The organism is Streptosporangium sp. NPDC050284 (assembly GCF_044459525.1).
Lineage (GTDB): Bacteria > Actinomycetota > Actinomycetes > Streptosporangiales > Streptosporangiaceae > Streptosporangium.
Genome location: NZ_JBITIZ010000011.1, coordinates 288,358 through 343,160 on the forward strand (window position 1 = coordinate 288,358; position 54,803 = coordinate 343,160).

55 protein-coding genes, 1 tRNA gene, 1 riboswitch and 1 other annotated feature (2 of these 58 only partly in view) are annotated in these 54,803 nt (G+C 68.6%); of the genes, 21 read left to right on the forward strand and 35 right to left on the reverse strand.

Translation table 11 applies throughout. From position 1 onward, the window contains the following. Both ACIBH4_RS26020 and ACIBH4_RS26025 read right to left on the reverse strand, forming a co-directional pair. Window positions 1-383 carry the 5' portion of a hypothetical protein gene (locus ACIBH4_RS26020; RefSeq protein ID WP_362513351.1) on the reverse strand. The gene continues 46 nt to the left of window position 1, outside the view, so 383 of the gene's 429 nt are visible here — the first part of the coding sequence; it begins with the start codon at window positions 381-383; its stop codon lies beyond the left edge, outside the window. 428 nt (window positions 384-811) lie between these two features. Continuing rightward, window positions 812-1,543, reverse strand: a complete 732-nt coding sequence (locus ACIBH4_RS26025) for a LysR family substrate-binding domain-containing protein (protein WP_362513354.1) — start codon at window positions 1,541-1,543, stop codon at window positions 812-814. Between the two features lie 55 nt (window positions 1,544-1,598). On the opposite strand from ACIBH4_RS26025, the gene ACIBH4_RS26030 reads away from it, so the two are divergent. Next, window positions 1,599-1,976 (forward strand): DUF5997 family protein, encoded by a 378-nt coding sequence (locus ACIBH4_RS26030; protein ID WP_362513358.1) that lies wholly within the window; start codon window positions 1,599-1,601, stop codon window positions 1,974-1,976. A gap of 431 nt (window positions 1,977-2,407) precedes the next feature. On the opposite strand, the gene ACIBH4_RS26035 is transcribed toward ACIBH4_RS26030, so the two are convergent. Further along, a complete protein-coding gene (locus ACIBH4_RS26035) occupies window positions 2,408-4,087 on the reverse strand; it encodes a cellulose binding domain-containing protein (protein ID WP_362513361.1) in 1,680 nt (559 codons plus the stop codon). Window positions 4,088-4,637: 550 nt separating this feature from the next. Between ACIBH4_RS26035 and ACIBH4_RS26040 the strand changes: the two genes are divergently transcribed. Beyond that, the gene (locus ACIBH4_RS26040) at window positions 4,638-5,891 is read left to right on the forward strand and encodes an MFS transporter (RefSeq protein ID WP_362513364.1); all 1,254 of its coding nucleotides are present in this window, start codon (window positions 4,638-4,640) and stop codon (window positions 5,889-5,891) included. A gap of 59 nt (window positions 5,892-5,950) precedes the next feature. On the opposite strand, the gene ACIBH4_RS26045 is transcribed toward ACIBH4_RS26040, so the two are convergent. The 5 genes from ACIBH4_RS26045 to ACIBH4_RS26065 all read right to left on the reverse strand — a co-directional run bounded on the left by ACIBH4_RS26045 (window position 5,951) and on the right by ACIBH4_RS26065 (window position 9,490). Then, on the reverse strand, window positions 5,951-6,919 hold the full coding sequence (locus ACIBH4_RS26045; RefSeq protein ID WP_362768703.1) for an NAD(P)-dependent alcohol dehydrogenase: 969 nt from the start codon (window positions 6,917-6,919) through the stop codon (window positions 5,951-5,953). A 29-nt stretch (window positions 6,920-6,948) separates the two neighbouring features. After that, complete coding sequence (locus ACIBH4_RS26050) at window positions 6,949-7,218, reverse strand: hypothetical protein (protein WP_362513370.1); 270 nt, start codon at window positions 7,216-7,218, stop codon at window positions 6,949-6,951. Next, entirely contained in the window at window positions 7,219-7,569 is a 351-nt protein-coding gene (locus tag ACIBH4_RS26055) for a winged helix-turn-helix domain-containing protein (RefSeq protein ID WP_362513373.1), read from the reverse strand. A 305-nt stretch (window positions 7,570-7,874) separates the two neighbouring features. Beyond that, the gene (locus tag ACIBH4_RS26060; protein WP_362513376.1) at window positions 7,875-8,372 is read right to left on the reverse strand and encodes a DUF1203 domain-containing protein; all 498 of its coding nucleotides are present in this window, start codon (window positions 8,370-8,372) and stop codon (window positions 7,875-7,877) included. A gap of 158 nt (window positions 8,373-8,530) precedes the next feature. Then, window positions 8,531-9,490, reverse strand: coding sequence for a superoxide dismutase (locus ACIBH4_RS26065; RefSeq protein WP_362513378.1), 960 nt, complete (start codon window positions 9,488-9,490; stop codon window positions 8,531-8,533). A 112-nt stretch (window positions 9,491-9,602) separates the two neighbouring features. Here ACIBH4_RS26065 and ACIBH4_RS26070 point away from each other — a divergent pair, with 112 nt between their 5' ends. Further along, entirely contained in the window at window positions 9,603-10,454 is an 852-nt protein-coding gene (locus ACIBH4_RS26070; RefSeq protein WP_362513381.1) for a DUF72 domain-containing protein, read from the forward strand. Here the strand turns inward: ACIBH4_RS26070 and ACIBH4_RS26075 are convergent. Next, on the reverse strand, window positions 10,441-11,886 hold the full coding sequence (locus tag ACIBH4_RS26075; protein ID WP_362768700.1) for a DHA2 family efflux MFS transporter permease subunit: 1,446 nt from the start codon (window positions 11,884-11,886) through the stop codon (window positions 10,441-10,443). The genes ACIBH4_RS26070 and ACIBH4_RS26075 overlap by 14 nt on opposite strands. Before the next feature lie 74 nt (window positions 11,887-11,960). Then, the gene (locus ACIBH4_RS26080; protein WP_362513387.1) at window positions 11,961-12,449 is read right to left on the reverse strand and encodes a MarR family winged helix-turn-helix transcriptional regulator; all 489 of its coding nucleotides are present in this window, start codon (window positions 12,447-12,449) and stop codon (window positions 11,961-11,963) included. 249 nt (window positions 12,450-12,698) lie between these two features. Between ACIBH4_RS26080 and ACIBH4_RS26085 the strand changes: the two genes are divergently transcribed. Further along, window positions 12,699-13,664, forward strand: coding sequence for a serine hydrolase domain-containing protein (locus tag ACIBH4_RS26085; protein WP_362513390.1), 966 nt, complete (start codon window positions 12,699-12,701; stop codon window positions 13,662-13,664). 171 nt (window positions 13,665-13,835) lie between these two features. Here ACIBH4_RS26085 and ACIBH4_RS26090 read toward each other — a convergent pair whose 3' ends face one another. The 5 genes from ACIBH4_RS26090 to ACIBH4_RS26110 form a co-directional block, all read right to left on the reverse strand. Continuing rightward, entirely contained in the window at window positions 13,836-14,081 is a 246-nt protein-coding gene (locus tag ACIBH4_RS26090; protein ID WP_362768697.1) for a hypothetical protein, read from the reverse strand. Window positions 14,082-14,396: 315 nt separating this feature from the next. Beyond that, complete coding sequence (locus ACIBH4_RS26095) at window positions 14,397-15,290, reverse strand: L,D-transpeptidase family protein (protein ID WP_362768694.1); 894 nt, start codon at window positions 15,288-15,290, stop codon at window positions 14,397-14,399. A 531-nt stretch (window positions 15,291-15,821) separates the two neighbouring features. After that, window positions 15,822-16,241 (reverse strand): Rieske (2Fe-2S) protein, encoded by a 420-nt coding sequence (locus ACIBH4_RS26100; RefSeq protein ID WP_362513397.1) that lies wholly within the window; start codon window positions 16,239-16,241, stop codon window positions 15,822-15,824. Between the two features lie 50 nt (window positions 16,242-16,291). After that, window positions 16,292-17,902 carry an ATP-binding protein gene (locus ACIBH4_RS26105; RefSeq protein WP_362768691.1) on the reverse strand — a complete coding sequence of 537 codons (1,611 nt, stop codon included), beginning with the start codon at window positions 17,900-17,902 and terminating at the stop codon, window positions 16,292-16,294. Window position 17,903: 1 nt separating this feature from the next. Next, window positions 17,904-18,572: a response regulator transcription factor gene (locus tag ACIBH4_RS26110; protein ID WP_362513403.1), complete on the reverse strand. Its 669-nt coding sequence runs from the start codon at window positions 18,570-18,572 to the stop codon at window positions 17,904-17,906. A 208-nt stretch (window positions 18,573-18,780) separates the two neighbouring features. Between ACIBH4_RS26110 and ACIBH4_RS26115 the strand changes: the two genes are divergently transcribed. Continuing rightward, entirely contained in the window at window positions 18,781-19,317 is a 537-nt protein-coding gene (locus tag ACIBH4_RS26115; RefSeq protein ID WP_362513407.1) for a hypothetical protein, read from the forward strand. A gap of 362 nt (window positions 19,318-19,679) precedes the next feature. On the opposite strand, the gene ACIBH4_RS26120 is transcribed toward ACIBH4_RS26115, so the two are convergent. Continuing rightward, window positions 19,680-20,771: a hypothetical protein gene (locus ACIBH4_RS26120; RefSeq protein WP_362768688.1), complete on the reverse strand. Its 1,092-nt coding sequence runs from the start codon at window positions 20,769-20,771 to the stop codon at window positions 19,680-19,682. A gap of 248 nt (window positions 20,772-21,019) precedes the next feature. Beyond that, window positions 21,020-21,667: a hypothetical protein gene (locus ACIBH4_RS26125; RefSeq protein WP_362513413.1), complete on the reverse strand. Its 648-nt coding sequence runs from the start codon at window positions 21,665-21,667 to the stop codon at window positions 21,020-21,022. Between the two features lie 207 nt (window positions 21,668-21,874). Between ACIBH4_RS26125 and ACIBH4_RS26130 the strand changes: the two genes are divergently transcribed. Beyond that, the gene (locus ACIBH4_RS26130) at window positions 21,875-22,411 is read left to right on the forward strand and encodes a peptidylprolyl isomerase (RefSeq protein ID WP_362513416.1); all 537 of its coding nucleotides are present in this window, start codon (window positions 21,875-21,877) and stop codon (window positions 22,409-22,411) included. Window positions 22,412-22,720: 309 nt separating this feature from the next. Further along, window positions 22,721-23,596 carry a rhomboid family intramembrane serine protease gene (locus ACIBH4_RS26135; RefSeq protein ID WP_362513420.1) on the forward strand — a complete coding sequence of 292 codons (876 nt, stop codon included), beginning with the start codon at window positions 22,721-22,723 and terminating at the stop codon, window positions 23,594-23,596. 50 nt (window positions 23,597-23,646) lie between these two features. On the opposite strand, the gene ACIBH4_RS26140 is transcribed toward ACIBH4_RS26135, so the two are convergent. Then, window positions 23,647-23,892 (reverse strand): cell division protein CrgA, encoded by a 246-nt coding sequence (locus ACIBH4_RS26140; RefSeq protein ID WP_362513423.1) that lies wholly within the window; start codon window positions 23,890-23,892, stop codon window positions 23,647-23,649. Window positions 23,893-24,103: 211 nt separating this feature from the next. On the opposite strand from ACIBH4_RS26140, the gene ACIBH4_RS26145 reads away from it, so the two are divergent. The 3 genes from ACIBH4_RS26145 (at window position 24,104) to ACIBH4_RS26155 (ending at window position 25,638) form a co-directional block, all read left to right on the forward strand. Then, window positions 24,104-24,754: a class E sortase gene (locus tag ACIBH4_RS26145; protein ID WP_362513425.1), complete on the forward strand. Its 651-nt coding sequence runs from the start codon at window positions 24,104-24,106 to the stop codon at window positions 24,752-24,754. A 26-nt stretch (window positions 24,755-24,780) separates the two neighbouring features. Next, window positions 24,781-24,939 carry a hypothetical protein gene (locus tag ACIBH4_RS26150; RefSeq protein ID WP_362513428.1) on the forward strand — a complete coding sequence of 53 codons (159 nt, stop codon included), beginning with the start codon at window positions 24,781-24,783 and terminating at the stop codon, window positions 24,937-24,939. Window positions 24,940-25,065: 126 nt separating this feature from the next. After that, window positions 25,066-25,638 carry a gamma-glutamyl-gamma-aminobutyrate hydrolase family protein gene (locus tag ACIBH4_RS26155; RefSeq protein ID WP_362513431.1) on the forward strand — a complete coding sequence of 191 codons (573 nt, stop codon included), beginning with the start codon at window positions 25,066-25,068 and terminating at the stop codon, window positions 25,636-25,638. Between the two features lie 230 nt (window positions 25,639-25,868). On the opposite strand, the gene pknB is transcribed toward ACIBH4_RS26155, so the two are convergent. The 7 genes from pknB to ACIBH4_RS26190 form a co-directional block, all read right to left on the reverse strand. After that, window positions 25,869-27,743, reverse strand: a complete 1,875-nt coding sequence (gene pknB / locus ACIBH4_RS26160; protein ID WP_362513434.1) for a Stk1 family PASTA domain-containing Ser/Thr kinase — start codon at window positions 27,741-27,743, stop codon at window positions 25,869-25,871. Between the two features lie 82 nt (window positions 27,744-27,825). Continuing rightward, window positions 27,826-29,367 carry a protein kinase gene (locus ACIBH4_RS26165; protein WP_362768685.1) on the reverse strand — a complete coding sequence of 514 codons (1,542 nt, stop codon included), beginning with the start codon at window positions 29,365-29,367 and terminating at the stop codon, window positions 27,826-27,828. Further along, window positions 29,364-30,821, reverse strand: coding sequence for a penicillin-binding protein 2 (locus ACIBH4_RS26170; RefSeq protein WP_362513441.1), 1,458 nt, complete (start codon window positions 30,819-30,821; stop codon window positions 29,364-29,366). The genes ACIBH4_RS26165 and ACIBH4_RS26170 overlap by 4 nt, the downstream gene beginning before the upstream one ends. Further along, window positions 30,818-32,197 carry an FtsW/RodA/SpoVE family cell cycle protein gene (locus tag ACIBH4_RS26175; RefSeq protein WP_362513444.1) on the reverse strand — a complete coding sequence of 460 codons (1,380 nt, stop codon included), beginning with the start codon at window positions 32,195-32,197 and terminating at the stop codon, window positions 30,818-30,820. Before ACIBH4_RS26175 ends, ACIBH4_RS26170 begins: the two co-directional genes overlap by 4 nt. Before the next feature lie 4 nt (window positions 32,198-32,201). Beyond that, the gene (locus tag ACIBH4_RS26180) at window positions 32,202-33,512 is read right to left on the reverse strand and encodes a PP2C family serine/threonine-protein phosphatase (RefSeq protein ID WP_362513447.1); all 1,311 of its coding nucleotides are present in this window, start codon (window positions 33,510-33,512) and stop codon (window positions 32,202-32,204) included. After that, entirely contained in the window at window positions 33,509-33,976 is a 468-nt protein-coding gene (locus ACIBH4_RS26185) for an FHA domain-containing protein (protein WP_350942014.1), read from the reverse strand. Before ACIBH4_RS26185 ends, ACIBH4_RS26180 begins: the two co-directional genes overlap by 4 nt. 17 nt (window positions 33,977-33,993) lie before the next feature. Beyond that, window positions 33,994-34,734, reverse strand: coding sequence for a DUF3662 and FHA domain-containing protein (locus ACIBH4_RS26190; protein WP_350942016.1), 741 nt, complete (start codon window positions 34,732-34,734; stop codon window positions 33,994-33,996). A 165-nt stretch (window positions 34,735-34,899) separates the two neighbouring features. Here ACIBH4_RS26190 and ACIBH4_RS26195 point away from each other — a divergent pair. After that, a tRNA-Leu gene (locus ACIBH4_RS26195) sits at window positions 34,900-34,982 on the forward strand. 402 nt (window positions 34,983-35,384) lie between these two features. Here ACIBH4_RS26195 and ACIBH4_RS26200 read toward each other — a convergent pair. Together ACIBH4_RS26200 and ACIBH4_RS26205 are read right to left on the reverse strand one after the other, a co-directional pair. Then, entirely contained in the window at window positions 35,385-36,419 is a 1,035-nt protein-coding gene (locus ACIBH4_RS26200; RefSeq protein WP_362513453.1) for a hemolysin family protein, read from the reverse strand. Further along, the gene (locus ACIBH4_RS26205; RefSeq protein WP_362768683.1) at window positions 36,416-37,897 is read right to left on the reverse strand and encodes a hemolysin family protein; all 1,482 of its coding nucleotides are present in this window, start codon (window positions 37,895-37,897) and stop codon (window positions 36,416-36,418) included. Before ACIBH4_RS26205 ends, ACIBH4_RS26200 begins: the two co-directional genes overlap by 4 nt. Window positions 37,898-38,191: 294 nt before the next feature. Between ACIBH4_RS26205 and ACIBH4_RS26210 the strand changes: the two genes are divergently transcribed. The 5 genes from ACIBH4_RS26210 to ACIBH4_RS26230 all read left to right on the forward strand — a co-directional run bounded on the left by ACIBH4_RS26210 (window position 38,192) and on the right by ACIBH4_RS26230 (window position 42,893). Beyond that, complete coding sequence (locus ACIBH4_RS26210; RefSeq protein ID WP_362513462.1) at window positions 38,192-39,493, forward strand: LCP family protein; 1,302 nt, start codon at window positions 38,192-38,194, stop codon at window positions 39,491-39,493. 357 nt (window positions 39,494-39,850) lie between these two features. After that, the gene (locus tag ACIBH4_RS26215) at window positions 39,851-40,456 is read left to right on the forward strand and encodes a DM13 domain-containing protein (protein WP_362768680.1); all 606 of its coding nucleotides are present in this window, start codon (window positions 39,851-39,853) and stop codon (window positions 40,454-40,456) included. 15 nt (window positions 40,457-40,471) lie between these two features. Then, complete coding sequence (locus ACIBH4_RS26220; protein WP_362513469.1) at window positions 40,472-41,077, forward strand: transcriptional regulator; 606 nt, start codon at window positions 40,472-40,474, stop codon at window positions 41,075-41,077. A 252-nt stretch (window positions 41,078-41,329) separates the two neighbouring features. Further along, entirely contained in the window at window positions 41,330-41,653 is a 324-nt protein-coding gene (locus ACIBH4_RS26225) for a rhodanese-like domain-containing protein (RefSeq protein ID WP_362513472.1), read from the forward strand. 478 nt (window positions 41,654-42,131) lie between these two features. Beyond that, window positions 42,132-42,893: a hypothetical protein gene (locus tag ACIBH4_RS26230; protein WP_362768677.1), complete on the forward strand. Its 762-nt coding sequence runs from the start codon at window positions 42,132-42,134 to the stop codon at window positions 42,891-42,893. Window positions 42,894-42,925: 32 nt separating this feature from the next. On the opposite strand, the gene ACIBH4_RS26235 is transcribed toward ACIBH4_RS26230, so the two are convergent. Continuing rightward, window positions 42,926-43,339: a tyrosine-type recombinase/integrase gene (locus ACIBH4_RS26235; RefSeq protein WP_362768674.1), complete on the reverse strand. Its 414-nt coding sequence runs from the start codon at window positions 43,337-43,339 to the stop codon at window positions 42,926-42,928. Between the two features lie 458 nt (window positions 43,340-43,797). Further along, window positions 43,798-45,047, reverse strand: a protein-coding gene (locus ACIBH4_RS26240) for an IS3 family transposase (RefSeq protein ID WP_362768672.1) whose coding sequence is annotated in 2 segments (ribosomal slippage) — window positions 43,798-44,738 and window positions 44,738-45,047 — 1,251 coding nt in all. Because the reading frame shifts where the segments join, the coding sequence is not laid out codon by codon here. Next, window positions 44,632-44,745, reverse strand: a sequence feature (AL1L pseudoknot). Its footprint overlaps the gene before it by 114 nt. 253 nt (window positions 45,048-45,300) lie before the next feature. Then, window positions 45,301-45,413, forward strand: a riboswitch (TPP riboswitch). Between ACIBH4_RS26240 and ACIBH4_RS26245 the strand changes: the two genes are divergently transcribed. Beyond that, window positions 45,406-46,782 carry a cytosine permease gene (locus ACIBH4_RS26245; RefSeq protein WP_362513481.1) on the forward strand — a complete coding sequence of 459 codons (1,377 nt, stop codon included), beginning with the start codon at window positions 45,406-45,408 and terminating at the stop codon, window positions 46,780-46,782. Its footprint overlaps the riboswitch before it by 8 nt. Before the next feature lie 114 nt (window positions 46,783-46,896). Here the strand turns inward: ACIBH4_RS26245 and ACIBH4_RS26250 are convergent, their stop codons facing one another. Continuing rightward, window positions 46,897-47,481, reverse strand: coding sequence for a methylated-DNA--[protein]-cysteine S-methyltransferase (locus ACIBH4_RS26250; protein ID WP_362513484.1), 585 nt, complete (start codon window positions 47,479-47,481; stop codon window positions 46,897-46,899). Between the two features lie 125 nt (window positions 47,482-47,606). On the opposite strand from ACIBH4_RS26250, the gene ACIBH4_RS26255 reads away from it, so the two are divergent. Continuing rightward, on the forward strand, window positions 47,607-49,478 hold the full coding sequence (locus ACIBH4_RS26255) for a PAS domain S-box protein (RefSeq protein WP_362768669.1): 1,872 nt from the start codon (window positions 47,607-47,609) through the stop codon (window positions 49,476-49,478). Between the two features lie 157 nt (window positions 49,479-49,635). After that, a complete protein-coding gene (locus ACIBH4_RS26260; protein ID WP_362513493.1) occupies window positions 49,636-50,085 on the forward strand; it encodes an ATP-binding protein in 450 nt (149 codons plus the stop codon). Window positions 50,086-50,203: 118 nt separating this feature from the next. On the opposite strand, the gene ACIBH4_RS26265 is transcribed toward ACIBH4_RS26260, so the two are convergent. The 4 genes from ACIBH4_RS26265 to ACIBH4_RS26280 form a co-directional block, all read right to left on the reverse strand. Further along, window positions 50,204-50,416, reverse strand: a complete 213-nt coding sequence (locus ACIBH4_RS26265; RefSeq protein WP_362513496.1) for a hypothetical protein — start codon at window positions 50,414-50,416, stop codon at window positions 50,204-50,206. Window positions 50,417-50,860: 444 nt separating this feature from the next. Beyond that, window positions 50,861-51,556 carry a membrane protein insertase YidC gene (locus tag ACIBH4_RS26270; protein ID WP_362513499.1) on the reverse strand — a complete coding sequence of 232 codons (696 nt, stop codon included), beginning with the start codon at window positions 51,554-51,556 and terminating at the stop codon, window positions 50,861-50,863. A 291-nt stretch (window positions 51,557-51,847) separates the two neighbouring features. Beyond that, window positions 51,848-52,114, reverse strand: a complete 267-nt coding sequence (locus ACIBH4_RS26275) for a DUF6412 domain-containing protein (protein WP_362513502.1) — start codon at window positions 52,112-52,114, stop codon at window positions 51,848-51,850. Next, complete coding sequence (locus ACIBH4_RS26280) at window positions 52,114-52,278, reverse strand: hypothetical protein (protein ID WP_362513505.1); 165 nt, start codon at window positions 52,276-52,278, stop codon at window positions 52,114-52,116. The genes ACIBH4_RS26275 and ACIBH4_RS26280 overlap by 1 nt, the downstream gene beginning before the upstream one ends. 129 nt (window positions 52,279-52,407) lie before the next feature. Here ACIBH4_RS26280 and ACIBH4_RS26285 point away from each other — a divergent pair, with 129 nt between their 5' ends. Together ACIBH4_RS26285 and ACIBH4_RS26290 are read left to right on the forward strand one after the other, a co-directional pair. Further along, entirely contained in the window at window positions 52,408-53,103 is a 696-nt protein-coding gene (locus ACIBH4_RS26285; protein ID WP_362513509.1) for a response regulator transcription factor, read from the forward strand. Further along, the gene (locus tag ACIBH4_RS26290) at window positions 53,100-54,227 is read left to right on the forward strand and encodes a HAMP domain-containing sensor histidine kinase (protein ID WP_362513512.1); all 1,128 of its coding nucleotides are present in this window, start codon (window positions 53,100-53,102) and stop codon (window positions 54,225-54,227) included. Before ACIBH4_RS26285 ends, ACIBH4_RS26290 begins: the two co-directional genes overlap by 4 nt. 56 nt (window positions 54,228-54,283) lie before the next feature. On the opposite strand, the gene ACIBH4_RS26295 is transcribed toward ACIBH4_RS26290, so the two are convergent. Continuing rightward, window positions 54,284-54,803: the 3' portion of a hypothetical protein gene (locus tag ACIBH4_RS26295; protein ID WP_362513516.1), read on the reverse strand. 23 nt of this gene lie beyond the right edge of the window; 520 of the gene's 543 nt are visible here — the last part of the coding sequence; its start codon lies off the right edge, out of view; it ends in the stop codon at window positions 54,284-54,286.

The window sequence follows — 54,803 nt, forward strand, 5'->3', positions numbered from 1 at the left end:
CTGCCGGGGCCGGTCAACGTGCCGTAGACCTGCCAGAAGCTGTTGGGAGCGAGCGTGTAGCGGAAGATCTTGTCCCCGGGCCGGTCGTCCACGAACGAAGTCTGTGTCCCGTTGTTCCAGATCCGTACCTCGATGGTGAATGTCGAGGTGTCCGGGATGTCAAGGCAGATATCGAACGCGTACGTCAACGAGCCGCCGATGTTGTAGCTACGGCCGTCTATCGCCCCCCTCTCGAGGTTGGTGGGCATGTAGCTGTTCAGGACCCGGGTGTACTCGCCCGTGGAGCAGTCGACTGCGGAGGTGGCCGCGGACGCGGGGCTGACGCCGGTGAGCGTGGCGCCAAGTGCGACGGTGGCGACGAGAATGGAGATGATGCGCTTCATGCCTCTCCTCATCCGTGCAGTGCCCCTCCAACCAATTAGTTGAAGGCTGAACTGATTCTGACTTGATTGGCGTATTCGGACAAGCCCGGGCAAGAATTCGTGCTGTTCCGAGTCAGATGGGTGACGTTCGGCCCTTCATCGATGAACCTGGCCTGCGTGTTCTCGTGAAAGCGCGGTTCGCGAGGGTGCGGCATCACCTCGCACAGGCACGCGAGGTCGAGTCTCGACCACCTCTGGAGCAGGGCGAGGAGCCCGCTACGTCGCGACGGACTCCCGTTGGTAAGTGGGAATTCAGGGGGTGGAATCTCCGCGGATCCACGGTGACACCACGAGTGCCGGGGGTGCGATGAGCATTGACCTACTGCCTCAGCCTGACAGCTTCGGTGTTCACGCCGTTATCAGGGGTGATCGGCGCATCTGCCCGCAGGTCACCGAGGTCGGTGCCCCTTCTTTTTGCGGCCGGTCGGCACGGCCCGGCGACCGGAGCCGTTCTGCGCGGGTTTCTGTACCTGCTGCTTCGCCGGTTTCTTCGCGGGGGAGGCGGGGGCAGTACGGCCCCGCGAGCTGTTCACCGTCCGGCCGCGGACGATGCCGATGAAATCCTCCACCAGGTCGGTCGTCGCGTCCGTGGGCCAGACCAGCGCGACCTGAGACTGCGGCGCGTCCGGCACCGGCCGGTAGGTGAGATCCCTGCGGTGGTGGAGGCGTGCCAGCGACAGCGGAACCAGGAGAATTCCGGCGCCGGCCGCTACAAGCTCGACCGCGTCCGCCGTTGTGGCCGGGCGGGTGAACGCGGACAGCCCGGGCCGGACCGTCCACTCGACGGTGTCGTCCAGAGGGTGGAACACCTCGTCGTCGTCAAGGTCGGCGACGGTCACCTCGTCGGCGGCGGTCAGCACGTGGTCCTTGGGCACCACGACCACAGTGGTCTCCGTGTAGAGAGGGATCACGCTGAGCCCGTCCCGGTCGACCGGCAGTCTGGCGAATCCGGCGTCGGCACCGCCGTTCCGCAGGAGTCCCACCATCTCGGCGGCGGGAACCGCGACCAGGGTGATCGGCACCTCGGGCATTCGCTCGATCCAGACGTTGACCCATTTCGCGGGTGTCACCCCGGGCACGTACGCCAGTCGAAACGTCCTGCCGGTCTCTCCATCAGTCACTTCCCCAGGGTAGCGATGTCAGGGGAACCTGTTCCGGCTGACTATTCTTGACGCCATGACCTCGCCCAAATCGAAGACCACCCAGACGATGAAGCCCGCGACCGCGGCCAAGAAGCTGGGTGTCCCTCTCTTGGCCACCCCGGCCGAGTTCCAGGCGGGTGTCATCTCCAGGGACGAGCTGAACGAGTTGCAGGCGACGCCGCCCGCCTGGCTCGCCGACCTGCGCCGCAACGGCCCGCACACCAAGCAGGTCATGGCCGCGAAGCTCAGGATCTCCATCGCCGGCCTGCTCAGGGGCGGGATCACCGAACCGCTCACCACCGCTGAGATCGACGCGCTGAAGGCGGAGAACCCGGCGTGGCTGGAGCGCGAGCAGTCCCTCCAGGCCGAGGTCCGCAAGGAAGCACTCCGCCTCAAGCAGCGCGACAGCTGAGATCCCGCACGTTTCCGAGCCCGGACGCGTTTCCAGGCTGCCGCCGTCGCCTCGCCGAGCGACTATCCGGGTGAACTGTACTCCGGCTACTGCCGGACCGGCGGTGGAGGTTACGCGAGTTCGGAGTCCGCGTCCGGTTCAGGGGGGTCGTCGTCCATCCGGAGCAGTGCCAAGACCCGTCTGTCGATCGGCCTCGCGGCTGATCGGTAGACGGTGATCGGCGCACGCCGGTCGGCGGCGCTCGGCGAACGGCTTCGCGGAGAGTCTCCGCCGTACGGCGTTCAGTGAGGCGAGCATGGCGTCGTCCGTCGTCCGTGGTCTCGGCGTGGCCGCCTGCGAGATGGCGCTTCACGAGCTGCGGCCCCTCCGGTGTCGGAGGGGCCGCACCCGTCCTGTCCCCGATCGGGCCTCGGGGGGCGGGCCGTCGTCGGTCAGACCACGGTGCAGGCGACGCCGTTGAGGGTGAAGGCGGTCGGCTCGGCCGTGTTGCCGGTGTGGTTGGCCTGGAAGCCGATGTCGATGGTGGCTCCGGGGGCGAGCGTGGCGTTGTGGCCGACGTTGACGGCGCTCACCTGGCCGCTGGAGGGCGAGTAGGTGGCGTTCCAGCCCGAGGTGATGGACTGGCCGGAGGGCAGGGTGAAGACCAGCGTCCAGCCGTTGATCGTCGTGGTCCCGGTGTTGGTGATGCTGATGTTGGCGGTGAAGCCGTTGTTCCAGGAGTTCATCGTGTAGGCGACCCGAGGTCCCGTTCCGCCACCGGGAGTGGGGCTGGCGGTGGGGGTAGGCGTGGGGGTGGGGTTGGGGTCGTTGTTCACGCCAATCACGAAGGTCATCATGCTTCTGGCGGGAAGCGTGACGGTGAGGGAGCCGTTCGACATGGTGGTCGTTCCCTGGGGCGCGACGGTCCTGCTCGCGTCGGTGAGCCAGGACGAGACGCTGGACGATCCGGTGGCGTTCGACACGGTGAACTGCTGACTCACCGCGGAGGTGTTCTTGTTGACGACGACGATGACCGTGGAGTTACCGCCCCGGTACGCCGAGACGTAGACGTTCGACGCCGGGTTCGCGGTCGCGTCGACCCGCACGTATCCGGGGCGGACGAACCTGGCGAAGTGCGCCATCATGGCGCCGCGCTTGCTGATCTGGCCGTCCTCCCGCATGGGGCCGTAGCTGCGCCGGATGTACCACCAGATGTACGCCTGGAACTCGGCGTCCACCATGGCGCGGTGGATGTGCTCCCCGACGTCGAGCGCCTGGGGCCAGAGGTCCGCGGAGTCGCTGCTGTTGGGGTGGTAGACCTCGGTCATCCAGAGTTCTTTGCCCGCGCCCTTCTGCTTGAAGAGGGGATAGGGGAAATTGGAGAACTGCGTGCCGTAGAGGTGGGCGCCGAGGATGTCCATGTTGGCGAGCGCGGTGGAGTCGTTGAGGATCGGGTCCGAGATGTTCTTCAGATACTGGAAGGACTCGGGCGCGATCACCTTGGTGTTGATCGAGCCGGCGTTCTCCCGCATGAATTTGAGCATCTCCGCGGGGGTCCACCACGTCCAGTCATGCGCGTAGTCGGGCTCGTTCTGCACTGATATGGCGTACAGGTTCACGCCGTTGTTGCGCATGTGCGTGTTGAAGTCGTTCAGGTGCTGGGCGTAGGCCGCGTACATGTTGGACCTGAGGCGTTTCGCGTTGGTCTGGCTGCCGCGGACGAAGGTCTCGATCATGTTGGCTGGGGGATTCCACGGTGACGCGATGACGGAGGCGCCGAGTTCGATGGCGCGCTTCGCCGTCGCCACGTCACGGCTCCAGTCCGCCTGGTTCTCGGGGACGGGGATTCTCAGCACGGAGAACCCGAGCCGGCCCTCGCCGGTGCCGAACGCCGTTTCCCGCTGGGCGGCCGTGAGGTCGCCGATCCAGGCCGCGAAGGCCATGCCGCCGAAGCCGCGGATCGTCTGCCGCTGCGCCGACGGGTTGATGACCGCCGTCGCGGCCGTGGCCTCCGTGGCCGCGACGACGGAGGCCGCGCCGAGGACCGGCAGGGCTCCCAGCGTCGTCAGGACGGCTCTCCGGCTCAGCGGGCTTCGCTCACCGTTCTCCGGCTCGTTCTGATCCTGTGCCATGTCTCCTCCTCGTGGCTGTGGATGCCGATCCGCGCCTTCTCGGTCTCGTCGGCCCGGTCGGCGCCGGTCTTCGGCGTCGCCGCCGGGATGGACCTTGACCGTTTCGACGGTGATCGGCTCCCGCGATTGTTAGCGTTAACATTTCCTCGCGTGGACCGGCATGCGAGTGCGACGGGAATGCGGATCGCTCACGTGGTCGCGCGGAGGGGTGATACTCCGGCGGAGTCTGACCCGGCCCTCGGCGAGGGGCAAGCGCGACACAGGCCGGGTAACAGTGAACTGTAGAAATGCCTCGCCGGTCATGAAAATTTCAGGTTAAAAAATCTGCGGCCTCGCGTCTGTTCCGCTGTCGAAGATCGCCATATGCTGAGCCCCTCAGGTAAAGCGGATGGCAAGACTCCCCCCAAAAGTGCTTTCCTGGGTGATCACCCGAGTGGCGAAGCCCCCGGGAGAGGTCGGACGACGGTGGATCGCCGTGGACCCGCACCTCCACCGGACGGTTCGGAAACCATCCGCATCAAACGACCGTGCTGGAGAGCATGTGCCCGTCTTGAGCAGCCCTTGGCGGGCGCCGGTCGTCCTGGCGTACGCGACCTTCGTACTGGCCGGGTTGAACGCCGGTGTGGGCGGAGTGCTGCTGCCCACGCTGATCGGTGACTACGGCGTCGACATGACGACGATCGGCATCACCTTCTTCGTCTCCTCCGCCGGGTTCATGTTCGCCGGATCCACCACGGGCCCGCTGCTCGAGCGCCTCGGTACGCGCCTCTCCCTCGCGGTCGCCGGTGGCCTGTACGTGCTGGCCACGCTGTACATGGCGAGCCGTCCCCCGTTCGCGGCCTTCGTGGCGGTGCAACTGGTGGTCGGTTACGGCACCGGCGTGCTGGAGTCGGTGCTCAACGCCTATCTCGCGGAGCTGCCCTCGGCCACGACGCTGCTCAACCGCCTGCACGCGTTCTTCGGTGTCGGCGCGCTGCTCGGTCCGTTGCTGGCCGCCTGGACGCTGACCTTCCTGCCGTGGACCGCCGTGTGGCTGGTGCTGGCGTTGGCGTGCCTGCCGCTGCTGGCCGGTTTCCTGATCGCCTATCCCAGGCGTACCCCCGACGCCTCCGTGAAGCCCGGCGCCCCGGCCTCTGAGCTCCCCGCGAAGGAGGGGACCCCGTATCCGGATGTCCCGGTGCCCCCGGCGGGCCCCATGGGTTCCGAGCCGGAGCGGGGCGGCCTGCTCACCTCCGTCCTGCGCTCGCCCGCGGTGGTGCTGGCCTCGGTGTTCCTCGCCGTGTACGTCGGCCTGGAGATCAGCGTGGGCAACTGGGGGTTCACCTTCCTGGTGGAGGAGCACGCGCAGACCGGCCTCACCGCCGGCTACATCTCCAGCGGTTACTGGCTCGGGCTGACCCTGGGGCGGTTCCTGATCAGTCCGGTCGCCACCAGGATGGGGCTGACCGCGGTCGGCATGACCTACGCCTGCCTGGTCGGTGTGACGGCGAGCACGGTGCTCACCTGGGTGGCGCCGGGAGTGGTCGTGGCGACCGCAGGTTTCCTCCTGCTCGGCTTCTTCCTCGGGCCCATCTTCCCGACGGCGATGGCGGTGGTGCCCACCCTGACCACGGCCCGGCTGGTGCCGACGGCCATCGGCATCATGAACGGGGTGTCGGTCATCGGCGGCGCGGCGCTTCCCTGGCTGACCGGCGCCATCGGGCAGAGCGTCGGGATCTGGACCCTGATGCCCGCCGTCGTGCTCCTCGCCCTGCTGCAACTCGCCCTCTGGCGGACGATCGTCACCCGGATGAATCCGGCCTGACCCGGTAGCGGACCGAGATCCGCGCGGACGTTCCGGGGGGCGAACGGCATCCACCGGCCTCACACGGTGATGATGATCTTCGCTCGTGCGTGCTCCTCGCTGAAGTACCGCATCGCCTCGGGGAGCTCGCTCAGCGGGTAGGTCCTCTCGATCGCCGGGGTGATCCGCCCGGACTCGATCAGCTCCTTGAGATCGGCGAGGTTCTCCCGGCTTCGCGTCGCCATGTACGCGCGCAGGTTCTGCCGTACGAACGGCGCCAGCACCAACGCTCTCATGGTCCGGCCCATCGGACCGAACCACCGCCCGCCTTTCGAACTGGACAGTACGAGGGTCCCTCCGGGGCTCAACGCGCGCCTGCAGTCGGAGAGCGAGTGGTTTCCCGCGAGGTCGAAGATGAGGTCGTAGCGTCGGCCGCTCCTGGAGAAGTCCTCCCGGGTGTAGTCGACGACGTGGTCGGCACCGAGTGAGCGGACCAGCTCCATGTTTCTGGTGCTGCACACCCCGGTCACCTCCGCCCCGAACGACGCGGCGATCTGCACGGCGAAGGTGCCCACGCCGCCCGACGCCCCGTTGATCAGGACCTTCTGCCCGGCCTTTATCTCGCCACGGTCGCGGAGACCCTGCAGCGCGGTGTTTCCCGAGAGGGGGACGGCGGCCGCCTGCTCGAAGGTGAGGTTGGCCGGCTTCGGGCACGCCAGGTCCCCGGGGACGCGGACGTACTCGGCGAAGCCTCCGCCGTTGACCTCGGCGTACACCTCGTCGCCCGGCCGCAGGCGCGTCACGTTCCGGCCGACGGCCTCGACCTCTCCGGCGATGTCGCGGCCGGGGACCTTCTGCTTCGGCCTGGGCAGCCCGAACGCGAGGCGGCCCAGGTACGGCATACCCGTTATGGTCACCAGGTCGCCGTGGGTCACCGACGCCGCGCGAACGCGCACCAGGACCTCGTCGTCTCCCGGCACCGGTTTGTCGATCTCGTCGAGTCGCAGAACGTCGGAGGAGCCGTACCTTTCCCGGATGATCGCCTTCATCGTGTCCTTCTCATGGGTGGGGGGCCTGTTCACTCGACGGTCCGCAGGATCTGCTCGATCGAGGTCGCGCGCGACCGCACGTCGGAGAGCTCGTTCGACATCCGCTGCTGGGCGTCCATGGTGTTCTCGGCGAGTTGCTCGTAGCGGCGTACGAGCTGTCGCAGGTCCTCCTGGACGGCGGCGGATATCTTCAGCTTGCGGAACTCCAGCACGGTCGCGGCGATGCCGATGATCAGGATCAGGGCGAGGAGTGACAGGCCCAGGATCAGGACCGTGCCCGGCCAGGTCGTCGTGTCCATTCAGGACCGCTCCTTGGGTGCGGGACCCTTCTCGGGGTCCGATGGGGTGAGGGTCTGGGCCGCCTCGGCCACGGTCGAGGCGGTGAGGCGCAGGTGGAAGTCCGTGACCTCGTAGTACTTCATGGCCTTGCCGTCCTCCGAGAGCTCAAGGCTGCCGACGACCAGCCCGGCCGCCTCCAGCCGTTGCAGGTGCATGTGCAGGAGGGGGCGGCTGATCCCGATGTCGCGGGCCAGATGGCTCACGTAGTCACGCCCGTCGGCGAGCTTCGCGACGATGCGCAGCCGCAGCGGGTTGGCGAGCGCCGCGAGCACCACGACCAGTTCGTCGCCGGTCGGCACGGCCCCTGTCATGATGCTCCTTCACCTGTAATAATTTTCTTACATGTGAAATATAACTCATGCATCCCGAATCTGACCAGAGCCGATGGTGTCGATGACCGTGAACTCGTACTCGCAGGGCCGCCGGCGACGGCGGTACACATACGGCGCGGAGGGTCTCGTCGATCTGGGCGATGATCGACGAGACCTTCCGCGCCGTTGGGGTCACCGGGGAAGAATTCGGTGAAGATCTCCGACGCCGTCATCACATGACGGCGTCGTCCGAGGCAGGCGGCGAAGAATTCGCCGCCTGCGGTCAGGCGAGGTACACCTCCGGGTCAGGCACGGTGCACCTCGAACATGAAGCAGCCGAACTCCACCGCCCGTACGTGCACCAGCGCCACGACCGGGTCCGCGAACTGCTCCGCCAGGACGGCCTCCGCCGCGGCGGCGTCGAGGCTGAGGTGCCGGTCCACCAGCCGTCCGCCGAGGATGTTGCCGACCGCGTCGTAGGCGCGGAAGACCCGCCGCTCGCCGCACATCTCGACGGGAAAACCCGTCCCGCCGGGTCCCTCGCACGGCGCGGCGTGCACGAACACCGGGCCCAGCTCCTCGTACGGGCCGGGATCGCCCCCGGTCCGTGCCGCCCACCTGCGCAATGGCGCGTACGCGAGCAGGGCGAGCCGCTCGCCCGGCAGGCTGCGACGCAGGCAGCATCGCAGCGGAGAGCCTCCCTCGGTGTCGGTGACCACGCGGGGCGGGCGCCCGGCGTCGTCGCGGACACGCAGCTCGGCGGCGACCTCGGCTTCGATGGCGAGCGTACGAAGAGTACTCATGGATCCATGCTCGGCCGTGCCGAGGTGGCACGCTGGCGGAAATCGGCCGTCGTTGTGGGCCCCTTCGCGCGGCCGATTTCTCGGTGCGGCGGACGTGCGAGGGCGTGCCCGCAGGGGCGGGCACGCCGATCAGCGGCGGGCGGTCACGAGAAGAACGATCAGTGCCCCTTGACGGCCACCACGTTGTACGGGGTCGTCGGGGTGGGGGTCGTGGTGAAGCGGGCGTTGGGGAGATAGAGGCGGTCGCGGAAGGAGGCGACGGTGGTGGGGACGTCGAAGCGTTCGTCGACGAGTTTGCGGACCACCTTCCCGGAGGTGGCGGCGCGGTCCAGGGAGAGGGACGTGAGGAGGTTCAAACGGTTCTGTACGACGTGGAGGGTGCGGCCCTCCAGCAGCAGGCCGTCCCCGCCTGCCAGGGACTCGGTGCCGATGTCCACCAGGGTGGCGACGCCGGTCGAGGGGTTGACGCGGAACAGCCTGCCGGTGTTGGACTGCACGACGAGCAGGCCCCTGCCGTCGGGGGTCTGGGCGATGCCGTTGGCGTTGTTGCCGGTCGTGTAGACGATGTCCCCGCTCAGCGGAACCTTCGCCGCCTGGGCCGGCAGTGCTCCCCCGCGCCCGAACGCCAGCCTGTACAGCACGGGGTTGGCCGAGTCGGTGAAGTACGCCGCGTCGCGGGTGAGCACGACGTCGTTGACGAACGCGGCGCCGGTGGCGAGCCGGTAGCTCGCGAGCACCTTGCCGGTGCGGGTGTCGATCACGCGGGCGTCGCCGCCCGTGCCGCCGGCGACGAACAACCGCCCGCGCGGGTCGACCTTGAGACCGAGCGACGGGGTGCCGGGTCCCGGATTGATGATCCGGCCCTTCCCCGTGCGCAGGTCGGCCCGGTAGATCGCGCCGGTCCCGCGCGAGCCGAAGTACGCGGACGGCCCCGGGCCGATGGCGATCCCTTCCGGCTGGAAACCGTCGGGAAGGGAGAACTCGGTGGGATATGCCGGCTTCGTGGAGGAGGCGGAGGCCGGGGAGGCGCCGATTCCGGATCCGGTCTCGGCCGCGACCGCGGGCAGGGCCGCCACGAGCACGGCCAGGACCCCTGCCGCGATAAATATCGCCTTCATCGGGAAACATCCCATCTGTCGCGAATGCGATGGTCTATCGGGATGCCCGCTCGGATGATGGATCTAACGTACGACGCCCGGTTCACCCCCGTCCTTGGATAGCGTCGAGGTCATGCGGCTTCATGTGGGATGCGCGATGTGGACCCTCAAGTCATGGCAGGGGACTTTCCTGCCCCACCCGCTCCCGCCGGGAGAGCGCCTGCGGGCCTACGCGACCTGGTGCAACGCGGTGGAGGGCAACACGACGTTCTACGCGACACCGGCGAGGAGCACGGTGGAGTCGTGGGCGCGGCAGACCGCGCCCGACTTCCGCCTGGTGGTGAAGCTGCCGAAGTCGATCACGCACGAGAGGCGCCTCACCGGCGTCGACGAGGAGGTCCGGTCGTTCCTGGAGACGATCGAGCCACTCGGGCCGCGAGCCCACGCCCTCTGGATCCAGCTGCCGGGGTCGTTCGCCCCGACCGACGTCGGCACCCTGGCCGCCTTTCTTCACCGGCTCCCTCGTTCGCACAGGTACGCCGTCGAGGTCCGCCACCGCGCGTTCTTCGACGACGCGCGGTCCGCGCGGCTTCTCGAAGGGGTTCTCGCCGGCGTCGGCGCCGAGTGGGTGCCCTTCGACACCACGACGCTCTTCCGGAGCCCCCCGACCAGCGACACCGAACGGGAGGCGTGGTCGAGGAAGCCCCGCATGCCGCTCCGGTCGGTCGCCCTCACCGACCGGCCGATCGTCCGCTACCTCGGCAGGGACGACACCGAGAGCACGGTCGAGGGCTGGCAGCACTGGATCGGCACGGTCACCGGCTGGCTGCGCGAGGGCCGCTCGCCGACCGTGTTCGTTCACACCCCCGACAACGCCGACGCGCTCACGCTCGCCCGTCGTTTCCACGACGACGTACGGGCCCTGCTGCCGGAGGTCGAGCCGCTGCCCGAGCCCATGCCCACCGAGCCGCTCACCCTTTTCTGACCGGCCTGGGCTGCCGCAGCACGACGAGCGCGACGGTGAAGGCGGCGAGGAGCAGGGCGGCGGCGACACCGAAGGCGAGGTGGTAGCCGCCGGTGAGCGCGGAGGCCGCGCTCTCTCCCGCTGAGAGCAGTTCCTCGGTACGCCGGGCGGCCAGCGTGGACAGCACCGCGACGCCGACGGCCATGCCGATCTGCTGGGTGGTGTTGAACAGCCCGGAGGCCAGGCCCGCGTCGTCGGCCCCCGCGCCGGACATGCCGAGCGTGGTGAGTGCCGGGAGCACCAGCCCGCCGCCGGCGATGAGCAGCATCACCGGGAGCAGGTCGGTGACGTAGTTCGCGTTCACCGGTACGCGGGTGAGCCAGCACATCGCGCAGAACAGGAGCACCAGGCCCGCCAGCAGGACGGCGCGTTCACCGAAACGGGTGTTGAGCCGGGCGGAGAGGAACAGGGACACGCCGCCGATCGCCACCGCCGCGGGGAGCATCGCGAGGCCGGTGTCGAGGGCGCCGTAGCCGAGGACCCTCTGCATGTAGAGCGCGACGATGATCTGGAAGGCGAACATGGCCGACAGCGTCAGGATCTGGGCCAGGTTCGCGCCCGACACGTTGCGCGAGCGAAGGATCCGCAGCGGCATCAGCGGGGTTCTCGCGGTCGCCTGGCGGACGAAGAACGCGGCGAGCAGGGCGAGCGAGACCGCGCCGAGGCCAAGGGTGCGGGCCGCGAGCCAGCCGTACTCCTCGATCTTGACCACGGTGTAGAGGCCCAGCATCAGCCCGCCGGTGACCAGTACGGCGCCGAGGACGTCGGCTCCGGCGGCGAGCCCGATCCCGCGCTCGCCCGGCAGCGCCCGGATCGCCAGCGCGATCGTGACCAGCCCGATCGGCAGGTTGATGAAGAAGATCCAGTGCCAGCTGAGCGCGTCGGTGAGGACCCCGCCCAGGACCTGGCCGATCGAGGCCCCGGCGGCGCCGGTGAAGCTGAAGACGCCGATCGCCTTCGCGCGCTCCCCGGGCTCGGTGAACAGCGTCACCAGGATGCCCAGCACGACCGCCGAGGCCATCGCGCTGCCGACACCCTGCAGGAACCGGGCGGTGATCAGCATGCCGGGCCCCGTGGACATTCCGGCCAGCAGCGACGCGGCGGCGAAGACCGTGTTCCCCGCGAGGAACATGGTCTTGCGGCCGACGAGGTCGCCCAGCCGGCCGGCGAGGAGGAGCAGCCCGCCGAAGGCGATGAGGTAGGCGTTGACGGTCCAGCTGAGCCCGGCGGACGAGAAGCCCAGGTCCGCCTGGATGGTCGGCATCGCCACGGTCACGATGCTGCCGTCCAGGATCGTCATCAACATCGTGGCGGACAGCACGGCGAGCGCCGTCCAGCGCGAGGGAGACGTATCGGTGCGGGCGGGGCGTGGGGAAGGTGCGGTACGCGACATGGGGTCGCCTCCTGTTCAGGGGGAACAGGAGAGACCGTAGCAGATGGTTTTGTTATAGACGATCCTCTGTGGACCTACTTTGTGCGCTGTCGTGCCCGCCGGACTCCCTGCGGCGCCTCCGCGGGGGTGGCCAGATGTCCCGTCACCAGGCGCTTCATGGCCCGTACGAGCACCTCGCCCTCGTCTCCCGGCAGAGCGCCCAGGGTCGCCCTGTGCACGCCGTCGACGATCTCCTGGCTCTGCCGCGCGACCTGCGCGCCCTTCTCGGTGACCGCGATGATCCGGGCCCGCCGATCCGTGCTCGACGGGCGGCGTTCGGCGAGGCCCGCCTTCTCCAGGGCGTCGACCGTGACCACCATCGTGGTCTTGTCCATGTCGCCGAGCTCGGCGAGCTGGATCTGCGTGCGCTCCTCCTCCAGGGCGTGGACCAGCACGCAGTGCATCCGTGCCGTGAGCCCGATCTCGGCGAGCGCCGCCGCCATCCGGGTCCTCAGGACATGGCCGGCGTGGTCCAGCAGGAAAGAGAGATCCGGCTCGGTACGGGCGGGTGCCATCGCGGTCATGCTCCTTACCATAGCCAACCGGTACCGTTCGGGATTATCCGCAAGCGGACGCACTCGTCAGGGCCCGGCCGACCGCGTTCGATCGGCGAAGTCCCTTCGCGGTCCGCGGCCGGGCAAAGGGGGCCTGCCGGAAACGAGGTGAGAAAGGCACGGTCAGTGGCCGGCGGGCGTGACGGCCGCGGCCTCCGACGCGCACCGTGATCAACGAGAGGTTGATCCTGACACGGTGGCAGGGCGTAGAACGGAACCATGAGCAGCGACACACTCAACGACCGTCTCGCCCTGGCCGTGAAGCAGGGCCGGGTGCCCGACCTCCACGGCGTGGTCGCCGTCCGCCACGGCCAGGTGATCCTTGAGCACTACGGCGAGGGCGAGGACTTCAAGCTGAACGAGCCGCTCGGCCCGGTGCGCTTCACGCCCGACACGCTCCACGACCTCCGCTCGATCACCAAGAGCGTCGTCGGCCTCCTGTACGGCATCGCCCTGGCCGACGGCGAGGTGCCGGAGCCGCGCGAGCCACTGCTCCGGCACTTCCCCGAGTATTCGGACCTTTCACAGGATCCCCGGCGCGCAGCGCTCACGGTCGAGCACGCCCTCACCATGACGCTCGGCCTGGAGTGGGACGAGAGCGTCCCCTACACAAGCGCGGCGAACAGCGAGATCGCGATGGAGTTGTCCCCCGACCGTTTCCGCTACGTCCTGGAGCAGCGGATCGTGGAGGAGCCGGGCAGGAAGTGGTCATACTGCGGAGGCGCCTCCGCGCTGGTGGCGCGGCTCATCGCGAAGGGCACCGGACGGGCGGTGGAGGACTACGCGCGTGCCAGGCTGTTCGAACCGCTGGGCATCACGCGCTTCGAGTGGTCGTCCGGCGAGGACGGGACGGCGATGGCCGCCTCCGGGCTGCGGCTCACCCCCCGCGACCTTCTCGCGATCGGGCGACTCGTGCTCGAAGGGGGCGGCGACGTCGTCCCCTCGTCCTGGCTGAAGACGGCCCTGCACCCGCACGTGCGGATCGACGAGGACCTCCACTACGGCTACCACTGGTATTCGGGCGACACGTGGAAGGGAGGGTCGGGCAACGGCGGCCAGGTGATCTACGTGGCGCCCGCGCTGGACCTGGTCGTCGCCATCACCGGAGGACAGTACGACACGCGCGATCGCTCGATGACCTCGATCGTGCTCGAAGAGGTGATCCTGGAGGGGATCAGGTCATGAAGACGCGCCCGCGGGCGATATCGACTGCCGGACGCCGCCAGGTGATGGGGGAATCGGGGACGTATTGGGGTCCATCGGCTCGCCTGACCACGCCGCCGGGACGGCTCCGTGCGGGCTACCGGAAGGCGCGTCGAATGTAGGCGACAGCGTCCCTCCACGCGGGGAAGTGCGTCAGGGGTTCTTCGTCCGCGGCCGCTGCGTGATCGTGTTCCTGACGATCCACAGGACGCTCTGGTGGATCGCCACCCCGGCGGAGACGTTGAGCACTCCCAGCGCGGCCGCCGTCATGAGTGACCCGTCGAGCCCGATCGCGTCGCCGGCGAGGAGCACCACCGGCCAGAACACGGCGGCGGCGAGGAGGGAGGCGCGCCACCAGCGTCCGAAGACCAGGCCGAACAGGATCATGGTTGGTATCACGATGCACGCCCTTCGGAATGATCTGCCGACATCCTCATCATCACCTCGGGGCGTCGGTTCTAAGCCCTCGAGATCGGCTCGATCGGCGTACAGGCCGGGATTTTCGCGGCGAAACCGGCGCGGGGCGCCCGCACGGCTCGTCACAGGCGTCCGCGCGCAGGTGAATGCGCACCGCCGGGCCAGGCCCGCACGGCTTGTCGCAGGCGTCCGCGCCCACGCGAGTGCGCACTGCGAGCCGGGCCAGGCCCGCACGGCTTGTCGCAGGCGTCCGCGCCCACGTGGGCGCGATCTCCCGGATCCGGTGCGCCCGTACGGTCACCGATGGCCACCGGCGTCACCTCCCGTCCGGTGGCCGGTGGAGCGCCCTGGACGCGAGGAGTTCTTGTACGAGCGGTGCGGAGCCTCGACAGGTCGTGCCTTCGGGATTCGCGGACGTCGCTCCCCGCGAACCCTCATCGCACGTCCGGTGAGAGCCTCCGGGCGGCGGACGTACACGGGAGTCCCCGGCTGAAGGAACCGATAGAGGTCGAGGGCGTTGTGCAGCGGGACCCGGACGCACCCGTGGGACGCGGGGAAGCGGGGGACGAGGGTGGAACCGTGGATCGCGATGCCGCCGTTGAAGTAGACGGGATAGAACATCGCCCCCAGGATCCCCGTGGACCAGCCGGGGACCCGCACTCCCACCCGATAGTCGCCGACCGGGGTCGAGGCGAACCCGCAGTGGCCCTTCTCGCAGTACGGCCTGCGGGCGCCGGTGGAGATGTGGGTCACCAGCACGGGTTTCCCGTCTCTCCACGCGATGAGGAGCTGGCGCCGCAGATCGATCTCGGCCCTTTCCCGCTCCGCGTACGTCACCAGGGGCCTGATCCGGCGAGGGCGCAGGAGGGCCTGCCAGGTCGGTAGGTCGATTCTGTCGACGGGTTTCAATCCGTTCGCCTTCTGGAATGCCCATACGGTCATTCGCAGAGCGGAGTCGTACAGAGGGCTGAGGTTTCCCGGGAAAAATCCCAGATCCTTGAGTCTTTTCTTCGCGTTGTGCACCTCTATTCCCCTGCTGCCTGTTCTGAGGACCGTGAATTGATCCGGCAGTGGGAGGTGCCGGGAGTCGGGGGTGGGGTCGGCCACGGCGGGCGCGATGCCGAAGGGGAGGGTTGTGGCCAGGGCGAAGACGGTGCCGGTGATCAGGGAACGTCTGACTGTGCCTCGCATGGTGTGACGTCTATCCGCGGTGAGGCGCGATCAACCCTTTGACATTACTTGCCGGAGAGTGAGACTTGTACATCCGCATGCGATTCACGGGTTATCTCGGGCGAGTTTTCCCGGGTAAATACGTATATATTTCCCGGTGGCGTTATGTGGTGATATCGACAAGGTATTTCGGAAAACGTTCACCGGGTACGCGTATGGCGGGCCGCCCGGCCACGAGCGCGGAAGCCGAGTGTCTCCCGTCGCCGCGCGGACACCGGATGACTCTTACCGAGCGAGAGCTCCCACGGCGGCCTCCGGGTCTCCTGTGGCCGTGCGGTCATCGGATATCCCGCCCCCGGAGTGACATCTCCTGTCCCTCGGGAGCGGGTGCGATCCGCCGAGACCGTCCTGGCCTCCGGGCGAAGCGTATTGATTCACGTGAAACCTTCGCCGACGTCCGGGGAGGTCATCGGTCCGGTTCGCCCATCCGGCTGCTCCGGCTCCGTTCGGCTCGCTCGCGCGCTCCGGCCGGCCACGCCTGAGGCCGGGCGGTCAGCTCAGCCTGATGATCCCCTTGGAGACCTTGATCTTCCTGCGGGCCAGCGGCTGCTTGGCGGGGCCTCTGGCCACCGAGCCGTCGGCGATCCTGAATTTGCTGCCGTGGCAGGGGCAGTTGATGGTCCCGCCGCGGATGGTGGCGACGGTGCAGCCCTGGTGCGTGCACTTCGCGCTGAAGGCACGGAAGGTGCCCTTCACCGGCTGGGTGACCACCCACGTTCCCTTGATGATCCGGCCGCCGCCGACGGGGATGCCGCTCGTCCTGGCGAGGATGGGACCGGCGGTCTCCTCGGACTCCTGGGTCTCCGAGGACGCCTGGGCGGGGCGTACCCACGTGGCGGCCGACGCGATCACGGCGGCGGCGCCGCCCGCGAGACCTCGGAAGATCATCAGGCGACGGGTTGGGGCGGGCATGGTGGGCCTCCTGGGGAGTGAAGGGCTCCGTGATAGATCACTTGCGTGGTTCATATCACAGGAAAACGGGCCTGTAGCCAGGCTTCGCGATCTTTCCCCGCGACGCGCAGGCTCCCACCGTGCCGTACCGCGATATCCCTCGCGATGGCGAGCCCGAGCCCCGCACCGCCCGCGTCCCTGTCCCTGGCCTCGTCCAGCCGGGTGAAGCGGTCGAAGACCGCCTCGTGGTGCTCGGCGGGAATGCCCGGCCCGTCGTCGCGCACGTCGAGCACCGCCTCGCCGCCGTCCGTGGCCAGCCGGACGGCGACCGTGGAACTCGCGTGGCGTACGGCGTTGTCCACCAGATTGGCCACCAGGCGGCGCAGCTGCCCGGCGGAGCCCATGACCACGGTGTCGGCCGCCACCTCCAGCGTGACCTTGACCTCCGGCCTGGGCCTCGACCTGGTCGCCTCCTCGGCGGTCACCTGGCCGAGATCCACCTCCTCGTGGCAGGCGGGTTCACCGGCGTCCAGGCGGGCGAGCAGGAGGAGATCGGAGGTGAGCGCCTGGATCCGCTCCACGTCGGTCAGCGCCTCGGCCGCGAGCGGCCCCGGCTGGGCCAGCTCCAGGCGGGTCCGCAGGATGGCGAGCGGACTGCGGAGCTCATGGGCCGCGTCGGCGACGAAGCGCTTGTGCCGGCCGACGGCCAGTTCGAGCCGGTCGAGTGTGCTGTTCATGGTCTCGGCGAGGCGGGCGATCTCGTCGCGCGATCTCGGTACGGGGACCCGCCGGTGCAGGTCGTTCGCGGTGATGTCGGCCACCTCGGCGCGGATGGCCGAGACCGGTGCCAGCGCCCGGCCGACGGTGATCCAGGTCAGGACGGCGACCAGCAGAAGCAACGCGGGAATGCCGGGAAGCAGCAGGCCGCGCAGGGACCTCAGGGCGTCCACCGTGGGCTCCATCGATGCCCTGGCCTGCACGAACAACGTGCCGTTCGCGGTGTCCACCGGCATCGTGGCGAGGGCGAAGGAGCCGCCGGACGCCCATGGCGCCGGCTCGGCGAGCTGGAACGCCGGCGCGCCCGCCACACTCCGCAGGGCCACCGCGGGGGGTGACGTCTTGCCCGTCGTGCCCTCGGCGGCCTCCGAGGGTGACGCCGTGCCCCTCACGGCCGCCTCCGGAGGCGACGCCTCGTCCGCTGTGCCCTTCGCCGCCGCAGGGGGTGACAGCTCGTCCGCCGTGCCCCTCATGACCGCCTCCGGGGGTGACGCTGTGCTCTTTCCCTTGAACGGCGGGACCGCGACCGCCGAAGTCGGCCGTACGGGGTGCGTGAAAATCTTGATGTCGGGATCGAGAAGGGTCGTTTCCGAATGTCGAAGAACCCCGGCCGCCGTTCCTGTGACGGTCACCACGGTGGCCGACGGAGCGTCGGCCCTCGCCACGGCCGTCGCGGGAACGGCGACCCGCGTGACGTCGATCGTCGGAACGTCGAGCATCACCGTGCCACCGGTGAGGACGTCGGCGGTCGCGACGGCGCGACGGGCGGCCTCGTCGGAGGCGCTGCGCGTGAGGCTCCCCGTCAGCACGCCGACGAGCACCGCCGACGCCACCCCCAGCGCCACCGCGACGATCGCGGTGGCCGCGAGGGTCGCCCGGAGCCGTACGGAAAGACGTGATGTCATCTCAGGCCTCCAACCGGTAGCCGGCGCCGCGCACGGTCACCAGTGACGAGCGGCCGAACGGAGCGTCGATCTTGCGGCGCAGCGCGCTGACGTAGACCTCGATGATGTTCGGGTCGCCGTCGTAGGAGAAGTCCCACGCCTGGGCGAGCAGCTCGCTCTTGGAGACGACCTCCCCCTGCCTGCGCGCCAGGCCGTGCAGGACCGCGAACTCCTTGGGCGTGAGAGAGATCGCCGTGTCGCCCCGGCGGCAGCGGAGCCCCGCCGGATCGATGGTCAGGTCGCCGACCACGATGGACACCGGCCGCGCCCCGCCGCCCCTGCGCACCAGCGCGCGCAGCCGGGCCAGCAGCACCACGTAGGAGAACGGTTTGGACAGGAAGTCGTCCGCGCCCGTGTCCAGGGCCTCGGCCTCGTCGTGCACCCCGTCCTTGGCGGTCAGCATCAGGATCGGCGTCCAGTTCTCCGCGTCGCGGAGCTTGGCGCAGACGGCGTAGCCGTTCATCCGGGGCAGCATGACGTCGAGCACGATCACGTCGTACGGGTTCTCGGTCGCCATCCACAGGCCGTCGCGCCCGTCGTACGCGACGTCGACGGCGAACCCCTCGCCTGCCAGCCCTTCCTTCAGGAGATGAGCCAGGCGTTTCTCGTCCTCAACCAGCAGCACGCGCATGCCGCTCAGACTGCCGTACCGCGCCTAAAGCCAACCTGAAGATGACTTCCGGCGCCTTCAGCCTGGGTTCAGGCAGCGGGCGGGAAGCTGTGGCCTCCGGAACGGCGGGCCGGTCCGCTCGCCGATTCGTTCGTCGATCCGCCTGCCCCATCGATCCGCCCGACCCGTCGATCCGTCCGACATCGATCCGTCTGACAAGGAGAAACACATGCGTATTCGCATGCTCGCCGCCGCCGTGGTGACCGCGGGTGCTCTGATGGCCACGCTGACCGGGGCCGCCAGTGCCGACACACCCACCCCCGTTCCCCTTCCCAAGGATGGTGTCGCGCTGCGCGTCGACTGCGAGGGCGGCGGCCGGATAAGCCTGACGACGCGCACGCTCACCGAGGCCGAGCGTAAGGAACTGGAGAAGGGCGGAGCCGCTCTCGCGGTGCCCGCCGTTCCCGTCCCGCCGCTCGGGGAGACCGGTGAGGTCAGGAAGGCCGAAGCAGGTCGCGTCACGATCACCAAGGACATCAGGAAGGCGAAGCCGGCCGCGGATCCCTCCGCCCTGCCCGAGGACGTCACGGTCATGGCCGTGCCGGCCGTTCCCGCAGGGGCGCAGAGGTCCGGCGAGGCGGCCACACTCTCCACGGCCGTGCCCGTCCCCGACGGGGACGCGGTCACCGAGGTGAGGGTGGCGCAGAAGTTCTCGGAGGGCGACGTGCCCACCGTCACCTGCGTCATGAAGGCCGAGGAGAAGTGATCTCGCGGGGACGCCGCGCAAGCGGAGAGGCGTCCCCGCAAAGACCTGCGAACCGGCCGGGACATCCGTGCGGGAATGGCCCGGCCGGTTCGCAGCCGGCTCGGAGGCGATCCGGGAGGCCTGACCGGTCCGTGGCCACCGGGCCACAGGGTCATCAGGTCACGGAGTAACCGGGCTACAGAGCCACCGGACCACAGAGCCACCGGGGACGACCGCGCGGGATCGCGGGACCGACCCGGGAGTCCGCGCCGTACAGGGGACGGCGCGGCTCACCCTCCGGTGAAGGTCTTCCGACGCACGGGCTCGGAGCCGGGAAGAACGGGCTCCGAGCGATGGAAGACCCTCTGAAGGGGACGCGGTGTTCAGTCCTCGGGGAAGGACGGGTGCGGGCCCAGGGCCCAGTACTCGTACAACCCGTAGCCGATCCGGCCGTCGTACTCGAAGCGGCCGACCGCGTCGACCATGCCCCACATCTTCGGGGCGTCCTCGGGCAGCGTGTGGGTGACGCCCTGGACCACCGGGTGGGAACCCTGGTACATGCCGTGCTTCCAATCCGATTCCAGGCCATATCCGGTGCCCACCATCAGGTGCACCGGGAGAATCGGGACGCAGTGCAGGTCGAAGGGCTTCCCGCCCGGCGGGGAGAAGGAGATCGTCGCCTCGCGCACCTCCCGGGTGCCGTCCACGTACGTCGGGCGATACTCGGGACGGCCGAGATACTCCTCCTCACCCTCCCGCGCGGACCCGAACCCCCACACGCGCACCGCCTCCTCCAGCACCCGGCGGCCCTTCTCGTCCTCCTGGATGATGCAGAGGATGGCGTGGTCGTCGAACTGGACAGGCGTGTAGAGCCAGTAGAAAGTCCCCGCGTTGCGCGCCTGGATGCCCGGGGGCTCGGGCTCACCGACGGGGCGGATGCCCCACGAGCGGTCGCGGGTGCCCTGCCAGTGGTCGGGGGTGACCTCGACGCGCTCGTCGCCGATCAGGATGTGCCCGGTCCACCGGCCGGTCTGGGCCATCCGGGAGGAGTCGAACACCACGCGTTCCTGCCGGCGCAGGAAGTGCCGGGGTTCGAGCGTGGCCGGCACGGTGCCCTCCCAGGTGAGGTCGAAGGACAGGCCGTGCTCCGTGGGGTCGAGCACCACCCGCAGCCGTCGCAGTCCCTCGATCACCTCGACCCTGAACGGGCCGACCCTCGTGTCCATCCGGTCGTCGCCGAGCTCCCGGGAGGCCCTGACCACGCGGTGCAGGTTGCGGTGGCGTACGCAGGCGAACGCGTCGGTGACCCCCAGGTTGGGATACTGGCCGAGGCCGATGATGAGCATCAGCTCGTCGGATCCGGCGTGGCAGTTGAAGTAGTACCGGTCGTAGAAGTTGCGGTCCGACGTCGTGACGTGCCGCATCACCTCGGACGACTGGTGTACGGGATGGTCGTCGAGGGGCGACAGCGTCATCGGTGCTCCTTGGGCCGGGGAACACGTTCTAACAAGCGCTTGGTGATCGGTCAATGGGGCGCCACCCGGAAGTTCGATCAACGGGGTGCCGCGCGGAAACACGCCCGATGGGCCGCCACACGAAAGTACGGCCCGCACCTTCGCGGTGCGGGCCGTACTTTCTGCCGACGTCGTACGCCGTGATCGGTTGCGCGCCGTGTCCGGGTGCCGAGCGGGAGCCCGGTCATCCGAGAGGCGCGCCCCAACCCCTAAGGGGTTCTCTTCGGCGTTTGCGACGTGTGCGACGCGTGTTCCGCCTTGGTGTCGGCAGCCTTGTCGGTGACCTTGGCACCGACCTCCTCGGCCTTCTTCACGGCGTCATCCACCGCGCCGGAGGCCTTTCCGGCCACCGCCTCCGTCTTCTGCCCCACCCACTGGGACGCGTCGGAGGCGCTCTCCTTCAGAGTGTCCGCCCACTGGTCGGCGTTCTTGCGGTACAGAACGTAGCCCGCCGCAGCGATCGCGATGCCCGTGAACAGCAGGAACATCGGTGTTTTCCTGGACTTCACAGGAGTGGGATCGATCCTCGCGGCGGCCTGGGACAGCGCGGCGCTGAGTCTCGGCGCGAGCTGCTCCTCGATCGAGTGCGCAGCGGCGTCAAGCCTCGGTGCCGCCCACCCACGTGCCACGATGATCTTCTCGCTCGCCACGCCGCGGGCCTGGCCGGCCGCTTCACGGGCCTGACCGGCCATCTCACGAGCTTGACCGGCCACGTCGCGAGCCTGAAGGGCTACGTCATGTGCGTGCTGACTCGCCGCGTCACGGGCATGACTGGCCATTGGGCCGACCCGATCCGCGGCTCGGACGGCCTGAGCCTTCACGTGGCGCAGCCGCCTTTCCGGTGCCACGATCTTCATGTGGCGCTTTCCAAACAGTGCTAGAGGCACAACAACCTCCCCATTCGTTGGGGCCCCGTCGCCACCCCTTCCCGCTCGAAGGCGGCTCAATCATGACGGCCCGTGGGAGGATGCTTGGGGATGCGGCCACGGCCGAAATCGTCAAAGTGCCACAAAAGCAATACGTTGCTCAGGTATTGCCTACGACCTGAAGGGGGCAGTCCGATCATGGCTGAGAAGTTGATCGCGAACCTCAACACCAACCGCGGCAGCGTGAAGGTCCAGCTCTTCCCGGATCACGCGCCCAAGACCGTGAGAAACTTCGTCGAGCTCGCCGAGGGCACCCGCGAGTGGGTGCATCCGGAGACCGGCCAGAAGTCCACCGCCAAACTGTACGACGGCACGATCTTCCACCGGGTCATCTCGGGATTCATGATCCAGGGTGGCGACCCGCTGGGCCAGGGCGTCGGCGGCCCGGGTTACAAGTTCGACGACGAGATCCACCCGGACCTCTACTTCAACCGTCCTTACCTGCTCGCCATGGCCAACGCCGGTGTCCAGTTCGGCCGCGGCACCAACGGCTCGCAGTTCTTCATCACGGTGGTGCCCACGCCGCACCTGAACGGCAAGCACACCATCTTCGGTGAGGTGATCGAGGGCCAGGACATCGTCGACGCCATCGCCAAGACCGACACCGACGCCCGTGACCGTCCCACGGAGCCCGTGGTCCTGGAGTCGGTGACCATCGAGCGCGTCCAGAGCTGATCTCATGCTCGGCGGCCTCCGTCGGAGGCCGCCGTTCGCGTTCCCGCACACCCTCGTCCGGCTCCTCCGGCCCCGTCCTCGGACTCGCCCGTCCGAGGCAGCCTCGCTTCGGTCCTCGCCGCGGTTCTTTCCACGCCGTCCTTTGGGCCCGCGCCGTTCCTCGGACCCGCTCGTCCGAGGCCGTCTCACCTCGACCTGGGCTTCGCCCGGTGTGGCCCGGTCGCCGTTCGCGGGTGCACGGGCGCTCGGGATCGTGAATAGGCTGGCAGTCTGTGGATAACAGCACGCTCGAAGGGGCCAGCCACACACATGACCACCCAGCCGTCCAACGAGCCCAACACCGTTGTCCCCACCTGCTACCGGCACCCGGAACGTGAGACCTACGTCCGCTGCCAGCGCTGTGAACGTCCCATCTGCCCCGACTGCATGCGCGACGCCTCGGTGGGTTTCCAGTGCCCCGAGTGCGTGAACGAGGGCAACAGGGGCATGCGGCAGGCGCAGGCGGTCTTCGGCGGCCGGGCGGTCACCACCCCCCGGGTCACCTGGACGCTGCTGATCGTCAACGTCCTGGCGTACGCCGTCGAGACCGTGAACACCAACTGGGTACTCGCCAACTTCACGATGAACGCCTACGAGGTCGGCTATCAGGGCGAGTGGTGGCGCCTCATCACCGGTGCGTTCCTGCACCAGCCGCTGGGTGGCTCAAGCTGGGCACTGACCCACATCCTGTTCAACATGTGGGCGCTCTACGTCATCGGCCCCGAGTTGGAACGGCGCCTCGGGTCAGCCAGGTTCCTGACGCTGTATCTTCTCTCCGCGCTCGGCGGGTCCGTCGCGATCTACCTGTTCGGCATCGCCGCGGTCGGCGCCTCGGGCGCGATCTACGGCATGTTCGGCGCGCTGTTCGTGCTCGCGAGGAGGCTCGGCTACAACGCCCAGGGCGTGCTCTGGCTGATCGGCGCGAACGCCGTGATCACCTTCGTGATCCCCGGCATCAGCTGGCAGGGGCATCTCGGTGGCCTGATCGCCGGCACCCTGGTCGCCGTGATCTTCGCCTTCGCCCCCGCCAGAAACCGCAGCGCGATCCAATGGGGAGGTTGCGCGATGATGCTGGTCGTCCTGGTCGCGATGGTGCTGGGGCTGCCACCGTTCGCCGTCCAGGCCGAGCTCGGGATCTTCGGTTGATCTCCACACCCTGATGCTTCCCCAGGGTGTGGACAATCCCTGTGGAAAAGCTAGCGCCACCGAGTGGACAGGACCACCCCGAGGATGATGAACGCGAACCCGACCAGCAGATTCCAGTTCTGGAGGTCGCCGAGAAGGGGCGCGGTGGGCGCCACATAGTAGACGGCGATCCACAGGATTCCGACGATCCAGCAGGTCACCATGACCGGCGCCAGCCAGCGCGGGCTGACCTTGATCTGCTGTGACGTCTGCGGCGGGGTGTAGACCGGCTTCTTACGAGTCTTGGGCTTGGGCACTGAGGTTCTTCTCCTGCGTCAACCCTGCGCGATCCGGATCGTGCGCAGGCCGTGTCGGTGAGCGTAGTCGCTAGTGGGTGAAGTTCCGTGTAAGGATAGTCGGCGCAGGTGGGCCGTGGCGATTCCACAGGGCACCATCCTGTGGCAAATGTTATGCCGGGCCCGTGATCCGGCTCGCCGCGGCGGCCTTTCCCTTCACTACCCTGCCCCCATGAGAGCAGCGCTGAGGGCTCTGGGCGACCTCAGCCTCACCGCGGGGCTGGTCGTCCTTCTCTTCTGCGCCTACCTGCTGTGGGGCACGGGCTCCTACACCGCCGAGCAGCAGGCGCTGCTGCGTGAGGAACTCCTGGCGGAAGCCCCGCCGGGTGGAAAGGCAGGGGATCGGCGGGACAGGGCGGCCTGGCCGGTCCGGCTGGGTGGTGCGGTGGCGATGCTGACGATCCCCAGGCTCGGCGACGACTACCGGTACGCCATCGTGGAGGGCGTCGACCAGGATCGGCTGAGGATGGGCCCTGGGCACTACCCAGGAACCGCTATGCCAGGAAAAATCGGTAATTTCGTACTTTCGGGCCATCGGACCACCTACGCCGCTCCCTTCAACCGTATCGACGAGCTCCGCAGGGGCGATCCCATCCTGGTCGACACCCGCGAGACCCGCTACACCTACCGCGTCACCGGCAAACGGGTCGTCGACCCCACCGAGATCGGCGTGATCGCCCCGGTCCCCGACCGGCCGGGCCGCGAGCCGGACAGAGCGCTGATCACCCTGTCCACCTGCCACCCGGAGTACTCGGCCGCCCAGCGCCTCATCGTCTCCGGCGAGCTGGAAGGCCGTGAGAACCACCCCGTACGGCCCGGGTGACCAAGATCGGAAGGAAGGTGGGTCTCATGTACGGCTGGATCTGGCGGATGCTTCCCGGCAACCTCGTGACCAGGGTGTTCGCCACCCTGGTGCTGGTCGGGCTGGTCGCGGCCGTACTCTGGTATGTCGTGTTTCCCTGGATCGAACCTCGCATCTCCCTCGACCTGACCACCGTGGGCCGATGAACCGCGCCCTACCGACCGGCGTGGGCCGACGAACCGTGTCCCTCCTGTGCGCCGTGGCCCTATGAACGGGACGCTCCTGACCGCCCAGGGCCCGATGAACCGCGTCGCCTCGACCGTCGTGGGCCGATGAGCCGGGTCCTCGTCGTCGACAACCACGACAGCTTCGTCCACACCATCGTTCAGTATCTCCGCGAACTCGGTGCCACCTGCGACGTGCGCCCGCGCGACCGGGTCGCGGTCGAGGACACCCGTGGCTTCGACGGGGTCCTGATCAGCCCCGGCCCCGGCACCCCCGAGGACGCCGGGGTGAGCGTCCCGCTCGTCGGCTACTGCGAGGCCCACGGCATCCCGCTCCTCGGAGTCTGCCTGGGACATCAGGCCATCGCCGTCGCCCACGGGGCGACCGTGGCGCGGGCCCCCGAACTGGTGCACGGCCGCACCAGCGCGATCGAGCACGACGGGCAGGGCGTCTTCGCCGGCCTGCCGTCCCCGGTGACCATGACGCGCTACCACTCGCTGGCGGTCCTGCCAGGGACGCTTCCCGAGGTCCTCAAGGTCACCGCGACCACCGAGGACGGTGTGATCATGGGCTTGCGCCACCGTACCGCCCCCGTCGAGGGCGTGCAGTTCCACCCCGAATCGGTGATCTCGGAACACGGTCGTCAACTGCTCGGAAACTGGCTGGAAAGATTGTTGTAACGCGGAACCCATCCTGGACGATTGACCAGTGAGAGTCCTTCCGCCATCGCCCCCGAGTGGCGGAAGGGCTCTTCCCCGTTTCAGGGCTCACCTGTGTTCCGGACCTCCCCGCCTTCAGGGCCTTTCCCGTTCGGATGCTTCCCAGCGGGAGCCGAGTCGGAGGACGGGAAACGACGAAGGCCCCCGCGGTCGCGAGGGCCTTCATCGGATGATCCGGTCAGGTGCTCAGATCAGAACTCGTCACCGGGCGCCTCGTCGAAGATCGTGCCCTCATCGGGATCCGTGGGCGTCTCATCCGGCTGGTCGTCGGGAACGGTCGGCTGCTCGTCGGGGTAGGTCGGCTGCTCGGTCGGCTGGGGCGGCGCCCCGCTCGACACGATCAGCGTGATGGTCGTCCCCGGCTGATACTTGCTGCCCGCCTCGGGAGACTGGCTCAGCACGGTGCCCTTGGGCAGGTCGCTCGGCTGCTCGGAGATCTTCGCCTTGAAGCCCGCCTCCTTGAGCGCCCTCGTGGCGTCCTCAACCGTGAGGTTCACCACGGACGGGACCTCCATCGCCTCCTTCGGGACGTAGATCCGGACGGTGCTGTTCTTGTTGGCCTTCTTGCCCGCCTCGGGCACGGTCTCGAAGACGATTCCCTGCTTGCGGCTGGATGCCTTGGTCTGCACGCTGACCTTGAAGCCGGCATCCTCAAGGACCTGCTTGGCCTCCTCCGTGGTCATGTTGAGCACGGAGGGCACCTCGACCTTCTCGACGCCCCTGGAGACCTTGAGCGTCACCTCGGTGCCCTTCTCGACCTCGGTGTCGGCCGCGGGATCGGTCTCGATCACCGACCCCTTCGGGATCTCCTCGTCGTACTCCTGGACCGTCTTCACCTTCAGTTCGAGCTCGGCCAGCTTCTTGGTCGCCGCCTCCTCGGTCTGCGAGACCAACTGCGGGATCGTCACCTTGGTCGAGACGGTGGGATCGCCGGGCGAGCTGAGGAACATGACGCCGACGCCGATGAAGGCACCGATGATCAGCAGCGGGATGAGGATCCACGCCGCGGTCTTGACCGCGGTGTTCCCGCCGCTCTGCTGCCGGCGTCGGCCGCCCCCGCCTCCGCCGGTGCGCCCGCCGCCGCCCTCCTCGCCGTACTCGTAAGGGGGGACGGCGGTGGTGCGCTGGGTGGCGGGGCCGCCGGGGCCGGGCGGCTGCATCATCGTCCGGGTGGCCGAGCCGTACTCGTTGTTGGCGCTCAGGGCCATCGTCTGGGCGTCCGTCGGGATGCCGGACATCGCCCGCTGGATGTCGGCCCGCATGTCCCCTGCGCTCTGGTAGCGGTGCGCAGGGTCCTTCGCCATCGCCTTGAGCACGATGGCGTCGGCCCACGGCGGGATGTCGGGGTCGATCTGCGACGGCGGGATCGGGTCCTCGCGCACGTGCTGGTAGGCGATCGCGACCGGGGAGTCACCGGTGAACGGCGGCTGCCCGGTCAGCAGCTCGTACAGCACGCAGCCGGTGGAGTAGAGGTCGCTGCGGGCGTCGACCCGCTCGCCCCTCGCCTGCTCCGGCGAGAGGTACTGGGCGGTCCCGATCACCTGGGCGGTCTGCGTCATGGTCGCGGCCGAGTCGGCCATCGCGCGGGCGATGCCGAAGTCCATCACCTTCACGTCGCCGTTGCGAGTGATCATGATGTTCGCGGGCTTGATGTCACGGTGGACGATGCCGCCGCGGTGGCTGTAGTCCAGCGCCCGCAGGATCCCGTCGACCAGCTCGGCGGCGCGCTCGGGCATCAGCCGCCGGTCGGCTCGCAGCAGGTCGCGCAGCGTGCGGCCGTCGACGTACTCCATCACGATGTAGGGCACCGGCGCGCCCTCGGAGACGTCCTCGCCGGTGTCGTAGACCGCGACGATGGACGGGTGGTTCAGTGACGCGGCCGACTGCGCCTCCCGGCGGAAGCGCGCCTGGAAGATGTGATCCCTGGCCAGGTCCGCGCGGAGGGTCTTGATGGCGACGATCCGATCCAGCCGGATGTCTCGGGCGCGATAGACCTCGGCCATGCCGCCACGCCCGACGACGCCGTCAAGCTCGTAGCGATCGCCGAGGCGTCGGGGCTGAGTCATTTCCTGCACTGTCCCTTACCGTTCATCTTGGGTGCCGGTGAGCTCTTGGGCCACCGGTGTCCATCATCGACCCGTTGCCGCATCACGTCTCCTCGTTCGGTGGCTCTGTGTCACCGGGTTCAGGAGTCGGGCTCGGTGTGGGGCTCGGTGTCACCGTCGGGCTGGGTGTCGGGCTGGGCGTCGGGCTGGGGCTGGGCGGTGGCGACGTACTCGGCCTTACGGTGGGCGTGGCCGATGTGCTTACCGTAGCCGACGGCGTGACAGAAGGGCGGGCCGAGTTCGTCGGCGAGAGCGGCGGTCTGCTCGTCGGAGACCTGGTTTCCGACGGTCTGGCCGTCGGCGACCTGGTGGCCGGGCTCGACCGTACGACCGGCTCTCCCGGCTCGCTGTCACCGGGCTGGTTCGTCAGTTCGTGGACCGCGAGGGCTCCCAGCCCGACCGCGGCGGCGCACCCCGCGACCGCGGCGGCGATCACCGTCTTCCTGCGCAGGCCGCGGCGCCCGCGCACCGGAGCGGTGCCCGCCCCGGACACCCCGTTCGCGCCCGCGCCGGTCCCGGACCCGTGACCGGACCCGGGACCGGGACCCCCGCCCTGACCGGCCCCGAAACCCGCACCCGCTCCCGCTCCGGCACCCGCTCCCGCTCCCGCTCCGGCACCCGCTCCCGCTCCGGCACCCGAACCCGTCCCAGGGCCGGACTCGGGCCGGGGAGGGACGGCGAGGGCGGAGGTGACCTCCTGAGGCCACTCGCTCGCGGGCTCCGCGCGCCAGCCCACCGGGTCGGTGAGCATGCCGAGACCGGTGGAACCGGTGGAGGTCAGCGCGTCGAGCAGCATGTCCGCCCGCTCCGACAGCTCCCTGGCACCGGCCGGGCGCCGCAGCGGGTCCTTGGCCAGGCACGCCATGACCAGTTCGCGAACCGCGGGAGGGACGCTCGACGGCAGGGGCGGCGGCGGCTCGCCGATGTGCATGAGGGCGATCGCCACCTGCGTGTCGGCGCGGAACGGCGGCCGGCCGGCCAGGCACTCGTAGGCGACCACCCCGAGCGAGTAGATGTCGGTGGCGGCCGTGAGCGGCTCGCCCGACGCCTGCTCGGGGCTGACGTACTGCGCGGTGCCCATCAGGATGCCCGTCTGGGTGACCGGCACTGCCTCCATGGCTCGCGCGATGCCGAAGTCTGTGATCTTTATCACGCCCGCCTCGGTCACCAGAAGGTTCCCGGGCTTGATGTCCCTGTGGATGATCCCCGCGCGGTGCGCGGCGTGCAGGCCCATCGCGGTCTGGCGGACCACGTCGAGGGTGATCTCGGGGCTCAGCGCGCCGTCGCGTGCCAGGATGCCGGCGAGAGACTGTCCCGGCACCAGCTCCATCACCAGGTAGGCGACGCCCTCACCCTCGCCGTAGTCGAAGACCTGCGCGATGCCGGGATCGGACAGCCCGGCCGCGATGCGCGCCTCGGAGCGGAACCGCAGGCGGAAGGCCGGATCCTCCGCCACGTGCGGACGCAGCAGCTTCACGGCGACCTCGCGGCCGAGGAGCTCGTCCTTGGCCCGCCACACCTCACCCATGCCGCCCGACGCGATCCGCCCCAGCGGGCGGTATCGGCCCCCGAGCAACGCGGTCATCTACCCAGCACCGCTTCCATCACGCTCTTGGCGATCGGGGCGGCGGTCTGACCACCGGAGGCGTCGCTGCCGGCGCTCCCGGACTCGACGATCAGTGCGACGGCGACCTTGGGGTCCTCGGCGGGGGCGAAGGAGATGAACCACGCGTGCGGGTCACGGCCCCTCGCGGTCTCGGCGGTGCCGGTCTTGCCGCCGACCGTCACCCCTGGGATCTGCGCCGCGCTCGCCGTGCCCTTGTTGACGACGTTGACCATCATCTCCTGGAGCTTGCGCGCGCTGTCCTCGCTCATCGCGGTGTCCAGTTCGTCGGGGTCGGCGCTCTCGATCTCGCCGCCCTCGGCGTCCGCGATCTTGTCCACCAGGTACGGCTTCATGACCACGCCGTTGTTGGCGATGCCGGCGGCGACCATGGCCATCTGCAGCGGGGTCATCTGGTTGCTGCGCTGGCCGATCGAGGCCTGGGCGAGGGCCGCCTGGTCCTCCTCGGGGCCGATCCCGCTGCCCGCGACCGGCAGCGGGATCTCGATCGGGTCGCCGCCGATGCCGAACTTGAGCGCCTGCTCGCGCAGCGCGTCGTAGCCGAGGTCCATCGCGATCTTGCCGAACGGGGTGTTGCAGGACTTCTCCAGCGCGAACGACAGCGTCACCCGCCCGGCCCCGCACGCCGCACCGCCGTAGTTGGGCAGGTCGGCGGTGGTGCCGGGCAGATCGAGCCGCTGCGGGGCGTCGACCTGGGTCTCCGGGCCCACCGTGTCGTCGCTCTCCAGGTATGCGGCGGTGGTGACCACCTTGAAGGTCGAGCCCGGCGGATAGGTGCGCTCGATGGCCCGGTTGAGCAGCGGCTGGTCGTCGTCGTCGCTCAGCTTGTTGTAGGCCTTGTTGACCTCGGCCTTGCTGGGCTTGGACAGGGGGTTGGGGTCGTAGGTGGGGATCGAGACCATCGCGAGGATCGCCCCGGTCTTCGGCTCGATCGCGACCAGCGCGCCCTTCTTGCCGCTCTCGCCCAGCGCCTTGTACGCGGCCTCCTGCGCCCTGGGGTTGATCGTCAGGTCGACGTTGGCGCCCTTGGTCTGCTTGGCGGTGAACAGGTCGATACTGCGCCGGATCAGCAGGTCGGCGCTGCTCCCGTCGAGCAGGCTGTTCTCTGCCCGCTCCATGTCGCGCTCGCTTTCCGGCGCGAAGAAGCCGGTGATGGGCGCGTAGACCTTGCCCTCGGGATAGCGCCGCTGGAAGCGGAACTCGGAGTCGCCGGTGTCGATCGATTCGGCGAGGATCTTGTCGCCGGCGGTGATGCGACCGCGCTCGACCTCGTACCGTGCGAAGAAGTTTCGCGTGTTGCGCGAGTCGTCGCGCAAATCCTCCGCCCGTACGGCCTGCAGGTAGTTCACGTTGATCATGAGCAGGCCGAACATGAGCAGGCAGGCAAAGGCGGCGCGCTTGAGGGGACCGTTCATCGCTGGAACACCTGCGTCATTCCTTCGTCCTGGATGGCCTGGGGCGGAGGCTTCCTCGCCGTATCCGACATGCGTACCAGCAGCGCGATAAGGATCCAGTTAGCCAGCAGTGCCGATCCGCCCTGGGACATGAACGGGGTGACCAGGCCGGTCAGCGGGATCAGGTTGGTCACGCCGCCCACGATGATGAAGACCTGCCAGGCGAGGATGAACGACAGGCCGCCCGCCAGCAGCTTGGAGAACGGCTCACGGGCCGCGATCGAGGTGCGCAGGCCGCGCTCGACCAGCAGGGCGTAGACCATCAGCAGGGCCATCAGCCCGGTGAGGCCGAGCTCCTCGCCGGCGGCGGTGAAGATGAAGTCGGAGAAGGCGAGCGGGATGAGGTTGGGATGCCCCTGGCCGAGCCCGGTGCCGAGCACACCGCCCTGCCCCATCGCGAACAGTCCCTGCATGAGCTGGAAGCTGCCGCCGAGCTCGCGGTCGTACAGCGCAGGATTCTCCGGGTCGAGGAAGACCTCGAAGCGGGCCGCGACATGGTCGAAGATGAGCCCCGCCAGGACCGCGCCGCCGACGAAGAGCAGGATGCCGATGAGCACCCACGAGGTGCGCTGGGTGGCGATGTAGAGCATCGCGATGAACGTGCCGAAGATCAGCAGCGAGGAACCGAGGTCCTTCTGCAGGATCAGCACGCCCAGGCTGAGGCCCCAGGTGATGAGGACCGGTCCCAGGTCGCGGGCCCGGGGCAGGTCGATGAAGAGCAGTCGCCGCCCGGCCAGGGCGAGCACGTCGCGCTTGGCGACCAGGTAGCCGGCAAAGAAGATGACCAGGGCGAGCTTGGTGAACTCCGCGGGCTGGAGGGTGAAGCCGGCGATCTTGATCCAGATGGTCGCGCCGTTCTCCGAATGGCCGATGAGAGGCAGCAGCGGAGCGATCAGCAGGACCAGGCCGACGGCGCCCATGGTGTAGGTCAGACGCTGCAGCGCGCGGTGGTCGCGCAGCACGATCAGCGTCAGGGAGAACATGACGACCCCGACGGCGGTCCACAGCAGCTGGGTGGTGGCCGAGGCCCCCGGCATGCCGGACGCCTCAAGGCGGTAGATGACCACCAGCCCGATGCCGTTGACCAGCGTCACCAGCGGCAAAATCAGTGGATCTGCCCAGGGGGCGAACTTCGCCAGGACCAGGTAGGCGGCGAGCATGAGGCCACCCAGGCCGAGGCCGTAGGTGAGCATTCCCGATGGGATCTGATTGTCGAGGGCCAACCCCACGTTGGCGTACGCCAGCATCACGATGGCGACCGCGAATGCGAGCATCGCCAACTGGGCCACCCGCCGTTTGGCGGGAAGCGGGACCGGCTCGGCGCTAGGGGTGCTCATGTGTCTACTGTGACCTTGTGGGTTCGGGAGCCCTGGCGGGCGCGGAGGACGCGGAGGCGCTCGGGGACGCGGTCGGCTCTTCCTTCCGGTCGGCTTTGGCCGCGGACGACTTCAGCTCTTCGATCTTCTTCAGGCCCGCTTCGACGGTGGGAACGGGGATGCCGTCGCGGACCTGACCCTGCTGGAACGCTCCGAGGGAGGTGATCGATTCCGCGGTGCTCTGGGCCACGTCGAAGAGCTCGAAGGGGCCGAGGTTGGTCTTCACGCCCTGGAAGACCACGATCTCGTTGCCCTTGGCACCCACGAAGTACTGGTCTTCCAGCCACTGGCCGCCGAAATACCAGCCCAGGCCGCCTCCGATGACGACGACGCCGCCCGCCACGGCCAGGAGAGGCCACAGCCGGCGGCGTTTGGCCGGTCGGGCCGCGGCCCTGATGATCGGCTCGTCGATGTCGTCGTCGTCGGAGATGACGGGCTGCGGCATGGTGACCGCGCTGGCGCGACCCGCGGGGGTGTCCGGCAGCTCCGACCGCGGCATGCTGGAACCCGCGGCGCCGACCACGGCCGCGTCGGTGCGCGGTACGTGGCTCTCGTCCACCTCCAGCACGTCGGCGAGGACGCAGGTGATGTTGTCGGGACCGCCGCCACGGTTGGCCAGGTCGATGAGGGTGCGGACCACCCCCTCCGGGTCTTCGATCGTGGAGAGCGTGTGGTGCAGTGTCTCGGCGCTCACCACCCCGGACAGGCCGTCGGAGCAGAGCAGGTAGCGGTCGCCGACCTGGGCCTCGCGCAGGGACAGGTCGGGGTCGACCTCACCGCTGCCGTCGAGCGCCCGCAGCAGGATCGACCGCTGTGGATGGGTGGCGGCCTCGTCCTGGGTGATGCGGCCGTCGTCCACCAGTGACTGCACGAGGGTGTGGTCGTGCGTGATCTGGTAGAGCTCTCCGGCGCGCAGCAGGTAGGCCCGTGAGTCGCCGACGTGGACCAGGGCGACCCTCGTCCCCGACCAGAGCATGGCGGTGAGGGTGGTGCCCATGCCCTTGAGGCTGGGATCGCGGCCCACCATCTCGTGCAGCTTGCGGTTGGCGTCGCGTACCGCGGCCTCGATGGCGCTGAGCAGGTCACCCCCTTGGGCGTCCACGTCGAGCGAGGACATCGCGGCGATGGCGACCGAGCTGGCCACCTCGCCGTGTGCGTGGCCGCCCATGCCGTCCGCGACGGCGAGCAGGCGGCCGCTGGCGTAGGCGGAGTCCTCGTTGCCTTCGCGGAGGAGGCCGACGTCGGAGCGGGCGGCGTAACGGAGTGCGATGGTCATTTGCGCAATTCGATGACGGTCTTACCGATGCGGATCGGAACACCGAGCGGCACCGGAGTCGGACGGGTGACTTTGGAGCGGTCGAGATACGTGCCGTTGGTCGAGCCGAGATCTTCCACGATCCACTGACCGTCCTGGGGAAAGAGCCGGGCGTGCCGGCTGGAGGCGTAGTCGTCGCTGACTACCAGCGTCGCGTCGTTCGCCCGGCCGATGGTGATGGGCGTCTCCGAGAGGGTAATGGTGGTGCCTTGGAGGGGGCCACCGGTAACGATCATCTCCCGTGGCTCCCCCTTTCTGGATTTGGCCGCGGGCTTCACCGGCTTGGGGGCCTTGCGCGCGGGGACGGCGGCGGCCGTGCGTGATCCGAACAAGTCTGTCCGGATCACACCGACCGCGGCAATCACGAAGAACCACAGCACCGCGAGGAAGGCGAGCCGGATCAGCAGCAGCGTGAGCTCGGACATGGACCGTCTGTTTACCTTTAATCGCGCCGGAAAACCAGGGTCGTTCGCCCCAGCGTCACACGAGTGCCGTTCTGGAGCTCGACCCGGCGAACCGGCTGGCCGTTGACGAAGGTGCCGTTCGTGGAGCCGAGGTCGACGAGCGCGACCAAGGGACCCTCCACTCGCAGCTCGGCGTGGTGCCGGGACACACCCGGGTCGACCAGCCGTAGATCGCAGTCGGTGCCCCTGCCGAGCAGGGTCACCGGTGTTGTCAGATCGAAGGACCGCTGGCCCTGCGGGTCGTCCTGGGTGGAGACCAGCAGGCGGGGGCGGCCCCCGAAGGCGTGAGACCGCGCGGGGGGCACGTCGCTCACCGGGGTGCGGATCTCGTCCTGCTCGACCGTCGCGCCGCGGATCACGCCCGAGCGGATGCGGAACAGGCCGACCGCGAGGTCGTCGGCCGTCTCGAAGCGGACCCTGACCGGTCCCACGAAGGAGTAGCCCTGTTCCTTGGCGTACTCCCTGGCGAGGTTGGCCAGCTCGTGGCTGATGCTGTCGGAGTAGACCTCCAACCGCTCGCTGTCGGTCGTGGACAGTTCGACCACGAAGTCGTTGGGCACGAGAGTGCGGCCCTGGGCGACGATCGCCGCCCGCTCGTCCATTTCCCGTTGGACCGCACTGGCGACCTCTACCGGCTGAAGGTCAGATTTGAACGCCCGCGCAAAGGCCCCCTCGACCAAGCCTTCGAGCCTCCGCTCGAAACGCTGAAGGACTCCCATCGGGTACCTCCCCTCCTCCGTCTATCTGGTCGCGGCCGCTTGGGGGCTCGTTGGCTCGTTCCTCGCTCTCTCGCACCCAGCTGCCCGCTTCCGCATCTAGGAGGATCGTATCCGGGTTCATGGGTACCGGCCGATTCGTGCTAATGTTTCGACCGCACCCAACAAGGGCGGGTGGCGGAACGGCAGACGCGCACGGTTCAGGTCCGTGTGTCCGAAAGGACGTGAGGGTTCAAATCCCTCCTCGCCCACAAGATCACCACCCCGGTCATGCGAGCATCGCGACCGGGGTTTTGTCGCTTTCCGGGAAACCGCGTATTCATCTGAGCCGTCCGTAAGGTCTCGTGCCGGACCGAGTGGATCATCGATCAAGATAGTCGCTCGCTCCGTTATAGAGAAGTCTCAGGGGTTACGCATGGGTCTTGTGGTTTTTGGCCCACTACGGCATGCCTCACCCTTCTACCCTGCCGTGCTTGCTGATCACTTTCGGATGACTTGCAGGGGTTCGTCGGGTGCTCGGATTACGCTGACAGAGAACATGGGCCGGGGAAAGAATCTTTCCCCGGCCCATGCCGTCTCCCGCCGATCCCGAGACCGGTCCTGTCGGCTCCCGTCGGTCCCCGCCGGTCGGCGGGCCGCGAGTCAGGGGGCCGCTAGCGGGCCGCGAGCACCCGCACGTCCAGGACCTCGCCGAGCAGGTCCGTGAGGCTCACCATGCCGACCACCTCGCCGCCGTTCTCCGTGACCAGGCCCAGGTGCGCGTGGGCGTCCTGGAGCGTGGAGACCGCGTCGGGGATCGTGGTGGCCTTGTCCAGGCGCGGCACCGGGCGGGCGAGCTCGGCGGGGCTCGCCTCCGGCCGGACGAGGATGTCCCTGACGTGCACCACGCCCAGGACGTCGCCCGGCCTGCCGGAGGTGACCAGCATGCGCAGGTGCCCGTCGCGTGCGGCGACCTGGCGCATCTGCTCGCTCGTCGCGTCGGTGGGCACCGAGGTGGTCTTCTCCAGCGGCAGCATCAGTCGCTCCACCGGCTGCTGGTGAACCCGCAGGGCCCGGGTGAGCAGGTCGTGCTCGTCGCGGTCGAGCAGGCCCATCCGGCCCGACTCGCCGACCAGCATCGCCAGCTGGACCGGGGTCCTGGTGGTGGCCAGCTCGTCCTTGGGATCCACCCCGAACAGCCTCAGGATCCCGTTCGTCAGGCCGTTGAGCGCGGCGAGCACCGGCCTCATGAGCCAGGTGAAGCCGCGGAACGGCAGGGCCAGCCCCATCGCCGCGGTCTCCGGGTGGGTGAGCGCCCACGACTTGGGGGCCATCTCGCCGATCACCATGTGCAGGAAGGTGACGAACGCCAGCGCGATCACGAGCGAGACGGCGACCCGCAGCGACTCTGGCAGGCCGACCGCGCCGAAGACCGGCTCCAGCAGGTGCTCGATGGCCGGCTCCGTCACCATGCCGAGGCCGAGCGAGCACAGCGTGATGCCCAGCTGGGCTCCGGCCAGCATCAGGGAGAGCTCCCTGCTGCCGCGCACGGCGGCGCGGGCGGCGAGCCGGGTGAACCGGCCGCCCTTGCCAGCCATCTCCTCCAGGCGGTGCCTGCGGGCCGAGATCACCGCGAACTCGGCGGCGACGAAGAAGGCGTTGCCGATCAGCAGGGCCACACCGAGCAGAAGGGCGGAGACGGTGCTCATCGCCGCCTCACCCCGCTCCGCTCGATCATGGGCGGCTCGGGGCCACGCTGGATCATCCGCGGCGCGTTCATCTCCGGCTCTTCCTCATCCCCGGTCTTCCCGGGTCTCGTCTCCGTGCCCTGGTCGCCATCGGTCTCCCGCGACGTGTTGAGCGACAGCCGAACCCACTCGGGGACCCTGCGGTGCACGGAGAGCACCGTGAGCACCGCCTCCTCCTCGTCGACGTCGTCGCTCTCCAGGGGATCGTGCCGCGGCGTCAGCGTGACGGTCGCCTCGTCACCGGGCTCGGTCATCCGGCCGAGGGTGGCGAGCACCAGGCCCGCGACGGTGTCGTAGTCGTCGCTCTCGGGGAGCTGCAGCCCGATGGCCCGCTCGATCTCGTCCAGCCGGAGCGTGCCCGGCAGGTCCCACGTGCCCTCCTCGCCCACGACGACCCCCGCGGGCTCCGGGTCGTTCTCGTCGATGAGCTCGCCGAAGAGCTCCTCGGCGAGGTCCTCGATGGTCACCACGCCGGCCAGGCCGCCGTACTCGTCGATGACGCACGCCAGGTCGTCGCGGGCGGTGCGCATGCGCTCCAGGACGAGAGGCAGCGGTGACGAGGTGGGCACCAGGAGCGCGGGACGGGTGATCTCCTCCAGCTTGCCGTCGGTCAGCCCCGACTTGAGCAGCTCGCGTACGCCGGTGACGCCGACCACGTCGTCGCCGTTCTGGTTGCAGAGCACCGGGTAGCGGGAGTGACCATGCCTGCGGACGGCGTCGACCAGGTCGGAGATCGGCCGGTCGTCCCTGAGCAGCACGAGGCGGGGGCGCGGCACCATCACGTCCTCCGCGGTGCGGTCACCGAACTCCAAAGCCCGCTCCAGCAGCTCCGACAGCCTCGGCGGCAGGTCACCCGCCGTGGCGGACTCGGAGATGATCCGCGACAGCTCCTCGGGGCTCGCGCCGTGCTCGATCTCCTCCACCGGCTCCACGCCGACCCGGCGCAGCAGGCCGGTGGCGGCGGAGTCGAACAGCCGGACGACCGGTCCGGCGATCCGCAGGTAGATCAACGTCGAGCGGGCGAGGAACTTCGCCACGGGCTCGGGACGGGCGATGCCCAGGTTCTTGGGGGCCAGCTCGCCGAAGACCATCTGGATCACGGTGGCGATCGTGACGGCGAGCGCCACGGCGATGCCGGGCACGGCCCCCGACGGTACTCCCGCGTCCTCCAGCCAGGGACGGATGACCGTGGCGATGGCGGGTTCGGAGAGGAAGCCGACGAGCAGGGCGGTCACGGTGATGCCGAGCTGCGCGCCCGACAGCATGAACGACAGCCGTTTCGTCACCTCCAGCGCCCGTGCCGCGGCCGCGTCGCCGGAGTCGGCCTGCTCACGCAGCACACCCCGGTCCGCCGCGACGAAGGCGAACTCCTGGGCGACGAAGTAACCGGTGGCGAAGGTGAGGAGGAGGATGGCCAGAAGGCCCAAAGCCGTGTTCACCGGGCGGCTCTCCCGGTTGGTTCAGTGGTGCCCGTGCGTTCGCACGGGCAGATATTCCACGAGTCCGGAGTGGACACGATCATCCTTTCGAGCAGAGGTGGTCCTCTACCGTAACGATCCGGGTGGGGGTCAATGTTTCCGGATCGGCCGACGATCGCATTGTTGGTCGCTAACCACCTGTCTGAGTACTTTTACATAGGGAAACCTTGGCCGCCTCGCGGCAGGTTCCTGAGCCACGACGTAGCGTCGATAATGACGTTTTCACCATGAGATCGAGAAGTGGCGGGACAAGACGTGGCTGACAGGCCCGAAGACGACGACCGCACCCGCGCGCTGCGATCGCCCACGCCGGGGCCCGTGCCGTCGAGAGCGGCCGGGCAGCCCGCCTACCCCTCGCCCGGCGGCCCGGGGACGCCCGTCCGGGGGGCGTCGGCCTCCTCCCGGGAGACGCCCGTCCGGCAGGAGGCGTCCTCGCGCGAGGTGCCGCCCTCCCGGGGAGGCGGGCGGGTGTACGGCAAAGCCAGATCGGGTTCCGGCCCGGTCAGGCCGCTGAACGCCCCCTCGGCCCAGCCGGGGGGCTCGGGCGGGGGCTCCGGCGGCCAGGGCGGCGGGTTCGCGTCGCGCATGCCCGCCTGGCGGCCGAAGCGTCCCGGAAGGCTCGCCGTGCGGATCCTCGCCGGACTGGTCGTCGTGCTGCTCCTCCTGACCGTCGTCGGGTATTTCACGGTCAACTCGCGGCTGACCCGGGTCGAGGCGCTCACCGACTACGAGGGCCGTCCCGCCGACACCCCCGGCACCAACTGGCTGCTGGTCGGCTCCGACAGCCGCGAGGGCCTGACCGCGGCCCAGCGCAAGAAGCTCGCCACAGGCAAGGCGGTGGGCCGCAGGACCGACACGATGATGCTGCTGCACATCCCCGAGGGCGACGACCGCCCGACCCTGGTCAGCCTCCCGCGTGACTCGTACGTGCCGATCGACGGCCACGGCAGCAACAAGCTCAACGCCGCCTACGCCTTCAAGGGCGGCCAGCAGTTGCTTCCCAAGACCGTGGAGCAGGTCACCGGGCTGCGCATCGACCACTACATGGAGATCGGCTTCGGCGGCTTCGTGGGCATCGTGGACGCCATCGGCGGGGTCGAGATCAACGTCAAGCAGGCGATCAAGGATCCCAAGGCGGGGATCAACCTGAAGAAGGGCCTGCAGACCATGGACGGCGGGACGGCCCTCGGCTATGTCCGCACCCGCGCCACCGGCACGATCCCCGACCTCGACAGGACCCAGCGCCAGCGCCAGTTCTTCTCCGCGGTGGTGAAGAAGGCGGCGAGCCCCGGCGTCCTGATCAACCCCTTCACCTCCGTCCCGCTCGCGCTGAGCGCGGCCGACTCGGTGACCGTCGGCGAGGAGACCGGCGCGTTCGACCTGCTCTCCCTCGGCCTCGCCATGGGCGGCGACCCGATCACCACGGTCGTGCCCATCGGCTCCCTGCCCACCATCGACGGCCAGTCCGTCGTCAAGTGGGACCGGGAGAAGGCCCTGCGCATGTTCGAGGCCCTCGCCCAGGACAAGCCCGTCCCCAAGGACGCCCTCGGCAAGTGACCTCCTCCCCGGTCTTCCTGGGGCGTCGGCCCAACTCGGTTTCGCGCTCCGCGGCCTGCTCGTCCCGCATCGGACAACGATGCCGGACGTCGAACGGAGGCGATCGGACCGCGTCCTTCGGAGACCGGGGAGTCCCGTCGTGTCACGCGGGAGCGGGGCGAGACGCCGAGGGGCGGCGGGGCCGAGGCGGTCAGCGCCGTCGTGTCACGCGGGAGCGAGGCGAGGACTTCGCGGTTGTAAGCAGTCCGTAATCGATCGAGGGCGGTGCCGCGGATAGCGTCGGCGTCGAGGCCGGAGGGACATCTCGGCTTTCTCCCCGTGGCCGGAAGCCGCAGGACTCGACGCCGGAGGTATCCCATGAGATTCAAGAGGTTGCTCCGACACCCCGTCACCTGGGGCGTCCTGGCGTTGGGCGCCGTCGCGCTCGGTGTCGCGCTGTACCTGTTCCAGCCGTGGCGCCTGTTCACCGTCGTCGAGGTGAACGAGGCGCTGCCCGTGGCGACCGCGCCACCCGGAGCCGAGGCCACCCCGCAGGGCGAGCCCTCGACGTCCGCTGCGCCCTCGACGTCCTCCGCGTCCGCTGCGCCCTCCGAATCCTCCGTGCCCGCTCGGGAGCCGAAGACCCTGTCCAAGGGCACGTTCATCTCCCACGAGCACAAGACCGAGGGCAGGGCGAGGGTGCTGGAGCTGCCCGACGGGAGCCGGGTCCTGCGGATCGAGGACCTGAACACCTCCGACGGGCCGGACCTGCGGGTCTGGCTCAGCGATCAGCCCGTCAAGGAGGGCACCGCGGGATGGTTCAACCTGGACGACGGCAAGCACCTCGAACTCGGTGACCTGAAGGGAAACAGAGGCAACGCCAACTACGCCATTCCCGCCGGCGCCGACCTCGACAGCCTGAGGTCCGTCACCATCTGGTGCAAGCGCTTCAGCGTCTCCTTCGGCGCCGCCGCCCTGACCTGACACAATCTCCGACCCATGAGGGTTTCTGAGGAACTGCATGCGATCGGCCGCCCGCTCGTCGAGGCGCAGCTCGCCCACCCGACGGTGGTGGGCATCGCGCGGGGAGACCTGCCGGAGCCGGTCTTCCGGTCGTGGCTGGAACAGGACTACCTGTTCCTGCTCGACTACGTCCGGGTCTTCTCGCGACTCGCGTGGCAGGCTCCGGACGGGCATCTGGGCGACCTGGTGGACCTGGCGCACGCCACCTTCCACGAGGAACTGAGCCTGCACCGGTCGCTGTCGGCCGAGTTCGACGCCGACCTCGGCGGCGCGAGGAAGGGTCCGGCCTGCGCGGCGTACACCTCCTTCCTACTCGACTCCGCGGCCGTCTACGCCGACGGCCTGGCCGCGCTCTACCCCTGCATGTGGGGCTACTCCACGCTCGGACGCGTCCTGGCGGAGAACCCTCCTGAGGAGCCCCGCTACCGCGCCTGGGTGGACACCTACGCACACCCCGCCTTCACCGAGCTGACCGAGCGCATCGCGGTGATGATCGACGAGGTGGCACCGGACCCCGGCAGGGCGGGGAAGCTGTTCGCCGAGGGGATGGCTCACGAACTCGCCTTCTGGGACGTTCCCTGACAGCGGAACGTGGGTGAACGCCTCCGGCGGCCGGGTCCTTCCGCCCTCCGCCGATCTGCCGGATTATCGGTTCTCCGTGGGACGCTCCCAGCCGCCCTCGGTGAACGGCTTCCCCGCCCCGCCGGTGAACGGACAATTCGGCAGGCTGGATGTCCCCAATTAGCCTGCTATCAGGGGAAATTGAAGGTCCGGATGCGGGCGTCCGAGCGGCTTCGCGCCCCATCCGGTGGGGGACGTTGGAACAATGAGCGCATGAGTGTTCCTGAAGTTGAGGTGCAGGCCGTGCCGGAAGACGCGTTCCTGCTCGACGTACGTGAGAACGACGAGTGGCGTGCCGGGCACGCGCCCGGCGCCGTCCACATCCCCCTGGGCGAGCTGCAGGCGCGGGTCGACGAGGTGCCCAAGGACACACCCGTCTACGTGGTCTGCCGGGTCGGCGGCCGTTCCGCGAACGCCGCCGCCTGGCTCAACCACGTCGGCTGGGACGCGATCAACGTCGGCGGCGGCATGCGGTCCTGGGACGGCGCGGGACGCCCGATGATCGCCGAGAGCGGCCAGGACCCCTTCGTCGCCTGAGCCGTACGCACCGGGCGAGGGGAAGCCCTTGAAGGGGACGCGAGGGGGAGCCCTTCCTAGGAAAGGAATGAATGACATAATCGGGGCGAATGTCTACCGCGGGAGCTCGGGCGTAACCGGGCTGAGAGGGCGGAATCACGCAGAGGGTCTCGAACCCTCCGACGCGCCGCCGACCGCATGAACCTGTCCGGATGGTGCTGCGCTTACGTGCACCGCCGCTGCAGCGCAGGTCAGAGGCTAATCATGTATGGGTAGAGGGCCGTTTGTCCCCTCGTACGGCTACGAAGTACAGCAATAGTCATGAGATGTGCACGCTGTCCTTGATCCTTCGCCCCTGAGAATTTCGGTGATCTTTGTCGCGGGATTCCGCCCCCTTGACCGCGGGATCCCGCTCCCTTCTGGCTCAAGTTTTGGACTGCCCCGCAGAGTGGACCGGCCAAACGTGCAACACGGGCACGGTTTCGCGCGATAGACAGCTGTGGACACCAAACTGCTCGATACTGTGAAATCAAGAAAAGTTGCAATAGCAATTATTTTTGGCATCTCTGCCACGTTTTCGCTAATGGCAGTTTTGGCAGACTTTCTTCCAGGCAACATGTATCAAGCGATTATATTATTCATGCTCGCGCTGGTATTGATAGGACCGCTGTCACGGAAGGGCGAAGTCGGGACATCCGGCTCCCCTGTGCTCGCTATTGCTAATCGTATTGCAAGTAGGGCCAGTACTGGAGTGATAGGAGTAGTGAATTTATCTTTCGGTGTTCTTGTATTTGTGAGCGACAGTATAGATTATAGTATCGTTAATGCTTTAATGGTATTCAGTATGGCGGCAGTAGTTGTACGAGTACTTCGTATTGAAGGTTACGCTCAGGAACTCAAGCAAATCAGTGTGCCGACCGAAGATGACCTGGGTGAAAGATTTTCCGTTGCTACGGAGCATCTAATAAAGGCGGCGGCCGATGTTGCTCTACTGCAAAACGAGATTCAAGCGAGAGCAGAGATAGCCAAAGATTTGACCCGACAAGCCAAGGAGAGTCGCGAACGAGCTGAGAGAGATCGAGAATATGCTCAAACGCAGCGTGATGCTGTCGAGGCAATTGAGCGTCTTGTTGCAGCTCGCGCCGATCCCCTCATTAAAGCGATCGACGATAGATCAAAGAGGTCCCAGTGGCTATTTGTGGCGCTCGGCGCTTTGCTGGGAACCGCTCTTCAGCTATTGGTGGAACAATTTATCAAATAGCCATGGTCTTTGGCTGTCATTTGAATCTTCTTCTAAGGTCCCCTCTGATCGAGGGCGCTACTAAGTTTCTTTAGCGCCTCGCAGGTGGCTTCGTCGGTGGCGTCGGTGTAGACCTCCATGGTCATTTTGATGTTGCTGTGACGGAGAACCCGCATGGCTACGCGAGGATGAACGTTGAGGGCGGCCAGTAGGGTTGCGCACGTCCCGCGCATGCCGTGCACGGTGATCCGGCGTACGCCCGCCTTCGCCACGCGAGCATCGAACCGGCCGTTGAACTTCGTCGGGTCCATTGCCTTCCCCAGAGGAGAGGTGAAGACCAGGCCCGTTTCTTGCCACTGCCCCGCGGCTTCCCTTTTGTCGTGGTCCTGCTGCTGCCTGCGCAGCTTCAGGGCGGCAAGGCAGATCCCGGGCAGGGGAAGCGGCGCTTCGGAATCGTCGGTCTTCACCGCTCCGAAGCAGGCGATTACGGACCCTTTGCAGCTGTTCGCCGACGTACAAATCCCCGGCGTCCAGGTCCACATACTTCCAATCGAGCCCCAGCACCTCGCCCTTGCGTAGGCCCAGAACGAGGATGAGGACGTACACCGCATAAAGCGGATCAGCCTCGTTGCGCGAGTTCTCCAGGAACAGCCGCGCCTCGTCCACCGACCACGCCTTGTCCTTACGCCTGCGCAGGGTGGGAAGGCGGAGCGCGGTCGCGACATTCTTGGTGATGACCTCCTCCGTGATCGCGTTGGACAGAAGGCTACGGAGAATCTTCACGGCCTTTTGCGCCGTGGCCTCGGAAAGCCTCTGGCCACAGCACTGGCCGACCGCGCAGCAGTGCCGACGCCGCTTGGGATTCCAGTGCTCGACAGGGCGCCGCGCGTCTCTATGAACCGCGCCGGGTTTCGTGGAAACTCGGCTACTTGGTTTCTGCCGCGATGGGTGCGGCCTGTTGGTGACGGTAGTGGATCGCTTCGTACTCTGCGGGCGGGATGTTGCCGCAGGCGGTGTGCAAACGGCGATGGTTGAACCAGTCGAGGTATTCCAGCGTCGCCAACTCGACGTCGTCCATGCTCCTCCAGGGACCGTAGCGGCGGATCAGCTCGGCTTTGAACAGACCGTTGAAGGATTCGGCCAGAGCGTTGTTGTAGGAGTCGCCGCGACTGCCCACAGAAGCGACCGCGCCGGTGTCGGCCAAGCGCTCGGTGTAGCGGATAGACAGATATTGCGCCCCGCGGTCGGAGTGATGAACCAGTTCAGACAGATCCGCGGACTGGGTGTGGTTGCGACGCCAGATGGCCATCTCCACAGCGTCCAGGGCCAGATCGGTGCGTAGATGGGTGGCGATCTGCCAGCCGACGACCATCCGGGAGTAGACGTCGATGACGAACGCCGCGTATACCCAGCCCGACCAGGTGCGGATGTAGGTCAGGTCGGCGACCCAGAGCCGGTTCGGCGCCGGCGCGTAGAAGTTGCGGCTGACCAGATCGGCCGGTCGTTCGCCCTGGCCGCCGGCGGTGGTGGTTGTCCGGGTCTTGCCACGGACCAGTCCGGCGATGCCCAGCTCGCTCATCAGTCGCTGGACCGTGCACCGGGCGACCACCCGCCCGTCGCGTTGCAACTGCCGATAGATCTTGCGGGCGCCGTAGCAGGAGTAGTTGTCCTGGTAGATGCGGGTGATCTCCGCTTTGAGCCGGTCATCGCGTACTGCTCGCGCAGACGGCGGCCGGGTGCGGGCTGCGTAGTATGTCAAGGGCGCGGCCTGCATGACCCGGCAGATCGGCTCGACGCCGAACTGGTCGCGGTGCGCGTCGATGAAGGCGTTCATCTGGGCGGTCGAGGGTCGAGTTCCCTGGCGAAAAAAGCCGATGTCGCCTTGAGGATCTCGTTGGCACGGCGCAGCTCGCGAACCTCGCGCTCCAGCTCGGCGATCCGCTTGGCCTCATCGGTGCTGGTCCCGGGCCGCTGACCGCCGTCGATCTCGGCCTGCTTGACCCAGTTGCGCAGCGATTCTGACCCGATGCCCAACTGCCGGGCAACGCGGGTGATGACGCCGAACGACTCCCCGGACTGCGCGGTTGCCTCCTGCACCATCCGAACCGCCCGCTCTTTCAACTCCGGCGGATACCGACGCTGGGCGGGGTGCGACGAACCAGATCGACCTGACATGAGCTTCATCCTTTCCAACCGATGAAGCCTCCAGCAATCCCGGCGCGGTTCACTAGAGGGATATCCCTCTAGACCTAGAGGTCAGACGGTTGCCGTACAGCCAGGAAGTACAGCTACCGCTACGTACGTAGCTGTACTTCTGCGGACGTCTACGGACTCGTCTCATGAGACGTTCGCGCGAACCCGGCACTGGCCGAACACGGGCGAATGGTGCATCATGAGGGCGCGAGCTGGGGTGATCCCGGCTTTGCGTGTCAACCAACGCGGGAGCTTGGGGCAACCAGGCTGAGAGGGCGACTACAGCTGTCGCCGACCGCATGAACCTGTCCGGGTAATGCCGGCGTAGGGAGTGTGCGCGATGACGTCTGCCGCCGTTGATTCCACCAAGGGCTCCGGCGATCCCGGAGACTCAGGGGCGGTCGAGGCGCCCCTCACGCTCGGCGAGGCTCCTCCCAAGGCCCTCGGCGTGCTCGACCAGGGCGCGCTCTGGGCCAACCTGGGAGTCAGCCTGCTCGGGTTCTCCGGTGCGATCGCCCTGATCAACCCGCTCGGCGACCGGCCGCTGAGCTTCGTGGCCGCGATCCTGGCCGCCGTCGTGGGCAGCGTCATCGGTACCGCGATGGTCGGCCTGGCCGCGATTCCCGGGCAGCGGACCGGCGCTCCGGCGATGGTCCTGCTGCGAGGCCTCTTCGGGGCCAGGCTCTCCTACCTGCCGACCGTGCTGAACATCATCCAGATGCTGGGCTGGGGGGCCTTCGAGCTGTGGGTGATCGCCCAGGGCGCCCAGGCCATCGCCGGGTCCTTCGGTGTCGAGGTGCCCTACGCGGTCTGGGTGGTCGTCGCGGGGGTGATCACCACCGCGCTCACCATCCGGCCGCTGGGAGCGGTTCGCCTGCTCCGCAGGTACGTCACCGCCGGTGTGGTGATCTCGATGATCTGGTTCACAGTCGCGCTCTTCCAGCGGGGACCGGCGATCGGAGGCGGATCCTGGGAGGCGTTCGCCCCCGCGGTCGACTACGTGATCGCGCTGTCGGTCTCGTGGGTGCCGGTCGCGGCGGACTTCGCCCGCTTCTCCCGCTCCGGCAGGGCCGCGTTCACCGGGGTCGTCGGCGGCTACACGATCGCCCAGGTGGCCTGCCTCGTCCTCGGCATCGCGGCGCTCGCACTGGTCGGCAACGACCCGAACCAGGTCTGGGACCCCTTCGTCGCCGCGGCGCTCGGCCCGCTGTTCTTCGGCATCCTGGTGCTGCGCGAGACCGACCAGTCGTTCGTGAACGTCTACTCCACCGCGATGTCGCTGCAGAACCTGCTGCCCAGGCTGGACCGCCGGATCATCTCCGTCGCCATCGGCGTGCTGGTCACCCTGCTCGCGATCTTCGTCAACGCCGAGACCTACACCGGCTTCCTCGGGCTCATCGGAGCGGTATTCGTGCCGATGTTCGCGGTGCTCGCCGCGGACTACTTCCTGCTCGGCGGCGCCGATCGCTGGGACACCTCGGAGACCGCGCCCTCGCGCCCGCTCATGGTGGTCGCGTGGGTGCTGGGCTTCGTGACGTGGTGGATGCTCGCCGCACTGCCGACCGCTCCGGAGGTCGCGTGGTGGACCTCGTTCTGGAACGGCGTCCGCGACGCGCTCGGCTTCGTCCCGCAGCCGTGGATGAGCGCGTCCGTCGGCGCGTTCCTCGTCGCGGGTCTCGCCACCCTGGCCCTCGGCGCGCTCCGGCGCCGCTCCTGACCGTGCCGGCCGTGCGGTTTCCGGTCGGGGCATACGAGGGCGTACGGCTTTCTGTCGCACGGGAGCGTACGCCTTCGGCCGGACGGAGAGGGGCGGCCGAGTGGGCGAGGCGGTCTACGCGCCGCCGGGATCGCGGGCCATGGCGGTGGACTCGATGCGCAGCAGGCGTTCCTTGGCGGCGGATCCTCCGGCGTACCCGCCCAGGACGGCCTCGCTCTCGACGACCCGGTGGCACGGCACGATGACGCACACCGGGTTGCTGCCCAGCGCGTTGCCGACCGCGCGCAGCGCCCGCGGCCTGCCGATCCGCTCGGCGATCTCGCGGTAGGTCGTCACCGTCCCGTACGGCACCGCGAGCATCATCTGCAGGACGGTCCTGGAGAACTGGGTCGCCAGGCGCAGGTCGACCGGTGTCGTGAAGGCGCGGAGCCTGGCGGAGAAGTAGGCGTCCAGCTCCCGGCGGACGGGATCGAGCCGCCGGGCGTCCGGCCCGATGAACGTGCCGACCTCCCTGCTGATCCGTTCGAAGACGACGTTCTCGTCCTCGTAGCTGCAGGCCACCACACCCCTGCCCGTCACCGCGAGGGTGAGACGCCCCAGCGGGCCGTCGAGCGTGCCGAACGCGATGTCGGGATGGCTCGTGCCGACGTAGTCGGGCGAGGTCACCCGTAGCAATGCATCGATGTCGCCGGATGACATGGCCCCACCCTTTCGTATCCAGGTGTGTGGTGACCGCAGAGTATCGGACGGATCGCCCGGCCAGTGGCAACACGTGCGGGACGAAAGTGCCAAGATCAGGCCGGTTGAGACGGCACTATGGGTCTGTGGTGGATTACAGGGCCGGCAGTGACGGCGGTATCGGCCGTGAGGTCGTCGCCGCGGCGCCCAACGCGATCGTCGCCATCGATCGCGAGCAGACGGTGCTCGCCTGGAATCCCGCCGCCGAGCGCCTTTTCGGCTGGTCGGCGAAGGAGATCGTCGGGCGCCGGGCGCCGGTGGTCCCCGAGGAGCTGACGGCCGAGCACAACGCGGTCCTGGAGAAGGTCCGCACCGGCGGTGAGGTCTCGCTGAGGACCAAGCGGTTTCGCCGCGACGGCAGCCTGATCGACGTGCGGGTCGACACCGGCGCGCTGTCCTCGCCGGACGGCGCCCTCCTCGGCTACGTCAGCGTCTACCACCTGGCCCAGACCGACGAGACCGCCAACGAGCGCAGCACCCGCAGGGCACAGCTCGTCCGCAGGCTCACCGACGTGGTCGCCGACATCAACGCCGAGCTGGAGCTGCCCGCCGTGCTCGACCGGATCGCGGCGAGCCTCGCCGAGCTGACCGGGGCCGAGGCGGGCGGGTTCGTGTTGATCGAGGGCGACAAACTCAGGCTCGTGGCCTGCCACAACCTTCCCGACTCGATACGCGACTCCACCGCCGACCTTCGCACCAGCCTGGTCGGCAGGCTGCTGCGCGAGGGCAGGACCGTCCTGCTGGAGACCGGCGACCAGAACCGCCTGGACGAGCTGATCTGGTCGCGGCTGCCCGGCCTGCACACCATCGCCCTCGGCCTCGCCGCCATGGGCGGGCGGCCGTACGGTGCGCTGTACGCGCTGTTCGCCAAGCGCAAGGTGAGCCACCTGGAGCTGGAGCTGCTGGAGCTCCTCGCCGGTCACGCGGGCATCGCCGTGGGCAACGCGATGGCCTACCAGGAGGCCGTACGCCAGCGGGCCCACGAGCGGGCGGTGTTCGACGCCAGCGCCGACGGCATCGCGGTCCTCGACGGCGCGGGCAGGGTCGTCCGGTGGAACCCGGCCGCGAGCGAGCTGACCGGTTTCCACGCCACAGAGGTGATCGGCGGGCCGCCGCCGTTCGAGCTGCCGAGCCCCGGGGACAAGCTCGGCATCCAGCTGCCGTCGGGCACCTGGCTGGACGTGCTCTGCGCGGAGATCGTGGAGACGGGCGAGATCGTGGTCGACTTTCGCGACGTCACCCGCGCGAAGGAGCTGGAGGAGGCCAAGGACCTCTTCCTCGCCACCACCAGCCACGAGCTGCGCACGCCGATCACCGTGGTCCGAGGCTTCGCCAGCACGCTCGACAGCCGCTGGGACGGCATGACAGACGCCGAGCGCCGTGCCGCCGTGCACACCATCGCCGAGCGGGCCCGCTCCCTCGGCCAGCTCATGGACCACCTGTTGCTGGGCTCGCGCGCCGGGGCCGGAGAGCTCATGCTCAGGATCGAGGGTTTCGACCTGGCCGAGCTGGTACGGGGTGCCACGCTGGGCCTGCCGATCCTGTCGGACCTGCACCGCATCGAGGTCGCCGTCCCCGACGACCTGCCCCCGGTGTCCGGTGACGCGCTGGCCACCGACATCCTGCTGGCCCAGTTGCTGGAGAACGCCTTCAAGTACTCGCCGGACGGTGGCCTGATCAGGGTCGAGGCGTGGGTGGACGGCGACCGGGTGGTGCTGGTCGTGGACGACGAGGGCGTGGGGATCGCCCCCGCCAGCCGGGAGCGCGTCTTCGAACGTTTCGTTCAGGCGGACAGCGGTGACCGCCGCAGATTCGGCGGGGTCGGCCTCGGCCTCTACATCGTGCGGAGCCTCGCGCGGGCCCAGGGAGGGGAGGTCACGGCGCATCCGCGCCCCTCGGGCGGCACCCGGATGAGGTTGGCTCTTCGTATTGCCGACACGCCGAACGCTCTTACCTGATCGACACGCCGAAGCGGTAACGAGCCGGTAACGGATGTGCTGATCTATTGTCGAATGTGCACAAGCTGTAGTTGGTGTGCGGTTTCCAAGACTATCTAACGGGGCATTTCGGTCGTACTGGGGTGAGTTCCTCAGGGGGGAACAGGCATACGGGGAGGTGAGTGCGTCGAGCGTCGTTCTGTTGCCGTATGCACCGTCCAGCGTCGCTGTCGCACGCCAACGCCTCTGCTCTGACCTGCAGGAACGGGGTGTGTACGAGTCCGCCATCGATGACGCGGTGCTCGTGGTCAGCGAACTGCTGAGCAATGCGCTGCGTCACGCCCACCCCCTGCCATCAGGGCAGATCAGGGTGTCATGGCGCTGGACCGAGGAGCATGTCGAAGTCGCTGTGAGTGACGGTGGCGCCGCCACCGAACCGCGGGCGGGACGCCCGGCGCTCTCCTCCCTGGGAGGGCGAGGACTCGGAATCGTCGAGTATCTGGCCTCCACCTGGGGCGTCAGGCACGAGGGAGACATCACCACGGTGTGGGCGTTGGTCGCGGCGGTCGACACGGTAGGTAACGGCCGTGTTTCCACCCCCGAACCCGCCCTCAGGGAATGCGGGTAACGCTCCCGACGGTGTTCCGTCCCGCCTCACACGTCACGAGGCGGGACGGGATCCCGATCTCCGAGCGCCCACCCGGGGCCCGCCGGGCGGCGTTGTTCGGTGGGCGGCTACCCGGGCTCTATGCGTAGAGGAACCACTTGTCGTACTGGGGGACGCAGCTGTACGAGGTCCACCAGCCGCTCTGGATGCCGAGGTTTCCGACCCGGTGGCAGTCCCAGTCGTAGTAGTAGACGTTTCTGAGGGTGGCGGCCTGTGCGGGCGCCGCGCCGACGGACAGTGCCAGGCCGGTGGCCAGCACGGCCGAGGCGAGCAGGGTCAGGGTCTTGCGCATCATTCCTCCTGGGGCATGGACGAAATGCGATTCCGCGAAGACGTGTGATCACTCCGTCGGGCCGGACGGCACCGGAAGTATCACACCGGCGCTCGCCCGGAAACAGATCACCTCTACCGTCCCGGTCCGCGGAGCGGGCCTGACCTCGTGACACCGGCGAGGAGAGGTGCGGCGAACGTGAAACGTTCACGGTGGTTTTTCGCGGGTGCCGAGCCGGTGTGACGGCGGTTCTTTCGCGGCTGCCGAACCTGTGTGACGGTGCTTCTTTCGCAGGTGTCCGAAGCGGTGTGACGGTGTTTCCTCCGCGGCTGCCGACCCCATGTCGCGGCGCTTCCTTCGTGGGCGTCGAAGGGGTGTGACGGCGCTTCCTTCGTGGAGGTCGAGCCGGTGTGACGGCACTCCCTCGCCGGTGCCGAGCTCGATGGATCCGAGGACGGGCACCCCTCACGCCCCGGCGAGCGCCGGGCGGTGCAGCACCGCCTTCTCCCCGGCCGTCCAGGCCGTCGAGACGAGGAGGTAGATCCCCGCCGCCAGCGGCAGCACCATGGCGACCAGAACCGTCCCGTACGGCAGCAGGGGCAGCATCCGGCGCAGCGCCGCGGGCTGCAGGTCCTCGCTCATCGTGCGCCGCATCCGGCGGGAGGTGACCCACGCCACGGCGACGAGCAGCAGGAAGAGTCCGGCGAACACCATGGTCGGGCCGCTGATCAGTCCGAATCCGGCCACCGTGCCCGCGAACTGCTGCCCGAGCGGCACTCCGAGGAGCCCGTGGGTCAGAAGCGCGTTGGCCTGCCCAGCGATCGTCGAGGAGACGAACACCTGGTACGTCACCATGAGGAACGGCATTTGCGCCACGGACGGCAGGCACCCGGCCAGCGGTGAGGTCTTCTCCCTGGCGTAGAGGGCGGCCAGTTCCCGCTGGAGCCGCTCGGGGTCGCGGCCGTACCGCTTCCTGAGCTTCTGGAGCTCCGGCGCGAGGCGGGTCCTGACCCGCTCGCCCCTCGCCTGCATGACACCGAGCGGAAGCAGCGTGAGCCGGACGAGGAGGGTGAACACGACGATCGCGAGCGGGGTCGAGCCCAACGGCTCGGCGAGCGCGGCGATGAGGCCGGCGGTGAACGAGATGACGGGGTCGAACATGGAAGGGCCCTTCTGAGCGGAGTGAAGACAGCGCAGAAGGCACCCGCGAACCGCGGGGATCTTTCCGGGACGCGTGCGCGGCGCGCGAAGGCCGGGTGTCCCGGGGACATGCCGACCACGCATGTACGGGGTTGCCGGTCATGTGCGCGGGTGACACACGGCGATCACGTGCGCGTGGGCGCACGGCGACCACATCTGTGCGGGCACACAGTGATCACGCGCATGAAGGACACACGGCGATCACGCGCGGTGGGCACAGAGGTCGCGAGAAGTCACGAGAAGTCGCGGGGGTTACGCGGGCGCCGGGCCCGCGGAGGGTGCTCTGGGCCGGGACCTCCCGGCCGCGTCGGGGTCGCGCTGCCGGACGAACATCGTCAGCCTGGCCCGGTCACGCCGGGACAGCGGTGACCGTGACCCCGTACCCGAGGTGACGGGCGCCGGGCGCAGCGCCCAGGCGAGCAGGAGCACGCCCAGCCCGACCACGGCGGCGGCCGTCAGCACACCGCCGCCGTCGAACATCCAGACCGCCAGGGTCTGGACGGCGAGCAGGAGGTTCACTACTTGAACTTGCCCACCACGGTGACCGCGGCGACGACCACGAGGGCGATCACCCCGAGCACGAGCGCGAACTTCAGCAGCCCGAAGAGGGCGGGCAGCACGAGCCCGAACACCACGTAGAGCGCGAGCAGGACGCCCAGAACCCCGAACACGATACGACTCATGCGCTCTACCGTACGTCGGCCGGGGAAACGGCGAGGGCCTTGATCATAACGATGGTCATAACGATCGAGTCCTTACGGACCGGTGACACGAATGAGGGATCGCTCCCTCGCGGGCCTACCGTGGAGGCCATGAGCGCGCGGATTCTGGTGGTCGAGGACGATCCGATGGTGGCCGAGGTCGTGGCCCGCTACCTGGAACGCGACGGTCACGCGGTCGACTGCGTCGGGGACGGCGCCGAGGCGCTCAGGCGCGCGCTGGCCAACCCGCCCGATCTGATGGTGCTCGACCTGATGCTTCCAAAGATGGACGGACTCCAGGTCTGCAGGAAGCTCAGGGAGCGCTGGCCGGTCCCGGTGATCATGTTGACCGCGCTCGGCGAGGAGTTGGACAGGGTCGCCGGCCTGGAGACCGGTGCCGACGACTACGTCACGAAGCCGTTCAGCCCGCGTGAGCTGGCCCTGCGCGTACAGTCCGTGCTGCGGCGGGCGCGCGGCACCTCCCTGCCCGCCGGCACCGGCGTGCTCAGGGACGGCGAGCTCACGGTCGACGTCGGCGCCCACGAGGTGCGGCTCCACGGCGACGAGGTCCTGCTCACCGCCCGCGAGTTCGACCTCCTCGCCCACATGATGCGCAACCCCCGCCAGGCCTTCAGCCGCGCCGCCCTGCTCGACCAGGTATGGGGCTGGTCCTTCGGCGACTCGTCCACGGTGACCGTCCACGTCCGCCGCCTCCGCGAGAAGATCGAGCCCGACCCGACCGCTCCCCGGCGCATCGTCACCGTGTGGGGTGTCGGCTACCGCTACGAACCGCTGGCGGAGCCGTGATCCCCGAGATCCTGCTGATCGTCGCGGTCACCGCCGGGCTGGGCCTGCTGGTCGCGCTGGCCGGGCTGGGCGCGATGCGGCTGCTGCGCGAGCGGTCGATCGGCGTGATGCTCGCGGTGGTCGTCGTGGTGACCGTCGTGGCGACGGTGGGCGGAGTGGTCGCCATCACCCTGAAAATGATCATCGAGGGTACGCCGAGGGACATCGTGCTCAGCGTGGTCGTCGTGGGCGGCCTGGTCGGGCTGGGCGTCGCGACGGTGCTCTCGCGCCGGGTCGTGGCGGCGAGCCGCAGGCTCGTCGACGCCGTGCACGCCGTATCGCCCTCGGGGGAGTTCACCCCCCCGAAGGGGTTGCCCGCCGAGCTCGGCACGATTGCCGGGAGCCTGGACCAGGCGTATCGGCGGCTGCGGCTCGGCCACGAGCGCGAGCGCGCACTGGAGAGCGCCCGCCGCGAGCTCGTCGCCTGGGTCAGCCACGACCTTCGCACTCCGCTGGCCGGTATGAGGGCGATGGCCGAGGCCCTGGAGGACGGGGTGGTCTCCGATGAGGAGACCGTCGGCCGCTACCACCGCCAGATCCGCCTGGAGGTGGACCGGCTGTCGGGCATGGTCGACGACCTGTTCGAGCTGTCCAGGATTCACGCCGGGACGCTGCGCCTGTCGCGCAGCCGGATCGGCCTCGGGGATCTGGTCGCCGACGCGTTGGCCGGGGTCGAACAGCTGGCCAGGGCGAAGGGGGTGCGGCTGACCGGCGAGGCCGACCAGGTGGTCCCCGTCCAAGCCGATGCTGCCGAACTCTCCCGGGCGCTGCGCAACCTCGTGGTCAACGCGATCAGGCACACCCCCGGCGACGGCACCGTCGTGGTCCGTGCCTCGGCCGAGGACGACATCGCCTGCCTGTCCGTCGCCGACTGCTGCGGCGGCATCCCGGCCGACGACCTGCCCCGAGTCTTCGATGTCGCCTTCCGCGGCGAGACGGCCCGTACCCCCAGCGCCGAGGGCGCCGGAGCGGGCCTCGGCCTGGCGATCGCGCGAGGCATCGTCGAGGCCCACGAGGGGTCGATCGGCGTCGTCAACTCCGGCGCCGGCTGCCGCTTCGAGATCCGGCTGTCACTCTCCGCCTGAGCGGCCGCGTGTTGAACGGTCGAGCCCGGGTGCGGGGCAGGACGGTCGGAGGACGGTCAGTTCGCGCCCGTGCCGTTGGAACCCGTGCCGCCGGCGGCCGGCGCGGGCGTGACGTGGTCATCGAGGTCATCGAGGTTCTCGGGTCTCACGGCGACCATGAGAGTCATCTGCGCGCACTCGTCGCCCTCGGTGTCGCGTTCGACGTGCTGGCAGGAGGTCAGCCTCCTGGTGGTGCCGAGAGATTCCACCATCGCCCGGAACGTCGGGCACGGCCAGCGCCACATGCAGCTGCGGCAGCGCAGGATCGGATGCGCGGTGTCGCTGGTGACGCCGCCCGCGTCGCGCGGCCGGTGCAGGTCGAGCAGTCTGACGCCGAGCGTGGCGAAGTCGAGGAGCTCCTCACGCGCTCCCTCAAGGAAGTCCAGGTCCTCGGTCGACAGGCGGGTCCTGATCGGGATGTGCCCCTCGTGGTCCACCAGGTTTCGCAGTGAGCTCGCCGCGTCGCGCCACGAGGTGGCCTTGTCGGTACGAGTGATCATGGACTCCAGGTGCTCCCGGAGCCGCTTTCGCTGGAGA

Excerpts from the sequence above, each read along its gene's own strand:
- ACIBH4_RS26165 (WP_362768685.1), bottom strand. The coding sequence starts at position 29,367 with ATGACCGCGTTGCTCGGGGGCCGATACCGCCCGCTGGGGCGGATCGCG.
- ACIBH4_RS26225 (WP_362513472.1), top strand. The coding sequence starts at position 41,330 with ATGAGTGTTCCTGAAGTTGAGGTGCAGGCCGTGCCGGAAGACGCGTTC.
- ACIBH4_RS26270 (WP_362513499.1), bottom strand. The coding sequence starts at position 51,556 with ATGTTCGACCCCGTCATCTCGTTCACCGCCGGCCTCATCGCCGCGCTC.
- ACIBH4_RS26135 (WP_362513420.1), top strand. The coding sequence starts at position 22,721 with ATGACCACCCAGCCGTCCAACGAGCCCAACACCGTTGTCCCCACCTGC.
- ACIBH4_RS26250 (WP_362513484.1), bottom strand. The coding sequence starts at position 47,481 with ATGTCATCCGGCGACATCGATGCATTGCTACGGGTGACCTCGCCCGAC.
- ACIBH4_RS26125 (WP_362513413.1), bottom strand. The coding sequence starts at position 21,667 with ATGAAGATCGTGGCACCGGAAAGGCGGCTGCGCCACGTGAAGGCTCAG.
- ACIBH4_RS26095 (WP_362768694.1), bottom strand. The coding sequence starts at position 15,290 with ATGCGAGGCACAGTCAGACGTTCCCTGATCACCGGCACCGTCTTCGCC.
- ACIBH4_RS26200 (WP_362513453.1), bottom strand. The coding sequence starts at position 36,419 with ATGAGCACCGTCTCCGCCCTTCTGCTCGGTGTGGCCCTGCTGATCGGC.
- ACIBH4_RS26155 (WP_362513431.1), top strand. The coding sequence starts at position 25,066 with ATGAGCCGGGTCCTCGTCGTCGACAACCACGACAGCTTCGTCCACACC.
- ACIBH4_RS26075 (WP_362768700.1), bottom strand. The coding sequence starts at position 11,886 with ATGTCGCGTACCGCACCTTCCCCACGCCCCGCCCGCACCGATACGTCT.
- ACIBH4_RS26115 (WP_362513407.1), top strand. The coding sequence starts at position 18,781 with ATGCGTATTCGCATGCTCGCCGCCGCCGTGGTGACCGCGGGTGCTCTG.
- ACIBH4_RS26280 (WP_362513505.1), bottom strand. The coding sequence starts at position 52,278 with ATGAGTCGTATCGTGTTCGGGGTTCTGGGCGTCCTGCTCGCGCTCTAC.
- ACIBH4_RS26285 (WP_362513509.1), top strand. The coding sequence starts at position 52,408 with ATGAGCGCGCGGATTCTGGTGGTCGAGGACGATCCGATGGTGGCCGAG.
- ACIBH4_RS26150 (WP_362513428.1), top strand. The coding sequence starts at position 24,781 with ATGTACGGCTGGATCTGGCGGATGCTTCCCGGCAACCTCGTGACCAGG.
- pknB (WP_362513434.1), bottom strand. The coding sequence starts at position 27,743 with ATGACTCAGCCCCGACGCCTCGGCGATCGCTACGAGCTTGACGGCGTC.
- ACIBH4_RS26190 (WP_350942016.1), bottom strand. The coding sequence starts at position 34,734 with ATGGGAGTCCTTCAGCGTTTCGAGCGGAGGCTCGAAGGCTTGGTCGAG.
- ACIBH4_RS26045 (WP_362768703.1), bottom strand. The coding sequence starts at position 6,919 with ATGAAGGCGATCATCCGGGAAAGGTACGGCTCCTCCGACGTTCTGCGA.
- ACIBH4_RS26080 (WP_362513387.1), bottom strand. The coding sequence starts at position 12,449 with ATGACCGCGATGGCACCCGCCCGTACCGAGCCGGATCTCTCTTTCCTG.
- ACIBH4_RS26100 (WP_362513397.1), bottom strand. The coding sequence starts at position 16,241 with ATGCCCGCCCCAACCCGTCGCCTGATGATCTTCCGAGGTCTCGCGGGC.
- ACIBH4_RS26265 (WP_362513496.1), bottom strand. The coding sequence starts at position 50,416 with ATGCGCAAGACCCTGACCCTGCTCGCCTCGGCCGTGCTGGCCACCGGC.
- ACIBH4_RS26180 (WP_362513447.1), bottom strand. The coding sequence starts at position 33,512 with ATGACCATCGCACTCCGTTACGCCGCCCGCTCCGACGTCGGCCTCCTC.
- ACIBH4_RS26170 (WP_362513441.1), bottom strand. The coding sequence starts at position 30,821 with ATGAACGGTCCCCTCAAGCGCGCCGCCTTTGCCTGCCTGCTCATGTTC.
- ACIBH4_RS26030 (WP_362513358.1), top strand. The coding sequence starts at position 1,599 with ATGACCTCGCCCAAATCGAAGACCACCCAGACGATGAAGCCCGCGACC.
- ACIBH4_RS26175 (WP_362513444.1), bottom strand. The coding sequence starts at position 32,197 with ATGAGCACCCCTAGCGCCGAGCCGGTCCCGCTTCCCGCCAAACGGCGG.
- ACIBH4_RS26070 (WP_362513381.1), top strand. The coding sequence starts at position 9,603 with ATGCGGCTTCATGTGGGATGCGCGATGTGGACCCTCAAGTCATGGCAG.
- ACIBH4_RS26060 (WP_362513376.1), bottom strand. The coding sequence starts at position 8,372 with ATGAGTACTCTTCGTACGCTCGCCATCGAAGCCGAGGTCGCCGCCGAG.
- ACIBH4_RS26245 (WP_362513481.1), top strand. The coding sequence starts at position 45,406 with ATGACGTCTGCCGCCGTTGATTCCACCAAGGGCTCCGGCGATCCCGGA.
- ACIBH4_RS26035 (WP_362513361.1), bottom strand. The coding sequence starts at position 4,087 with ATGGCACAGGATCAGAACGAGCCGGAGAACGGTGAGCGAAGCCCGCTG.
- ACIBH4_RS26055 (WP_362513373.1), bottom strand. The coding sequence starts at position 7,569 with ATGACAGGGGCCGTGCCGACCGGCGACGAACTGGTCGTGGTGCTCGCG.
- ACIBH4_RS26110 (WP_362513403.1), bottom strand. The coding sequence starts at position 18,572 with ATGCGCGTGCTGCTGGTTGAGGACGAGAAACGCCTGGCTCATCTCCTG.
- ACIBH4_RS26145 (WP_362513425.1), top strand. The coding sequence starts at position 24,104 with ATGAGAGCAGCGCTGAGGGCTCTGGGCGACCTCAGCCTCACCGCGGGG.
- ACIBH4_RS26220 (WP_362513469.1), top strand. The coding sequence starts at position 40,472 with ATGAGGGTTTCTGAGGAACTGCATGCGATCGGCCGCCCGCTCGTCGAG.
- ACIBH4_RS26085 (WP_362513390.1), top strand. The coding sequence starts at position 12,699 with ATGAGCAGCGACACACTCAACGACCGTCTCGCCCTGGCCGTGAAGCAG.
- ACIBH4_RS26215 (WP_362768680.1), top strand. The coding sequence starts at position 39,851 with ATGAGATTCAAGAGGTTGCTCCGACACCCCGTCACCTGGGGCGTCCTG.
- ACIBH4_RS26065 (WP_362513378.1), bottom strand. The coding sequence starts at position 9,490 with ATGAAGGCGATATTTATCGCGGCAGGGGTCCTGGCCGTGCTCGTGGCG.
- ACIBH4_RS26120 (WP_362768688.1), bottom strand. The coding sequence starts at position 20,771 with ATGACGCTGTCGCCCCTCGACGACCATCCCGTACACCAGTCGTCCGAG.
- ACIBH4_RS26105 (WP_362768691.1), bottom strand. The coding sequence starts at position 17,902 with ATGACATCACGTCTTTCCGTACGGCTCCGGGCGACCCTCGCGGCCACC.
- ACIBH4_RS26050 (WP_362513370.1), bottom strand. The coding sequence starts at position 7,218 with ATGGACACGACGACCTGGCCGGGCACGGTCCTGATCCTGGGCCTGTCA.
- ACIBH4_RS26185 (WP_350942014.1), bottom strand. The coding sequence starts at position 33,976 with ATGTCCGAGCTCACGCTGCTGCTGATCCGGCTCGCCTTCCTCGCGGTG.
- ACIBH4_RS26130 (WP_362513416.1), top strand. The coding sequence starts at position 21,875 with ATGGCTGAGAAGTTGATCGCGAACCTCAACACCAACCGCGGCAGCGTG.